This window comes from Castellaniella sp. S9, from assembly GCF_027257175.1.
Classification (GTDB): domain Bacteria; phylum Pseudomonadota; class Gammaproteobacteria; order Burkholderiales; family Burkholderiaceae_B; genus Castellaniella.
On the sequence record NZ_JAPFGD010000001.1, the window covers coordinates 166,873 to 222,463 of the forward strand.

54 protein-coding genes and 1 riboswitch (2 of these 55 running past the window's edge) are annotated in these 55,591 nt (G+C 67.8%); of the genes, 22 read left to right on the top strand and 32 right to left on the bottom strand.

All coding sequences use genetic code 11. The annotated features are described in order from the left end of the window. The 8 genes from OOZ48_RS00830 to fliR form a co-directional block, all read left to right on the top strand. On the top strand, window positions 1-529 hold the final stretch of the coding sequence (locus OOZ48_RS00830; protein WP_269494367.1) for a flagellar hook-length control protein FliK. Its footprint begins 785 nt before the window's first position; 529 of the gene's 1,314 nt are visible here — the last part of the coding sequence; its start codon lies beyond the left edge, outside the window; its stop codon occupies window positions 527-529. Between the two features lie 105 nt (window positions 530-634). After that, a complete protein-coding gene (locus OOZ48_RS00835) occupies window positions 635-1,093 on the top strand; it encodes a flagellar basal body-associated FliL family protein (RefSeq protein ID WP_269494370.1) in 459 nt (152 codons plus the stop codon). Next, entirely contained in the window at window positions 1,093-2,106 is a 1,014-nt protein-coding gene (fliM, locus tag OOZ48_RS00840; protein WP_269494372.1) for a flagellar motor switch protein FliM, read from the top strand. Before OOZ48_RS00835 ends, fliM begins: the two co-directional genes overlap by 1 nt. Then, window positions 2,103-2,618: a flagellar motor switch protein FliN gene (gene fliN / locus OOZ48_RS00845; protein ID WP_269494375.1), complete on the top strand. Its 516-nt coding sequence runs from the start codon at window positions 2,103-2,105 to the stop codon at window positions 2,616-2,618. Before fliM ends, fliN begins: the two co-directional genes overlap by 4 nt. Before the next feature lie 7 nt (window positions 2,619-2,625). Further along, a complete protein-coding gene (gene fliO, locus OOZ48_RS00850) occupies window positions 2,626-2,955 on the top strand; it encodes a flagellar biosynthetic protein FliO (protein WP_269494377.1) in 330 nt (109 codons plus the stop codon). Window positions 2,956-2,960: 5 nt separating this feature from the next. Continuing rightward, window positions 2,961-3,770: a flagellar type III secretion system pore protein FliP gene (gene fliP, locus OOZ48_RS00855; RefSeq protein WP_269494379.1), complete on the top strand. Its 810-nt coding sequence runs from the start codon at window positions 2,961-2,963 to the stop codon at window positions 3,768-3,770. Window positions 3,771-3,780: 10 nt separating this feature from the next. Continuing rightward, window positions 3,781-4,050 (top strand): flagellar biosynthesis protein FliQ, encoded by a 270-nt coding sequence (gene fliQ / locus OOZ48_RS00860; protein WP_269494382.1) that lies wholly within the window; start codon window positions 3,781-3,783, stop codon window positions 4,048-4,050. A gap of 18 nt (window positions 4,051-4,068) precedes the next feature. Beyond that, on the top strand, window positions 4,069-4,854 hold the full coding sequence (gene fliR / locus OOZ48_RS00865; RefSeq protein WP_269494385.1) for a flagellar biosynthetic protein FliR: 786 nt from the start codon (window positions 4,069-4,071) through the stop codon (window positions 4,852-4,854). Here fliR and OOZ48_RS00870 read toward each other — a convergent pair. The 12 genes from OOZ48_RS00870 to flgB form a co-directional block, all read right to left on the bottom strand. Next, window positions 4,851-5,408 (bottom strand): hypothetical protein, encoded by a 558-nt coding sequence (locus OOZ48_RS00870; protein ID WP_269494388.1) that lies wholly within the window; start codon window positions 5,406-5,408, stop codon window positions 4,851-4,853. The two genes, fliR and OOZ48_RS00870, sit on opposite strands and share 4 nt — an antisense overlap. Beyond that, on the bottom strand, window positions 5,405-6,697 hold the full coding sequence (gene flgL / locus OOZ48_RS00875; protein ID WP_269494391.1) for a flagellar hook-associated protein FlgL: 1,293 nt from the start codon (window positions 6,695-6,697) through the stop codon (window positions 5,405-5,407). The genes OOZ48_RS00870 and flgL overlap by 4 nt, the downstream gene beginning before the upstream one ends. 28 nt (window positions 6,698-6,725) lie before the next feature. After that, complete coding sequence (gene flgK / locus OOZ48_RS00880; protein ID WP_269494394.1) at window positions 6,726-8,408, bottom strand: flagellar hook-associated protein FlgK; 1,683 nt, start codon at window positions 8,406-8,408, stop codon at window positions 6,726-6,728. A gap of 117 nt (window positions 8,409-8,525) precedes the next feature. Further along, entirely contained in the window at window positions 8,526-9,497 is a 972-nt protein-coding gene (gene flgJ / locus OOZ48_RS00885) for a flagellar assembly peptidoglycan hydrolase FlgJ (protein WP_269494397.1), read from the bottom strand. An 8-nt stretch (window positions 9,498-9,505) separates the two neighbouring features. Further along, window positions 9,506-10,651, bottom strand: coding sequence for a flagellar basal body P-ring protein FlgI (locus OOZ48_RS00890; protein WP_269494400.1), 1,146 nt, complete (start codon window positions 10,649-10,651; stop codon window positions 9,506-9,508). Window positions 10,652-10,667: 16 nt separating this feature from the next. Beyond that, on the bottom strand, window positions 10,668-11,357 hold the full coding sequence (locus OOZ48_RS00895; RefSeq protein WP_442867502.1) for a flagellar basal body L-ring protein FlgH: 690 nt from the start codon (window positions 11,355-11,357) through the stop codon (window positions 10,668-10,670). A gap of 11 nt (window positions 11,358-11,368) precedes the next feature. Next, window positions 11,369-12,154, bottom strand: a complete 786-nt coding sequence (flgG, locus tag OOZ48_RS00900; RefSeq protein WP_269494406.1) for a flagellar basal-body rod protein FlgG — start codon at window positions 12,152-12,154, stop codon at window positions 11,369-11,371. Window positions 12,155-12,186: 32 nt separating this feature from the next. Next, entirely contained in the window at window positions 12,187-12,936 is a 750-nt protein-coding gene (gene flgF, locus OOZ48_RS00905) for a flagellar basal-body rod protein FlgF (RefSeq protein ID WP_269494409.1), read from the bottom strand. 14 nt (window positions 12,937-12,950) lie between these two features. Beyond that, on the bottom strand, window positions 12,951-14,666 hold the full coding sequence (locus tag OOZ48_RS00910; protein ID WP_269494413.1) for a flagellar hook-basal body complex protein: 1,716 nt from the start codon (window positions 14,664-14,666) through the stop codon (window positions 12,951-12,953). Between the two features lie 70 nt (window positions 14,667-14,736). Further along, window positions 14,737-15,423 (bottom strand): flagellar hook capping FlgD N-terminal domain-containing protein, encoded by a 687-nt coding sequence (locus OOZ48_RS00915; RefSeq protein ID WP_269494416.1) that lies wholly within the window; start codon window positions 15,421-15,423, stop codon window positions 14,737-14,739. Window positions 15,424-15,431: 8 nt separating this feature from the next. Beyond that, window positions 15,432-15,839, bottom strand: coding sequence for a flagellar basal body rod protein FlgC (gene flgC, locus OOZ48_RS00920; protein ID WP_269494418.1), 408 nt, complete (start codon window positions 15,837-15,839; stop codon window positions 15,432-15,434). 20 nt (window positions 15,840-15,859) lie between these two features. Continuing rightward, a complete protein-coding gene (gene flgB, locus OOZ48_RS00925) occupies window positions 15,860-16,267 on the bottom strand; it encodes a flagellar basal body rod protein FlgB (RefSeq protein ID WP_269495381.1) in 408 nt (135 codons plus the stop codon). 180 nt (window positions 16,268-16,447) lie between these two features. On the opposite strand from flgB, the gene flgA reads away from it, so the two are divergent. From flgA to OOZ48_RS00940, 3 genes are all read left to right on the top strand, one after another. Beyond that, complete coding sequence (gene flgA, locus OOZ48_RS00930; RefSeq protein WP_269494419.1) at window positions 16,448-17,140, top strand: flagellar basal body P-ring formation chaperone FlgA; 693 nt, start codon at window positions 16,448-16,450, stop codon at window positions 17,138-17,140. A gap of 92 nt (window positions 17,141-17,232) precedes the next feature. Next, a complete protein-coding gene (flgM, locus tag OOZ48_RS00935) occupies window positions 17,233-17,526 on the top strand; it encodes a flagellar biosynthesis anti-sigma factor FlgM (RefSeq protein ID WP_269494422.1) in 294 nt (97 codons plus the stop codon). After that, complete coding sequence (locus OOZ48_RS00940; RefSeq protein ID WP_269494425.1) at window positions 17,523-17,963, top strand: flagella synthesis protein FlgN; 441 nt, start codon at window positions 17,523-17,525, stop codon at window positions 17,961-17,963. Before flgM ends, OOZ48_RS00940 begins: the two co-directional genes overlap by 4 nt. A 43-nt stretch (window positions 17,964-18,006) precedes the next feature. On the opposite strand, the gene flhF is transcribed toward OOZ48_RS00940, so the two are convergent. The 16 genes from flhF to OOZ48_RS01020 form a co-directional block, all read right to left on the bottom strand. Further along, window positions 18,007-20,331 carry a flagellar biosynthesis protein FlhF gene (gene flhF / locus OOZ48_RS00945; protein ID WP_269494428.1) on the bottom strand — a complete coding sequence of 775 codons (2,325 nt, stop codon included), beginning with the start codon at window positions 20,329-20,331 and terminating at the stop codon, window positions 18,007-18,009. Continuing rightward, the gene (gene flhA, locus OOZ48_RS00950) at window positions 20,328-22,439 is read right to left on the bottom strand and encodes a flagellar biosynthesis protein FlhA (protein ID WP_269494430.1); all 2,112 of its coding nucleotides are present in this window, start codon (window positions 22,437-22,439) and stop codon (window positions 20,328-20,330) included. Before flhA ends, flhF begins: the two co-directional genes overlap by 4 nt. Continuing rightward, entirely contained in the window at window positions 22,436-23,596 is a 1,161-nt protein-coding gene (gene flhB, locus OOZ48_RS00955; RefSeq protein ID WP_269494432.1) for a flagellar biosynthesis protein FlhB, read from the bottom strand. The genes flhA and flhB overlap by 4 nt, the downstream gene beginning before the upstream one ends. Before the next feature lie 92 nt (window positions 23,597-23,688). After that, window positions 23,689-25,230, bottom strand: a complete 1,542-nt coding sequence (locus OOZ48_RS00960) for a methyl-accepting chemotaxis protein (RefSeq protein ID WP_269494434.1) — start codon at window positions 25,228-25,230, stop codon at window positions 23,689-23,691. A gap of 120 nt (window positions 25,231-25,350) precedes the next feature. Beyond that, window positions 25,351-25,995: a protein phosphatase CheZ gene (gene cheZ, locus OOZ48_RS00965; RefSeq protein WP_269494437.1), complete on the bottom strand. Its 645-nt coding sequence runs from the start codon at window positions 25,993-25,995 to the stop codon at window positions 25,351-25,353. 12 nt (window positions 25,996-26,007) lie between these two features. Beyond that, on the bottom strand, window positions 26,008-26,391 hold the full coding sequence (gene cheY / locus OOZ48_RS00970) for a chemotaxis response regulator CheY (protein ID WP_269494439.1): 384 nt from the start codon (window positions 26,389-26,391) through the stop codon (window positions 26,008-26,010). A 57-nt stretch (window positions 26,392-26,448) separates the two neighbouring features. Next, window positions 26,449-27,501, bottom strand: a complete 1,053-nt coding sequence (locus tag OOZ48_RS00975) for a protein-glutamate methylesterase/protein-glutamine glutaminase (RefSeq protein WP_269494441.1) — start codon at window positions 27,499-27,501, stop codon at window positions 26,449-26,451. Between the two features lie 27 nt (window positions 27,502-27,528). Next, window positions 27,529-28,374, bottom strand: a complete 846-nt coding sequence (locus OOZ48_RS00980) for a CheR family methyltransferase (RefSeq protein ID WP_269494444.1) — start codon at window positions 28,372-28,374, stop codon at window positions 27,529-27,531. A gap of 25 nt (window positions 28,375-28,399) precedes the next feature. Continuing rightward, window positions 28,400-30,124, bottom strand: coding sequence for a methyl-accepting chemotaxis protein (locus tag OOZ48_RS00985; RefSeq protein WP_269494447.1), 1,725 nt, complete (start codon window positions 30,122-30,124; stop codon window positions 28,400-28,402). A gap of 66 nt (window positions 30,125-30,190) precedes the next feature. After that, a complete protein-coding gene (locus tag OOZ48_RS00990; RefSeq protein ID WP_269494451.1) occupies window positions 30,191-30,685 on the bottom strand; it encodes a chemotaxis protein CheW in 495 nt (164 codons plus the stop codon). A 26-nt stretch (window positions 30,686-30,711) separates the two neighbouring features. Further along, window positions 30,712-32,775 (bottom strand): chemotaxis protein CheA, encoded by a 2,064-nt coding sequence (cheA, locus tag OOZ48_RS00995; protein ID WP_269494453.1) that lies wholly within the window; start codon window positions 32,773-32,775, stop codon window positions 30,712-30,714. A gap of 8 nt (window positions 32,776-32,783) precedes the next feature. Further along, the gene (gene motB / locus OOZ48_RS01000; RefSeq protein ID WP_269494456.1) at window positions 32,784-33,875 is read right to left on the bottom strand and encodes a flagellar motor protein MotB; all 1,092 of its coding nucleotides are present in this window, start codon (window positions 33,873-33,875) and stop codon (window positions 32,784-32,786) included. A gap of 11 nt (window positions 33,876-33,886) precedes the next feature. Further along, on the bottom strand, window positions 33,887-34,756 hold the full coding sequence (gene motA / locus OOZ48_RS01005) for a flagellar motor stator protein MotA (RefSeq protein WP_269494459.1): 870 nt from the start codon (window positions 34,754-34,756) through the stop codon (window positions 33,887-33,889). A gap of 152 nt (window positions 34,757-34,908) precedes the next feature. Beyond that, complete coding sequence (gene flhC, locus OOZ48_RS01010; RefSeq protein ID WP_269494461.1) at window positions 34,909-35,487, bottom strand: flagellar transcriptional regulator FlhC; 579 nt, start codon at window positions 35,485-35,487, stop codon at window positions 34,909-34,911. 20 nt (window positions 35,488-35,507) lie between these two features. Continuing rightward, window positions 35,508-35,828 (bottom strand): flagellar transcriptional regulator FlhD, encoded by a 321-nt coding sequence (gene flhD / locus OOZ48_RS01015; RefSeq protein WP_269494464.1) that lies wholly within the window; start codon window positions 35,826-35,828, stop codon window positions 35,508-35,510. Window positions 35,829-36,144: 316 nt separating this feature from the next. Then, window positions 36,145-37,764 (bottom strand): glycerol-3-phosphate dehydrogenase/oxidase, encoded by a 1,620-nt coding sequence (locus OOZ48_RS01020; RefSeq protein ID WP_269494465.1) that lies wholly within the window; start codon window positions 37,762-37,764, stop codon window positions 36,145-36,147. A gap of 33 nt (window positions 37,765-37,797) precedes the next feature. Between OOZ48_RS01020 and glpK the strand changes: the two genes are divergently transcribed. The 3 genes from glpK (at window position 37,798) to OOZ48_RS01035 (ending at window position 40,587) form a co-directional block, all read left to right on the top strand. Further along, window positions 37,798-39,291, top strand: a complete 1,494-nt coding sequence (gene glpK / locus OOZ48_RS01025; RefSeq protein ID WP_269494468.1) for a glycerol kinase GlpK — start codon at window positions 37,798-37,800, stop codon at window positions 39,289-39,291. A gap of 80 nt (window positions 39,292-39,371) precedes the next feature. Continuing rightward, window positions 39,372-39,842 carry a TM2 domain-containing protein gene (locus tag OOZ48_RS01030; protein ID WP_269494471.1) on the top strand — a complete coding sequence of 157 codons (471 nt, stop codon included), beginning with the start codon at window positions 39,372-39,374 and terminating at the stop codon, window positions 39,840-39,842. Window positions 39,843-39,864: 22 nt separating this feature from the next. Next, window positions 39,865-40,587 (top strand): lipoyl protein ligase domain-containing protein, encoded by a 723-nt coding sequence (locus tag OOZ48_RS01035; protein WP_269494474.1) that lies wholly within the window; start codon window positions 39,865-39,867, stop codon window positions 40,585-40,587. On the opposite strand, the gene OOZ48_RS01040 is transcribed toward OOZ48_RS01035, so the two are convergent. Then, a complete protein-coding gene (locus OOZ48_RS01040; protein ID WP_269494478.1) occupies window positions 40,571-42,238 on the bottom strand; it encodes a SulP family inorganic anion transporter in 1,668 nt (555 codons plus the stop codon). The genes OOZ48_RS01035 and OOZ48_RS01040 overlap by 17 nt on opposite strands. Window positions 42,239-42,382: 144 nt before the next feature. Next, window positions 42,383-42,475: riboswitch (TPP riboswitch) on the top strand. Between the two features lie 49 nt (window positions 42,476-42,524). On the opposite strand from OOZ48_RS01040, the gene OOZ48_RS01045 reads away from it, so the two are divergent. Together OOZ48_RS01045 and OOZ48_RS01050 are read left to right on the top strand one after the other, a co-directional pair. After that, on the top strand, window positions 42,525-43,811 hold the full coding sequence (locus tag OOZ48_RS01045; RefSeq protein WP_269494480.1) for a purine-cytosine permease family protein: 1,287 nt from the start codon (window positions 42,525-42,527) through the stop codon (window positions 43,809-43,811). A gap of 66 nt (window positions 43,812-43,877) precedes the next feature. Next, a complete protein-coding gene (locus OOZ48_RS01050) occupies window positions 43,878-44,318 on the top strand; it encodes a nucleoside deaminase (RefSeq protein WP_269494484.1) in 441 nt (146 codons plus the stop codon). Window positions 44,319-44,391: 73 nt separating this feature from the next. On the opposite strand, the gene OOZ48_RS01055 is transcribed toward OOZ48_RS01050, so the two are convergent. Further along, complete coding sequence (locus OOZ48_RS01055; protein WP_269494487.1) at window positions 44,392-46,671, bottom strand: nitric-oxide reductase large subunit; 2,280 nt, start codon at window positions 46,669-46,671, stop codon at window positions 44,392-44,394. 195 nt (window positions 46,672-46,866) lie between these two features. On the opposite strand from OOZ48_RS01055, the gene norR reads away from it, so the two are divergent. The 3 genes from norR (at window position 46,867) to OOZ48_RS01070 (ending at window position 50,909) form a co-directional block, all read left to right on the top strand. Beyond that, a complete protein-coding gene (gene norR / locus OOZ48_RS01060) occupies window positions 46,867-48,531 on the top strand; it encodes a nitric oxide reductase transcriptional regulator NorR (protein ID WP_269494490.1) in 1,665 nt (554 codons plus the stop codon). 103 nt (window positions 48,532-48,634) lie between these two features. After that, complete coding sequence (locus tag OOZ48_RS01065) at window positions 48,635-50,437, top strand: ABC transporter ATP-binding protein/permease (protein WP_269494493.1); 1,803 nt, start codon at window positions 48,635-48,637, stop codon at window positions 50,435-50,437. 97 nt (window positions 50,438-50,534) lie between these two features. Then, window positions 50,535-50,909: a SirB2 family protein gene (locus tag OOZ48_RS01070; RefSeq protein WP_269494496.1), complete on the top strand. Its 375-nt coding sequence runs from the start codon at window positions 50,535-50,537 to the stop codon at window positions 50,907-50,909. Between the two features lie 43 nt (window positions 50,910-50,952). Here the strand turns inward: OOZ48_RS01070 and OOZ48_RS01075 are convergent, their stop codons facing one another. After that, window positions 50,953-52,011 carry a YeiH family protein gene (locus OOZ48_RS01075; protein WP_269494499.1) on the bottom strand — a complete coding sequence of 353 codons (1,059 nt, stop codon included), beginning with the start codon at window positions 52,009-52,011 and terminating at the stop codon, window positions 50,953-50,955. A 128-nt stretch (window positions 52,012-52,139) separates the two neighbouring features. Here OOZ48_RS01075 and OOZ48_RS01080 point away from each other — a divergent pair, with 128 nt between their 5' ends. Continuing rightward, entirely contained in the window at window positions 52,140-53,039 is a 900-nt protein-coding gene (locus tag OOZ48_RS01080) for a LysR family transcriptional regulator (protein ID WP_269494502.1), read from the top strand. Then, window positions 53,026-54,258: a patatin-like phospholipase family protein gene (locus OOZ48_RS01085; RefSeq protein WP_269494505.1), complete on the top strand. Its 1,233-nt coding sequence runs from the start codon at window positions 53,026-53,028 to the stop codon at window positions 54,256-54,258. The genes OOZ48_RS01080 and OOZ48_RS01085 overlap by 14 nt, the downstream gene beginning before the upstream one ends. A gap of 41 nt (window positions 54,259-54,299) precedes the next feature. On the opposite strand, the gene OOZ48_RS01090 is transcribed toward OOZ48_RS01085, so the two are convergent. Beyond that, the gene (locus OOZ48_RS01090) at window positions 54,300-55,205 is read right to left on the bottom strand and encodes a DMT family transporter (RefSeq protein WP_269494508.1); all 906 of its coding nucleotides are present in this window, start codon (window positions 55,203-55,205) and stop codon (window positions 54,300-54,302) included. Window positions 55,206-55,248: 43 nt separating this feature from the next. On the opposite strand from OOZ48_RS01090, the gene OOZ48_RS01095 reads away from it, so the two are divergent. Beyond that, window positions 55,249-55,591, top strand: partial view of a MarR family winged helix-turn-helix transcriptional regulator gene (locus OOZ48_RS01095; protein WP_269494511.1) — the 5' portion only. The gene runs 209 nt beyond the window's last position; the window shows 343 of its 552 coding nt (coding positions 1-343); it begins with the start codon at window positions 55,249-55,251; its stop codon lies off the right edge, out of view.

The window sequence follows — 55,591 nt, forward strand, 5'->3', positions numbered from 1 at the left end:
GCACGCCCTGGGGCAGGCAGCGCCGGGCGCGCACGCCAGCCCCCTCGGGGCGGGCGCGCCCGCGGTGCCCGTGCCGCTCGGCGATCCAGCCTGGCCCGCGGACTTCAGCCGCCAGGTCCTCACCCTGATCCAGGATGGCCGCAACGGCGCGCACACTGCGGAATTGCGCCTGAATCCGCCCGATCTCGGGCCGGTGCGCATCGTGCTGCACGTCAGCGACTCGGTGACGCAGGCGCTGTTCGTCTCGCCGCACGCGCCGGTGCGCCACGCCCTGGAAAACGCCTTGCCCCAATTACAGCAACAATTGGCCCAGGCGGGTCTGTCGCTGGGCCAGGCCGACGTCAGCGACCACCAGCCCGGCCAACAACAGGCCTTCCATTCGGGCAACCCGCAGGGCCGCGGCGACACGGGCGGCATGCGCTTCTCGCTGGACGGCGAGGCCTTGTCGCCGGCCGCGCCCGTCCTGGCCGATGCCGTCCGGCCCCGTGCCGGCGGCGCACCTGACGCGCTGGTGGACACCTTTGCCTAAATTCGCGCTTCTCCCGCCTGACCGCGCGCGGGGCGGCTACAATTTCCGAGGCCCCCGATCGCAGGCGCCCTCGGCCATCATCCGCACACTCGCTCATCCGCAATCATGCTCAGGCTCCTGAAACTCGTCCTCATGCTGGTCATCATCGTGGGCGCCACCATCGGCGCCACGATGCTGATCATGTCGCGGCAAGGCATCGGGTCGTCGGCGATCACCAGCCTCGCATCGACCGAGCCGCCGCCGGCACCCGCGCCGATCTTTGCCGAGCTCGCCCCCTTCACCGTCACGCTGTACGGCGAACCCCGCAACCGCATCCTGTACGCGGGCGTCACGCTGCGGCTGGCCGACCAGGAATCGCGCAAGATCATCGAGGAATACATGCCCGAGGTGCGCGACCGCGCCCTCAGGGTGCTGTCCAGCCAGGACATCGCCCGCGTCCAGTCGCCGGACGGCCAGCAGGTGCTGGCCGACGCGCTGCGCGTCGCACTCGCCCGGCCGTTCGCGCCGCAGCCCGCGGGCCCGCGCATCGCCGACGTCCTGTTCACCGCGTTCGTGGTGCAGTAATGCCCTACCAGAGCCTGCTATCCCAGGATGAGGTCGATGCCCTGCTCGCGGGGGTCACCGGCGAGGAAACAGCATCCCCGCCACCGCCCGAGGACGAGCCCGGCGGCGTCCGCGCCTACGACCTGACCTCGCCGGACCGCGTCGTGCGCCACCGGATGCAGACGCTGGAACTCATCAACGAGCGCTTTGCGCGGCGGCTGCGCTCGATGTTCTTCAGCTTCATGCGGCGCAACGCGGACATCACCGTGAACGCCATCCGCATCCAGAAATATTCGGAGTTCGAGCGCAACCTGCCGGTCCCCAGCAACCTCAACATGGTGGCCATGAAGCCGCTGCGCGGCGCCTCGCTCTTCACCTTCGACCCCAACCTGGTGTTCCTGGTGATCGACAGCCTGTTCGGCGGCCACGGACGCTACAGCACGCGCGTCGAGGGCCGGGACTTCACCGTCACCGAACAGCGCATCATCCAGCGCCTGCTGGGCCTGACCCTGGAATGCTACGGCCAGGCCTGGGAAAACGTCTATCCGATCGAGTTCGAGTACATCCGCTCGGAAATGCACACCAAGTTCGCCAGCATCAGCAGCGGCAACGACATCGTGGTGGTCTCCTCGTTCAATATCGAGCTGGGCACCGCCGGCGGCAAGCTCAACATCTGCCTGCCCTATTCGATGATCGAGCCGGTGCGCGACCTGCTGACGCGCCCCTTGCAGCAGGCGGCCTCGGATTCGATCGACCGGCGCTGGACGCAGCAGCTGTCGCGCGAGGTGCGCAGCGCCGAGGTCGAGCTCGCGGCCGAATTCACCCAGATCGAGACCACCATCGGCGAATTGATCCGGCTGCGCGTCGGCGATGTGCTGCCGATCACCGTCTCGCCCAGGATCACCGCGCGCGTCGGCGGAGTGCCCGTGCTGGAATGCGGATACGGCACCTTCAACGGCCGCTACGCCCTGCGGGTGAACCAGGTCCTGGCCGCCCCCCCCGAACAAACCCCGTCATCAGGCCCCAAGAAATGACCGATTCCAGCGACAAGGATACGCAGGACCCGAACCTGCCCGGCTCCCAGAGCACCACCGACGATGACTGGGCGGCCGCCCTGGCCGAGCAGCAGTCCGCCCACGATCAGCCCACGCAGGCCGCCGGCCTGTCGCAGGACGACGACTGGGCGGCGGCGCTGGCCGAACAAACCGCCGCCTCGACGCCGCAGCCGGCCTCGGCCCAGGTGTTCCAGCCCCTGACCAGCCAGGGCGGAGCCGCCGACAGCGACATCGACATGATCATGGACATCCCGGTGCAGCTCTCGGTCGAACTGGGGCGCACGCGCCTGACGATCAAGAACATCCTGCAACTGGGCCAGGGCTCGGTGGTGGAGCTCGACGGCCTGGCCGGCGAGCCCATGGACATCTACGTCAACGGCTATTTGATCGCCCAGGGCGAGGTCGTCGCCGTCGAGGACAAGTACGGGATCCGCATCACCGACATCATCACCCCGTCGGACCGCATCGCGCGGCTGAACAACCGCCGCTAGGGCCGTCATGGAGCAGCCCGATCTCTTGCGCGTGACGGCCAGCCTGCTGCTGGTGGTCGGGCTGCTGCTCGCGCTGGCCTGGGCGGCGCGCCGTGGCGGCTGGCTGCGCGCGGCCACGGGCCGCGGCGGGTTGCGGGTCTCGGCCTCGCAACGCCTGGGCGCGCGCGCCTCGCTGGCCATCGTCGAGGTCGAGGACGCCCGCCTGGTCCTGGGCATCACTGCCCAGCAGATCACCCTGCTGCACACTTTGCCGCCGCGCGGCGACGCGCCGGACGCGGCCGAGGGCGCCGCGCGGACGTTCCCGGATGCGCTCGGCCGGGCGGTCACGAGGCGCTGATGGGCATGGCGGCGTATTCATCGCTGCGCGAGGCGGCGCGGCGGCCCATCCGGGCGCGCCGCCTGCCGTGGCTGCCCGCCGGCATCCTGCTGGCGATCCTGGCGGCCGCGCTCTGGCCCGGCGCCACCCTCGCGCAGGCCACCCTGCCCGCCCTGACCGCGACGCCGGGCGCCGACGGCAGCCAGACCTGGTCGCTGAGCATCCAGACACTGGTCATGTTGACCATGCTGTCGTTCCTGCCGGCCGCCCTGCTGATGATGACCGGCTTCACCCGCATCATCATCGTGCTGGGCTTGCTGCGCAATGCGCTGGGCACCGGCGTGTCGCCGCCCAATTCGGTGCTGGTCGGGCTGGCGCTGTTCCTGACCTTCTTTGCCATGTCGCCGGTGTTCGACCAGATCTACGCCCAGGCCTACCAGCCCCTGAGCCGCGACGAAATCAGCTTCGAGCAGGCGATCGACCGCGGGGCCGGACCCTTGCGCACCTTCATGCTGAACCAGACGCGCGAGGCCGACCTGGCCATGTTCGCCGAGATGGCCGGCGCCGCGCCCATCGAATCCCCCGAAGCCGTGCCCCTGCGCGTGCTGGTGCCGGCCTTCGTCACCAGCGAGCTCAAGACCGCCTTCCAGATCGGCTTCACGATCTTCATTCCCTTCCTGATCATCGACCTGGTGGTCGCCAGCCTGCTGATGGCGCTGGGCATGATGATGGTGCCGCCGGTCACGATCTCGCTGCCCTTCAAGCTCATGCTGTTCGTGCTGGCCGACGGCTGGCACCTGCTGCTGGGGTCGCTGGCCCGCAGCTTCTACCAATAGGAGGCCGCCCATGACGCCGGAAACCGTGATGTCCATGACCTACCAGGCGCTGCGGGTGGCCTTGTCCATGGCCGGGCCGCTGCTGCTCGTGACCCTCCTGGTCGGCCTGGTGATCAGCATTTTCCAGGCCGCCACGCAGATCAACGAGATGACGCTGTCGTTCATCCCCAAGCTGCTGGCCGTGGGCGCGACCCTGGTGCTGCTGGGCCCCTGGCTGATCAACACCATGGTGGACTACATCCGCATGCTGCTGGAGTCGATCCCCGGCCTGGCCCTCTGAGCCCGGTTTCGGCAGGCCATGGTCCAGTTCACCGTCGAACAGCTTTACGCCTGGATCAATGGTTTCCTGTGGCCCTTGTTCCGCATCGCGGGCCTGGTGGCGATGGCGCCGATCTTTGGCGAATCCTCGATCCCCGTCCGGCTGAAGATCGGGCTGTCGATCCTCTGCACGCTGGTGGCCGCGCCGCTGCTGGGCCCCATGCCCGACATCCCGGCGGGTTCTTTCCAGGGCTTGCTGATCGCCGCCCAGCAGGTGCTGATCGGCATCGCCCTGGGCCTGTGCATGCGGCTGGTATTCACCGCCGCCATGATGGCGGGCGAGTTCGTGGGGCTGCAGATGGGCCTGGCCTTCGCCTCATTCTTCGATCCGGCCACGGGCGCCAATACCGCGGTCTTGTCGCGCCTGCTGAACCTGATCGCCATGCTGGTGTTCCTGGCCTTCAACGGCCACCTGCTGATGCTCGACGGCCTGGTGCGCACCTTCGAGATCCTGCCTGTCGGCGCTCCGCTGGACCCGAACGGCTGGGGCGCGCTGCTGGAATGGAGCGGCCAGTTGTGGGTATCGGGCATGCTGCTGGCCCTGCCGCTGATCATCGTGCTGCTGACCATCAACCTGGCGCTGGGCATCCTCAACCGGACTGCGCAGCAATTGTCGGTGTTTGCGGTGGGTTTTCCCATCACGCTGACCACGGGCCTGGTGGTGCTGGCCGTGGTGCTGCCGCAGACCTCGGGATTCCTGTCGCGGCTGTTCGAGGACGGCTACCAGGCGATGGCGCGCGTCGCGCGGGGCCTGGCCGGCCTCTAGTGTCCTGTGCCGGAACGCCCGATCGGATAACTGACGCCGGGCGTATATGTGGTGCCCGACGGCAGCAGGGGCTGAGGCGTGTCGACGGCTTGCGGCACGGCCGGGCCGTCGGGCGCGGCGGCACCGCCCGCCGCCTCGGCGGATGCGGGCGGCGGCGTGGCGGCCGGACGATGCGCGGCGGCCGCCTGGTCGGCCTGCGCGGCGGTGCGCGGGCGGAAGTTATCGGGAATATTGACGGTGTTCTCCAGGCGCTGGAAGGTGCCGTCCGGGCCGAATCGCAGCCAGGCCTCCTGGCGGACATACACGGCGTCGGTGGCGACGGTCCCCTTGTATCCCCAGCGTGCCAGCACCGTGTCGCCCTGCTGCCAGGTCTGGTCGGGCAAGGCGCCCAGGTATTCGGAGGCCTGCGCAAGGGTGGTGCGCCCGACGACGATCCGGTCGAGTCCGCCCGTATTGAATGTCTGACCGCTGAAAGAGCAGGCGGCCAGCAGCAAGGGCGCCAGCAGCGCGGCCGCCCGCAGCGCGCCGCCGTGCCCGGCCGCCGGTCTCCTCATTTGCCGCCCATGTTGAACAGGCTCAGGCCCTGGATGGTCTGGAACGCCAGCGACGCGCCCTCGAGGGCCATCTTGCGCAGATTGAGCTTCATGGTGGCGTCGTAGTAATCCAGGTCCTCGAGGCGCGACAGGTCCTTGGTGTAGCCCAGGTTGCGCTGCGTGCCGACGTCGTTCATGGCCTCCAGTTCGTTCATGCGCGCGCCGATCGACGAGCGCACCGTCAGGATGTTGTCATAGCCCGAGGCCAGCTGCTGCATGGCGGTGTTGAGCATGTTGCGCAGGCCGGCCTGCGCGCTGGCGTCCTCGGCGGCCGGCGCCTCGAGGGCGGCGATCAGGCCGCCCAGGGTATCGAACAGGTTGAAATCCCCGTCGTGCTGCATGGGGGTGACGGCGAAGACGTCGCCCGCCGCGGGTTCACCGGAGATCTGGACCTGGGTCCCGCTGGAAATCGCCGCCGCCGGGCTGCCGCCGTCGCTGCGGGGCAAGTCCAGCAGGGTGGCGCCGGGCGTGAAGGCCAGGCCCGTGAACGTTTCCGTCACCGGCCCCGTCGCGGGCGAATGATCGGTCACCGCCACGTCGTAAGTCGTTGCGCTGGTGAAGGTGATCTTGAATTCCAGGCGTGAATCGGCATTGCCCAGCGTGCGATCGACGACCGCGGGCGCGCCGAGAACCGCGGTGCCGCCACCGCCCGCGGCCACTTGCCGGGTGGAATAGGCGAGCGTACCGGGCTGGGCGCGCTCGAACACGTCGCTGCCGACGTCGCCCGCGGCGATCTGCCGGGTCTGGTCGGCCTGGATCTTGCGCTGGAGGCCATCGCCGATGTATCGATACTTTCCGGACGCATCCAACTGGTAGGCGGGCGCCTGCCCCCGCGATCCGGAAAACACGTACTGCCCGTTGCCGTCGGTGGTGTTGGCGATCGCCAGCATGGAATCGCGCGCACCCCGGAGGACCTCGGCCAGGGTGCCGCGGTCGGCGTCGGACAGCGCGCCGCCGCCCGCCTCGACGACGCGCGTGCGCACGTCGGCCAGCAAGGTGGTCAGCGAGGTCAGCGCGTCCTCCTCGGTGCCCAGGTTGCGCAGCGCCACGGCGCGGTTTTCCGCGAAGCGCTGGTTCAGGGATTGGGACTGGGCGATGTTGATCGACTGCGAGGCCGCCAGCGGGTCGTCGGCCGGCGTCACCATGCGCTGGCCCGAGCCGATCTGCTGGTACAGATGCATGAGGTCGGCCTGCTGGGTGCCGATGGTCTTGAGGCCGGTGTTGAATAACAGGTTGGTGCTGATCCGCATGGCGTGTTTCCCGGGTTGAAGGCGCAGCCTAGCTGCGCAGGCTCAGGAGCGTGTCGAACAAGGTCGAACTGACGTCGATCAGGCGCGAGGCGGCGCGGAACTGTTCCTGGTACTGGGTCAGGTTCATGTATTCCTCGTTCAGGTTCACGCCCGAGACCGCCTGCTGGGCCGCATAGTTCTGCTGGATCAGGGTGTCCTGCGCCTTTTGGGCCGTGGTGTTCTGCTGGGTCAGCACGCCGACCTTGTTGACGATCTGGGAATACGCCTCGTTCAGGCTCATGGCGCCGTTGCCCAGCAGTTTCGTCGTTTGCAGGGCCGCGAGCTTGAGCGCGTTGTCGCCATTGGCCGGGCCGGCACCGACGTCCGGGGTTGCCGGGTCGTCGTCGTGATCCACCGGCCCGGCCGCCGCGATCCGGCCCGGATCGCCGATCGCGACCTGCAGGCTGGCGGCGGCATCCCGGGTGGGCTGGATCAGCCAGCTGTCGCCGGGGGCGGCCGCGGCCACGCCCGAGAAATCGACCTCGATGCCGCCGAAGGACAAGGTCCCGTTGCCGGCGGCAGCCACGATGCCGTCGGACAAGCGGGTCACGACATAGCCGGCGCCGTCGTAGCTGACCTGATAATCCTGGGCGGTCAACTGGTTGATGTCCGTGATCGACACGGCCGGGTCCGCACCGGCGGCATTGCCTTCGCCGCGGATCACCTTGGGACCGGCGAGGCTGAAGAAGTCACCCCCTGGCGCGCCGGTCAGGTCGTAGCCCTGCCGGTGAACCTCGTTGAGGGCCATGGCCAGGCCGGTCGCGAGGCGGCCGAGGTCGTTCTGCATGGTGTCCAGCGCCTCGCGCCGGAAGCTCAGCAAACCGCCCAGCGTGCCGCCCGTGATCGAACTGTCCTTGAGTTCGACGGCGGTGATGCCGCCCACGCCGTTCGGGATGGAATAGCTGACCGCCAGACGCGAGGGGTCGGACGCGGAAGCCTGTACACCCAGGTGGAATACGGAATCGCCGCCCAGGAGGACCTGGCCGTTGGCCACCGTGATGTTCACCCGGTCGTCCTGCTCGAAGACCTTGATGTCGACGAGCTGGCCCAGTTCGGCCACCAGCTGGTCGCGCTGGTCGAGCAGGTCGTTGGGCGGCTGGCCGGGGGAGACGGCCTTGGCGACGGAGATCTGGCGGTTCAGGTCCTGGATGCGGTCCAGGGTGCTGTTGACCTGGGTCACCGTGGTGCGGACCTGGGTGTTGATGTTGGCGCGCTGATCGTCGAAGAATGCGTTGGCATCGCGAATCTGGGTGGCCAGGCTGTTGGCGCGGCCCAGCAGTTCCTGGCGCGCCGCGCTGTCGGCCGGCGCCGTGGCCACCGCCTGCAGGCCGTCGAAGAACGCCTGGATGGCGGGGGTGATGCCGACGGTGCGGTCGGCCAACAGATTATTGACCTGGCTGATCTGGTCGCCGTAGCTGGCCAGCGCCGCGCCCTTGGTCTGGGATTCGCTGAGCTGGCTGTACAGGAAGCTGTCGTAGGCGCGCTGCACGCTGACGGCCTGCACGCCCCGGCCCACCCAGCCGGCCGGGGTCTGCGCGGCACCCGCCGTCTGGACCATCACGCGCTGGCGGTTATAGCCCTCGGTCGCGCTGTTGTTGATGTTGTGGCCGGCGGTCTGGAGGCGGTTTTGCGCCACCAGCAGGCCGGCTTTACCCAAATTGGCCAAATTCATATAGACATCCTGTGTGCTGCATGCCCGGGAGGCCGGCACGTAACCGCCTTCGATGCTTCATGACGATTTACGGCCGATCACCCTCGAAATTTAACGGCGTGGCGCCGCGCAACACGGCTAGCGCGCATTGAAATACCCCATGATCGAGATCAGCTTGTCGGCATATGAAGGATCGGTGGCGTAGCCCGCCTCCTGCACCCGCCGCGCCGCCTCCTCGGCCGAGGGCGCACTCAGCACGTCGCTGTAGCGCTCGCTGCGGCCGATCAGCCGGGCATAGTCGGCGAATGACTCGGCATAGGACTCATACGCCCGGAAGGGTTCGCTGACCTTGCGGGCCACACCGTCCTCGTATTCGGTGGTCGCGGCATACACCACGTCGCCGCGCCAGCCGCCGGTCGCCTTGATGCCGAACAGATTGTGGCTGGTGCTGCCGTCGGGACGCAGGATCTCGCGCCGCCCCCAGCCCGACTCCAGGGCGGCCTGGCTGAGGATGAGCTTGGCGGGCACGCCGCTTTGCGCCGAAGCGTACTCGGCCGCGGGGGCCATCCTGTCGACGAACTCGCGGATGTGGCCCGGGGCGCCGCGGATGGCGCTGGATACTTTTTCCGTGACGCGGCCGCGGCTGAGCAGGTCGATCAAGGCGGTGATCGAGTCGGCCACCTCGCGCCGGCCCTCGCCGACGCGCGACCGCAGTCCCGGCAGGCGCGAGGCGGCCGCCTCCGGCGGATGGGCCTGCGGATCCAGCGCCTGGGTAGCGACGCCGCCGCGCATCTGCGCCAGCAGCGCCTGCGCCAGTCCCAGCCCGGGACTGGCCACGTTCAGCGCGGCCTGCTCGTCGCCCAGGCTTTGCGCCATGCGCACCCCGGGGGAGTCCAGCAGGCCAGGCGTCATGTCGGCGGTCTGGCGGGCCTGCTTGAGCAGCATCTGGATGAACATGGCCTCGAACTGGCGGGCCACGGCCTCCTGCTGCCCGGCAGGCGCCTGCGCGCCAGCGGCCACGCCGCGCTTGAGGCGGTCCAGGCCCCGGAAATCCAGGGCCGAGGGCTGGGCGGAGCCGCTGGGCAGCGGGGTGTACGAAACGAAGCCCATGGCCGTCCTCAGATGACCTCGAGGTCGGCGCGCAAGGCGCCGGCGCTCTTGAGATTCTGCAGGATCGACAGCAGATCCTGCGGCGTGGCGCCCAGGGCGTTGAGCGCGCGCACGACGTCGGCCAGGTTGGCGCTGGTGGCTACGCGCCGGATCGCCCCGCTTTCGCTGCGCATTTCGATCTGGGTGTTCTCGGTGACCACGGTCTGGCCCCCGCCAAAGGGCGTGGTCGGCTGGCTGACCTGCTGCTGCGGGCTGATCACGATCGACAGGTTGCCGTAGGCGACGGCGGCCTCCTCGATGGTCACCGTGCGGTTCATGACGACCGAGCCCGTGCGCGCGTTGATCACCACGCGCGCGCGCGCCGGCGGCAGCGTCACCTGGAGGTTCTCGACCTGGGACAGGAAGGCGGTCTGCCGCCCGGGGTCCAGCGGCGCGGTCAGCTCGATGGTGCGCGCATTCAGGGCCTGCGCCGTCTGGCCGCCGAACTTTCGGTTCAACGCGGCGACCACGTTCTGGGCGATGCCGAAATCGCTGGAATTGAGCTCGAGGCGGATCCGGCCGTCCTGGGCGTAGGTGGTGGGCACGCCGCGCTCGACGATGGCGCCGTCGGGGATGATGCCGCCGTTCAGTTGATTGACCTGCACGCTGGAGCCGCCCTGCGAGGCGCCGGCGCCGCCCACCAGCAGGTTGCCCTGCGCCAGGGCGTAGACCTGCCCGTTCGCCCCCTTGAGCGGCGTCATCAGCAAGGTGCCGCCGCGCAGGCTCTTGGCGTTGCCCATCGAGGAGACCACCACGTCCAATGACTGGCCCGGCTGGGTGAAGGCAGGCAGGCGCGCGGTGACAATCACCGCGGCGACATTCTTGACCTGCATGTTGGTGCCCTGCGGCACGGTCACGCCCAGTTGCGAGAGCATGTTGGTGAGGCTTTGCTGGGTGAAGGGCGTCTGGCGCACCTGGTCACCGCTGCCGTCCAGGCCGACTACCAGGCCATAGCCGATGAGCTGGTTTTCCCGCACCCCCTGGAACGAGGCCAGGTCCTTGATGCGCTCGGCCCGGGCCGCGGCCGTCCAGGACAGGCCGGCCGCCAGCAGCAGGCAAGCCGCCGCGCACAGCCGGCGGGCGCTGCGGCGCAGGCGGAAACCGGAAAGAATCATGCCTGTAGCCATGGGATCAGAAAGGAGAAACATTGAGGAAGAAGCGCTGCAGCCAGCCCATGGTCTGGACCTCGTCCATCACGCCCTTGCTGCGGTATTCGATGCGGGCATCGGCCACCTGGGTGGAGGACACGGTGTTGGACCCGCTGATCGAGCGCGGATCGACCACGCCCGAGAAACGCACGTATTCGCTGCCGCGGTTGATGGCGATCTGCTTTTCCCCGGCGATCTGCAAATTGCCATTGGGCAGCACGCCGATCACGGTGGTCGTCAGGGTCCCGGAAAACACGTTGGTGGCGCTGCTGGAGCCCTTGCCCTTGGACTGGTTGCCGCCGCCGGCCTCGTAGTTCTGATTGGTGATGTCGCTGGGCAGGATGGCCGGCGCCAGGACGATGTCCATCGAGGCGCTGCCGCTGCGGTTGGTGCTGGTGTCCACGCTCTTGGCGGCGTTGGTCTTTTCCTGGATGACCACCGTCACGATGTCGCCCACGTTGCGCGGGCGGCGGTCCTCGAACAGGGGATAGTTGCCGTAGGCCGTGGGCTGGTAGATCGAGCCGTTGGCCAGGGCGGCGGGCGGCAATGGCGGCGGAGGCGGCGCCGTCAAGGGGCCGGTCACGATGGGCTCGGGCGGCACCAGCGCGCAGCCGGACAGGACCAGGGCCAGCGCAGCCGCCCAGGCTCCCGTAAAACGACGCAATCCCTTCATCGGCATTGTGATTACAGCTGCGTCAGCCGCGCCAGCATCTGGTCGGAGGTCTGCACCGCCTTGCTGTTCATTTCGAAGGCGCGCTGGGTGGTGATCATCTTGACCAGTTCCTCGGCGACGTTCACGTTCGAGGTTTCCACGAAGTTCTGCAGCAGCACGCCGGCGCCGTCCAGGCCGGGCTGCAGCAGGTTGGCCGGCCCCGACGCATCGGTCTCGAGGTAAAGGTTTTCGCCCTGGCTCTGCAGGCCGGTGCTGTTGATGAAGGTGGCCAGCTGCAGCTGGCCGACCTCGACGTTCGTACCCGTGGCGCCGGGCTGGGTCACCGACACCGTGCCGTCGCGGGCGACGGAGATGGTCAGCGCGTTGTCCGGGATGTTGATGCCCGGCTGCACCGGATAGCCGCCGGCGGTGACCAGCATGCCGTTCTGGTCGACCTGCAGGCTGCCGTCGCGGGTGTAGGCGAACGTGCCGTCGGGCAGCTCGACCTGCAGAAAGCCATTGCCCTGGATGGCGATGTCCAGGTTGTTGCCCGTTTCCTGCAGGTTGCCCTGCGTGTGGATGCGCTCGGTGGCCACCGTGCGCGCGCCGGTGCCGATCTGCAGGCCCGAGGGCAACTGGTTGGCCGCCCCCACCTGGGCGCCGGGCTGGCGCAGGGTCTGGTACATCAGGTCCTCGAACACGGCGCGGCTGCGCTTGAAGCCCGTGGTGTTGACGTTGGCCAAGTTGTTGGAAATCACATCCATGCTGGTCTGCTGGGTTTCCAGACCGGTCTTGGCGATCCAAAGGGAACGAATCATGTCGGTGGGTCCTGTTCAGGGGCGGCGCGGGATCAGCCCGCCGAAAGTATGGAATTGCCGCGTTCTTCGTTGCTGCTGGCGTGCTTGATGACCTGCATCTGCAGCTCGAACTGGCGCGCGTTGGCGATCATGGCCACCATGGCCGAGGCGGGATTGACGTTGCTCTGTTCCACGAAGCCGGGCGCGATCTTGACCGTCGGATCGGCCGGCGCGGCTTGCCCCTGCGCCAGGCGGAACAGCCCGTCGCCGCCGCGCTGCAGCTGATTCGCAGGCGGGTTGACGAGCTTCAACTGGGCGATCAGCTGGATGTCGCGTGGATTGTCGCCCGCGCCCAGTGCGCTGATCTGCCCGTCGGTGGCGAAGGTGATGCTGCCGCGCTCGGGGACCTGGATGGGCTGCCCGTCGGCCGAGAGCACCGGCAGGCCGGATTGGGTGACGAGCTGGTTCTGCGCGTCGACGGCGAACTCGCCCGCGCGGGTATAGGCCTCGCCCCCTTGCGGCGTGCGCACCGCGAACCAGCCGGATCCGGCGATGGCCGCATCCAGCGCATGGCCGGTCTCAGCCATGTTGCCCTGGCGGAAATGGCTGCCGGGCGTCGAGGCCGCGGTGGCGACGCGCGTGGGCAGTTCGCCCGCCTGCGGCACCACCGGGACCGAGCGGTAGATCGCGAGCTGTTCGCGAAACCCCGTCGTCGCAACATTGGCCATATTGTTGGAGATGACCGATTGCTGCTCGAGGACCCGGGCCGCGCCGTTGGCGGCCGTGTAGAGGATGCGATCCATGCCGGCTGATCCGTTTAGCGCATGGTGATCAGCGTTTGCTGGATCTGGTCCTGCGTCTTGATCGTCTGGGCGTTGGCCTGGTAGGTGCGCTGGGCGATGATCATGTTGACCAGTTCCTGGCTGAGGTCCACATTGGATTCCTCGATGGCCTGCCCCTTGATGGTCGCCAGGCCGTTGCTGCCCGGGCGGCCCATGATGGCTTGCCCGGACGTGGCGGTTTCGGCCCAGGCGACCCCGCCCACCGAGCGCAGGCCCTGCAGGTTGTAGAAATCGGCCAGCGCCAGTGTGCCGACGACCAGTTTTTCGCCATTGGTGTAATTGGCCACGACCTCGCCGGTCTCGCTGACCGAGGTGCTGGCGTATTCACCGGTGAAAGAGCCATCGGCGATGAAGTTATGGGTATGGCCGCCTCCGAATTGCGTCGAGCCGCTGAAGTCGACGCGGATGCTCATCGGCGCCGCCGGCGACGCGGTACCGCCGGGCGCGGCGAGCGCCACGGTGCTGCTGGACGGCACGCTGATCAGGCGGCCGGCCGAATCGAAGGTCAGGGTCGTCGAGCCGCCGCTGGTGGGCGTCTGGCCGTCGATGAGAAAATTGACTTCCCAGGTGCTGTTGCCGCCGGCGGCGGGACGCTTGGTGTAGTACTGGGTCAGCCGATGCTCGTTGCCCAGCGAGTCGTACACCGTGATCGGCGTGGAGTTCGAGAACGAATCGGGATTGTTGGGATCGAAGGGAATCGCCGTCACCGGGGCGATGTACGCCACGTTGTCGGTGCCCGCGGGCAGTGCGCTGGCGGGCGTGCCCGGCGACGAGAACGACACGGTTGCATCGGCCTCGGCACCCGACTGGTACGTGCCGTCCACCGGGTATCCGATATCCCCCACATTGGCGACCGTCGTGCCGCCTGCGTCCTGGTACCACTCATAGGTGCCCGCGCCGTCGGTCCGGTAGTAATGGGGCACGCCATCCAGGTAAACCGTACCTACAGGGCCGGCCGGTGTGATCGTGCCGCCCGCCACGTTGCCGCCCGACCCCGGCAGGGCCCCGGCCGGCACGCCGCCCGCGAACGTGACGGAAGTGGCCGGCGTGCTGGTGCCGGTCATGTACGTCCCCGCGGGCGGGATCGGACCCGCCGCCGCGCCCGTGCTGTCGACCCACGAGTAGACGCCACCCGTGATGCGGTAGTGATAGGTCGTGGTCATGCCGTCGCGGGTCAGGTCGACCCGGCCGACGGTCTCGGGATTGGACGTATTGGGCACCACGGCATCGTTGGCGTCCAGGTTGACCTTGTTGGCGATGTTGCCGGTGGCCACGGGCGGGAGGTTGCCCACCGGCACGGTCATGCCGATCAGGTTGGACGTGCCCGCCGCATAGCCCATGAGCTGCTGGCCCTGGACGTTGACGATCCGGTTTTCCTTGTCGGCAAAAAATTCGCCGTTGCGCGTGTAGAACTGCTCGCCATTGGGCGTCTGTACGACAAAGAAGCCCCGCGCCCCGTCGATGGCCATGTCGAACTGGTTGCCGGTGGCGGTCACCGTGCCGGTGGTGAAGCGCTGGTTGACCGAGGCCAGCTGCACCCCCAGGCCGACGCGCGAGTTGGCGAACACGTCGGCGAACGACGCGCTGCCGGCCTTGAAGCCCACAGTGGCCGAGTTCGCAATATTGTTGCCGATGACGTCCAGATTCTGCGCTGCGGCGTTCAATCCGCTGAGACCTTGTCCGAAACCCATGTTCTACCTCGTCAGTGCGTGATTCGTCGTTCGATGAAAGCGGCGCGCCGGATGGCCGCGCCGCCGCGGATTACATGATCTGCCGGATGTCCAGCAGGGAAATCTTGCCCGCCAGGCCGAGGTCGAGCTTCAAGCCCTCGGAGGTATAGGCGACGCTGCCGACCGTACCCGAGGTCAGCGCCTGCGCGGACACCGGATTGCCGTCGGCATCCACGGCCGACACCTGGACGCTGTAGGCGCCATCGGCCACCAAGGCACCGTTGTCGTCCTTGCCGTTCCAACTCAAGGCATAGACGCCCGCGTCCATGGCGCCGAGGTCGAGCTTGCGCACCAGGGCGCCGCTGGCGTCCACGATCGACACGATGGTCTTGGACGAACCCGAGATCAGGTCGATGCCAAAGGGCGTGGCGGACTTGATCGTCGGGTCGGCGGCGTCGCTGCCCAGGGATACCTTTTCGCCCGGGATCAGCACCTGCTTGCCGATCAGCGAGGCGGCCTGCAGGGACTGGGACATGTCCATCTGGCCGGACAGCGCCAGCAGGGTGTTGTTCAGCTGCTGGATGCCGTTGACCGTGGACAACTGCGCGATCTGCGAGGTGACCTGGGCGTTGTCCATGGGATTCAGGGGATCCTGGTTCTGCAGTTGCGTCACCAGCAGAGTCAGGAAGCGGTCCTGGGTGTCGCCCATGAGGCTCTTGGTCTGGGCATTGGCCAGGGCGGCGGCGTTCGTGGCGGTGGTGTCGGAGACGGTCGTCATGGCGTTCCTCATTGACCCAGGGTCAGGGTCTTGGCCATCAGGGCCTTGGCGGTGTTGATGACCTCGACGTTGGCCTGGTACGAGCGCGAGGCGGAGATCATGTTCACCGTTTCGGCCACCACGTCGACGTTGGGCAGCGTGACGTAGCCATCGGCATTGGCCAGCGGATTGCCCGGGTCGTATTGCAGGCGCGGGGGCGCAGCGCTTTCGACGACCCCGGTGACCTTGACCCCGCCGACGGCCTCGGACGGGCCCTGCGGCGTCATCTGAAAGACCACCTGCCGGGCCTTGTAGGGCTGGCCGTCCGGGCCCACCGCGCTGTTGGCGTTGGCGATGTTGCTGGCCGACACGTTCATGCGCTGGGATTGGGCCGTGAGGGCCGATCCCGCGATCTGGAAAATGCTGGTCGATGACATGGGGGTTACCTGGAATCCGTTTATTGCTGCATGGCCGCCTGCAGGGACTTGATGCGCCGGTCGATCAGCGTCAGGTCGGCCTGGTAGCGCGCGGTGTTGTCGGCGAATTGCACGCGCTCGACGTCCATGTCGACGGTATTGCCGTCGATGCTGGGCTGGGAGGGCACGCGATACAGTTCCTCGGCCGGCCCCGCGGAATGTGCCTGGGCCGGGATGTGGCGTGCCGAGGTCAAGGTCAGCGCCGTATCGGGCAACCGCATGCGCTCGTCCAGCGCCCCGCGCAGCGAGGCCGCGAAATCGATGTCGCGCGCCTTGTAGTTGGGGGTATCGGCGTTGGCGATGTTCGTCGCCAGGATTTCCTGGCGATGCTGGCGCAGCGACAGGGCCGTTTGCTGGAACTCGAATTCCTTGCCGATGCGATCGATCATGGCTGTCCGTGTGTAAGTATTCATGCGCGCGATCCGGCCGGGACGCTCTCGCGCCCTTGGGGCCCTATCGCACGGCACCATAGTAAGTCGGGGCCGCGCGCCACAAACATCAAAACAAAGCGCTGTTTGTCGGCCAATTCACCTGATGCCCGCGCCGCGCCGGGGCACTACAATCCTCCCATGCCAGGACGCCGCTTATTTTCTCTGCTGCTTGCGGGCGCGGCGTGGGCCGCGGCGGCCCAGGGCGCCCCGACGGGTCTCCAGGATCCCGCCGCGGTGGCCGCCCAGGCCGAGGCCCTGCTGCGCGACATGGCCGCCAGCCACCCGGGCACGCCGGTCGTCTCGGTGGACGAACCACGCATCACCCAGCAGCCCGCCTGCGCCGAACTCGAGGCCTTCCTGCCCGGCGGCGCCTTGCGTTCGCGCACCTCGGTGGGCGTCCGCTGCCTGGCCCCCCACCCCTGGACCCTGTACGTGCAGGCCAGCGTGCGCATCATGGGGCACTATTTCGTCGCCAACCGCACGATCAACCGGGGCGAGACCCTGTCGCTGGACGAATTGGACACGCGCGAGGGCGACCTGCTGCGCAACAAGCGCCTGATCGGCGATCCCTCGCACATCGTCGGCTGGGTGGCGACACGCCGCATCGCCAAGGGTTCACCCATCCAGGGCAATGCCCTGCGCGATCCCCAATCGATCGAACGCGGCAATATGATCCGCACGGTGGCGCGCGGCGTGGGCTTCGTCATCACCGGCGAGGGCCAGGCCCTGGAATCGGGGGCGCCGGGCAGCCAGATCCAGGTGCGCACGGGTTCCGGGCAGATCATTACCGGCACCGTGATCGACGCGCATACTGTTCAGGTTATGATGTAGGGGCATGGGGATTTGCTCTAAATTTCACGGTCCCGGCGCCGTTACATCAATAGCAGCGGCAACGCCCCAGACCTGACTCCCCGGAGACGACCTTGAAAATCAGTTCCACTTCGTCCAATTCCCCGCTGACCGGGGTCGCCGGAGGATCACGCACCGAGCCGGGCCACGGCAATGCCTCGTCCCAGAAAACCGGCGCCGGCCGGTCCTCGTCGGTGGACCTCAGCCCCGCGGCGCGCAACCTGTCGGCCCTGCAGGACGGCAGCGCCGACATCCAGGCGCAACGCGTCCAGCAAATCCGCGACGCCCTGGCCTCGGGCGAACTGCAGATCGATCCGGGCCGCATCGCCGACGGCCTGCTGGCCAGTGTCCGCGACCTGCTGAAATGAGCACCGAGGCCGAGGCCCTGCTGCACTGCATCGACCGGCAATCGGCGCTGGTCCGCGAATTCATCCAGACCCTCGAAGACGAATCCGCCCTGCTGCTGGATTCAACGCCCAACGAAACCCTGGAGGCCCTGACGGCCCGCAAGAACGACTACGCCCAGCGCCTGGGCGAACTCGACCGCGAACGCGCCGAACGCCTGGCGCGCCTGGGCTTCGGATCCGACCGCGATGGGGTCGAGGCGGCGGTCTTTGCGCATCCCGTCCTGCGCGAACCCTTTGATGCGCTGTTCGAACTCGCCGCACAGGCCAGCGAACTGAACGGGCGCAACGGCCAGATCCTCGACATGTTCATTGCCAGCAACCGCCGCGCGCTGGATACCCTGCGCGCGCTGATGGGCGAGGACCTCTACGACGCCAAGGGCCGCCTCTCACGGCCGTAACCGCGCCTCGACTTCGGTGCATGGCGAGTCCAGGCGCCGAATTTCAGCCCAGCATTTCCTTCAGGGCATAGAGCTTGACCAGCGCCGCAGAGGCCTGCGCAGGCCGCAATGCGTTCTGGCCGAGCAGGCGGGCGCACACCGAGGCGCTGCGCGCCAGGCGCGGGTCGCGCCACAGGCGCCACGCCGCCAAGCCCAGTTGGGCCGCTGCGAGACTGTCGTCCAGCAAGGCGTCGGCCCCGCCATCGGCGTCCTCGAGCGTCGCCGCGGCCAGGCGCCATGCCGCCTGGCAATCGATGCGCGCGGCCAGGGCGCGCGCCAGGATGGCGGGATCCTCGGGCCCGCGTAGCGAGGCCATGGCATGCCAGCGGCGCAACTCGCGGCCGTCGCGGCGATCGACGGCCCGCAGACAGACCGCACGCACGGCAAGAGGCGCGCCACCGCGTGAATGCAAGCTGACCGGACCCACGCCCGCCCATAGGGCGACGTGAGCGTCGTCCAGGCCGGCGAGGGGCGGCCGGTGGGCGAACGTCTCGGCGGCCACGGGCTGGACGTCCAGGCGGCGGCAGGCGGCCGACAGCGTGGCCGGCTCGCCGTCCTCGTAGACCCGGGTGCGGGCGCCGCACTGCGCGAGCCAGGCCAGCCCTCGCGATTCCAGTGTCCGCCATAATGCGGGCGTTCCCCCTTCGAAGACATGCAGTACGGGGCCGGCGGCCGCACCGGATTCGGCATCGATCTGCGCCAGCAAGGCGTCGGTCTGCGAAGGCACGGACGGTCGATGCGAGCCGGTCGAGGAATACCAGCCCTCGGCCAGCAGCCACTGCTGGGATGTCGCCGCCAGTATGCGGCCGTCGAGGCCGCAGCAGGCGCTGGTGACCCAGGTGCCGCGCCGCGCCCCCGGGCGCACGGGAATACGGCCGTGCACCGCCAGCGCCGAGGCGTCGGGCTCGGCCAGTTCGCGCCGGGCGGCGCCCCGAAGGCGGCCGACACCTTCGGCCGCGCGCGGCGCCCCGGCCGTGCCCCGGATGCGCCACAGCGTGTAGCCCTCGGACAGGACCGGATCCTCGTCCAGGGCGGCGACCGCCGCCCGCAGGTCTTCGTCGGCGAGCGTTTCGCCGCCGTGGGCCGACAGGGTCAGCAGACGAGGCAGCAGCGCCTTGCGGCGTTGGGCGGCGGCCGCCTCTTCCGGATCCTCGACCGGTCGCGTCATGGACAGCAGGGCCGCCAGGTCGGCCTCGGTAGGGGCGTACAGCGTGCGCCCGCCCTGTGCCGGCGCCAGGGCATGGTCGACCAGCGCGGCCGCCGACAGGAACAGCAAGTGTTCGGGCACCTTCTGCCCGTTGGAGACGTAATGGATGGGCAATTGATAGCGGATCGCGGTGTCCAGCGCGGCACCCAGGCGGCTGGCTTCGTCCAGCTTGGTGATGATGCAGCCGCGCAGCGGCGTGCCGCCGTCTCCGGCGTACGAGCGCGCCACCTCGTCGAGGGTATCGCCATGGCTGGAGGCATTGAGCACCAACAACCGCGAGACGTCGCGCCCCGCGCCCGCCAGCAGGGCCGCCTGCTCGGGCAGGGCCTGGTCGCGCTGGCTGATGCCGACATTGTCGATCAGGACCGTCTGGTCGTCCCGCACGCCCTGGACGACGCACCGCATCTCGTGGATGTCCTGCACCACGTGTACGGGCACGTGCAGCATCTGGCCGTAGATCTTCAGTTGCTCGTGCGCCCCGATCCGGTAGGTGTCGGTGGTGACCAGGACGAGGCTTCCGGGACCGGCCCGCCGCACGCAGCGCGCCGCGAGCTTGGCGATCGTGGTGGTCTTGCCGACCCCGGTGGGGCCGACCAGTGCCAGGACGAGCCCCGGCCGCCACAACGCCTCCTCGGTGGCCAGGACCGGCAGGTGCTTGACGAGCTCGCCGCGCGCCCACTGGAATGCGGCTCGCTCGCCCAGGTGTTCGGGCAGGCGCTTGAGCATGGCCCGCAGCAGGGCCGTGCTGAAACCAAAGCGCAGCAGCGTCTGAAACAGCATCACCGCAGCCGGCGCACGCCGCAACTGGTTGCCCCACAACAGCTCGTCGATGCGGCTCTCGAGCGAACCGCGCAGCTCGCCGATGGCGCCCACGACGTCCTGCTCCTGCGGCGGCACGGCGGGACGGACGGCCGCCGCCGGCCGCGCGGATGGGGCCGGAGGTATCGGCGCCGCGGGCGCGCCGGCAACCGGCGGGGACTCGGGGGTCTGGTCGGTCGCCAGGATCTCGACCCCGCCGTTGATGCGCTTGTTCGAGATGATCAGGGCGTCGGGGCCCAGCGCCAGGCGCACCTGGCGCATGGCCTCGCGATTCGTGGCGCCGAAGAAACGGCTGATGTTCATCCGGTGCTCCCGCCGATGACGGCGGTGATGCGCATCATGCGCTCGTCAGGGATCTCGGCGCTGGACAGCACCCCCATTTGCGGAATGTGATGGCGCAGGAAGCGCGACAGCGAGGCGCGCAGGGACGGCGGAACGACGAGCACCGGCGCCTCGGCCTTGTCTTCCTGCTCCTGCACGACCCGCAGGGTGTCGGCCAGCAGACTCTCGGCCAGGCCGGGTTCGAGTGCGCCGTTGCCGCCCATGGCCTGCATGAGGACGCGCTCGAGGCGGGCATCCAGGCCGATGGCCCGCAACTCGCCCTCGCCCGGGAACCAGTGCTGGGTGATGGCGCGGCCCAGGGCCACGCGCACCAGGGCCAGCAATTCGCCCTGGTCGGGCCCGCCCGAGGGATTGAGCGCAGCCAGGCGCGGGGCGTGCTCGGTGACCGTCTCAAGGATGGAGCGCACGTCGCGGATGGGCACCTCCTCGTCCAGGAGGCCGCGCAGCAGGTTCTGCAGCTGCGACAGGGAAAGGGTCTTGGGCACCAGGTCCTCGACCAGCTTGGGCAGCTCGCGCCCGACGTGATCCAGCAGTTGCTGGACCTCCTGGCGGCCCAGCAGCCGGGCGCCATGGCGGTGCATCAGGTGGTTCAGGTGGGTGGCGACCACCGTCGCGGCATCCACCACCGTATAGCCGGCGATCTGGGCCTGCTCGCGCAAAGACACATCGATCCAGGTCGCCGGCAGGCCGAAGGCGGGATCGGTGGTCTCGGTGCCCTGCAGCTTCATCGTCACGCCACCCGGATCGATCGCCAGCCACTGGCCCACCAGGGCCACGCCGCGGCCGATCTCGACACCGAACAAGAGGATGCGGTAGTCGGTGGGCTTGATCTCGAGGTTGTCGCGGATGTGCACGACCGGCGGCAGAAAGCCCATTTCCTGGGCGAATTTCTTGCGCAAGCTGCGGATGCGGTGCAGGAGTTCGCCGTTTTGCTCGTGATCGACCAGGGAAATGAGGCGGTAGCCGACCTCCAGGCCCAGTGGATCCACCACCGAGACATCGTCCCAGCTGGCCTCGGCCGCGGCGGCGGCCACGGCCGCCTCCGCGCGGGCGGGTTCCTCGGCGGCGCTGGCCTGGTCGCGCTGCTGGCGCTGGTACAGCGCCCAGCCCACGCCGCCGATGATCGCCGCCAGCAGCAGGAAGGCGACGTGCGGCATGTTCGGGATCAGGCCCATCAGCGTGAGGATGCCGGCGGTGATGAACATGACGTTGGGGTTGGAGAACAACTGGCCCATCATCTGCTGGCCGATGTCCTGGTCGGTCGCCACGCGCGAGACCACCACGCCCGCCGCCGTCGAGATCACGAGGGCGGGAATCTGGGCCACCAGGCCGTCGCCGATCGTCAACAGGGTATACACCCGGCCGGCCTCGCCCACCGGCATGTCGTGCTGGGCCACCCCCACGATCAGGCCGCCCACGATATTGATGATCATGATCAGCAGGCCGGCCACCGCATCGCCGCGCACGAACTTGCTGGCGCCGTCCATGGCGCCGTAGAACTCGGCCTCCTGCGAGACCTCGGCACGGCGGCGGCGCGCATCGTCCTCGCCGATCAGGCCCGCATTCAGGTCGGCGTCGATGGCCATCTGCTTGCCGGGCATGGCGTCCAGCGTAAAGCGCGCACCCACCTCGGCGATGCGGCCGGCGCCCTTGGTGATGACGACGAAATTGATGATGACCAGGATGACGAAGACCACGATCCCGACCGCAAAATTGCCCCCCACCAGGAAATGGCCGAAGGCCTCGATGACCTGGCCGGCGGCGGCCGGCCCCTTGTGGCCGTTCAGCAGCACCACGCGCGTCGAGGCCACGTTCAGCGACAGGCGCAGCAGCGTGGCGAACAGCAGCACCGACGGGAAGGCGGCAAAGTCCAGCGGCTTGCGGGTGAACATGGCCACCAGCAGGATCATCACCGACAGCGAGATATTGAAGGTGAACAGCAGGTCGAGGATGAAGGGCGGCAGGGGCAGGATCATCATGGCGAGCACCATGAGGATCAACACCGGGCCGGCCATCAGACGGGCCTGGCCGGCGCCTTGCGACTTGAGAAAAGCGAGAAATGCGTTCATGGGGCGGTCGATGCGGCAAACGAGCCTGCGCGCGTATCCAGTTCGGACGGCACGGACAGTGCGCGCGGCGCCGTGGGCGGCGCGCCCGCGCCCTCGTGCCAGCGGCGCAATTGGTACACCCAGGCCAGCACCTCGGCCACGGCCGAATAGAGGACGGCCGGGATCTCGTGGTCGAGCGGTACGTGGTGGTAGAGGGCGCGCGCCAGCGGCGGCGCCTCGAGCGTGGCGACGCGATGCTCGGCGGCCAGTTCGCGGATGCGGGCGGCGATCAGGCCGGACCCCTTGGCAACGACGGTGGGCGCCCCGCCCTGCCCCTCGAGATAGCGCAGGGCCACCGCATAGTGCGTGGGATTGGTGACGACCACGTCGGCGCCGGGCACCGCCGACATCATCCGGCGGCGCGCCATCTCGCGCTGCTGTTGGCGGATGCGGCCCTTGACGTGCGGGTCGCCGTCGCTTTCCTTGTGTTCCTGCTTGACGTCCTCGCGCGACATGCGCAACTGCTTGTAGTGGTTCCACAATTGCCAGGGCACGTCGATCAGCACGACGATGATCAGCGAGGCCGCGATCAGCAGGCAGCACAAGGCCACCAGGCCGAGGCCGCGCACCAGCGCCTCGGTGGGCGCCATGTGGGTCAAGGACAGCATGTCGCCCCGATAGTGCCAGATCACCATGACGCCCACCGTGCCGATCAGCAGCGCCTTGGCAATGGTCTTGATCAGCTCGATCAGGGTCTGCATGGCGAACAGGCGCTTGAAGCCCTTGAGGGGATTCATGCGCTCGAACTTGGGCTCCAGCGCCTTGGGCGAGAGCAGGAAGCCGCCCAGCGCCACCGACGAGAACACGCCCACCAAAGCGAGCAGGCCAAAGATCGGCAGCACCAGGATCAGGGCCTGCCAGGCGGCATCGCCCGCCTGGTCGATCATGACCGTCGTGTCGCGCGCGATGCGCGGATCGAACCACAGACCGCCGCGCAGCACGCCGTTCAGGGTGCGGTACATGTGCTCGGCGCCAAACCACAGGCTGCCGGCCCCGACCATGATCGCCAGGAAAGTACCCAGCTCGCGGGAACGCGCAACCTGCCCCTCCTCGCGCGCCTTTTCCAGGCGCCGGGGCGAGGCGGGTTCGGTTTTTTCGAGATCGCTATCCTCGGCCATGCGGGCGGGCGTCGGGAAATTGAGACAGCCTGGATTCTAGCCCCCGCGCCGTCCCCGCGATCCGCCAAGCAAGGCCGCTTAAGCGAGGCAGTTCATGTGCTTGCCAGCCGGGGCTGGGCGGTGGCCTGGCCGGTCAGTTCCTCGTAGCGCAGATAATCCAGGCCCATGCGCACCGCGCCCCAGCGGGTGCCGTCCAGATCGACCGGGATCGACACGTCGGTGATGATCTCGCCCGTGTCGCGCATGTAAGTCTGGCACATGACGCTGCCCTTGTTGGCGATGGCGTTCTTGCTGATCTGGTCGTCGAACAGGCGTTTGTCGCGCACATTCAATGTGTCGTGCACGACGTCGCCGGTCGGCTGGCGCGCATAGCGGGCATTGTGGGTGGGCGCATAGCCGTTGGCATCGATCAGGATCGCATAATAGCCGGCCGGCAACTGGTCCAGGACGAAATCCAGGATCCGCTGCAGGGGCTGGTCGATGGTGGCATCGTAGCCGACGTGATAGCGCGGCGGATTGCTGCCCGGGATCTGGCGGTACGACCGATCGAAGACATCGAGCCCCTGCTGCTGCGCTTGCCGCAACAGGCGGATGCAGGCCTCGCGCATGGACTCCAGGATATTGACCACGGCATCGAAGGGCGTGCGTCCGGTGCGCAGGGCCGCCAGCATTTCCTGCAGGCTCTCGGTTTGCAGGCGCACGCCGCGCACCTGGCCGCGCATGGTGCCCATCCGGTCCAGCACCTGGACGCTGTGCGAGGCGATGCGCGCAATGGCGTCGCTCATGTCGTGATTGGTCTGGTTGACCTGCGACACATTGTCGGCGACCAGGTCCATCTGCCGCCCCATGTCCTCGAGTTCACCCACCAGCGCTGCGAACTGCTGGGAGAAATCCCCCACCATGGTGTTGGAGGCCGACATGTCGGAATGGATATGGCTGGTCTGTCGCCGGGTGCTGGTGACCAGATCGAGGATCTCGCCCGTGTGCCGGACGATGTCGCCGGTGGCGGCGTTGACGCGTTCGGCGAGCTTGCCGACCTCGCTGGCGACCACGGCGAATCCCTTGCCCGCCTCGCCCGCGCGCGCCGCCTCGACCCCGGCGTTCAGCGCCAGCAGGTGCGTCTGCAGGGCGATGTCCTTGATCAGGTGGCTGGTGTCCTCGACCGAGCGGGCGCGCTCGTTCAGTTGCGCCACCACGCCGGAAAAGGTTTCCATCTGCGCCGCCACGCGGCCGACCCGGTCATGCAGCTCGTCGAGGCGCGAGCGCGTATCCACCAGGGATTGCAGCTGCGTGCGGAAGGACTCGGCCATCTCGATGACGGTCTCGTTGGTCTGTTCGGACAGGCTGGCGATCTGGCTGCCCTGCGCCGACAGGCCGTCGGCCTCGTGCGCCTGTTCCTGGGCCAAGGTCTCGCATTCCTCGGTATAGGCCTGCAGGCGGGCGGCATTGATGGAGATCTGGATGCTGGAATGGCGCATCACCACAAAACGCGTCCTCAGGGAATCCAGGAAACGGCCCACCGACCAGGCCACGGGGCTGAGTGTCCAGGAGCGGTCGGCGAGCGTCGCACGTCCGTGGCTGAGACGATTGAGCAATCGTCCAAGGCCGAAGGTCCTCCCGTGATTCTTTTTCATGTTGCCTCCTTTCGACCGGCCCATTCTGTCATGGGCTGGATTAGCGCTTCAATTCATGATTCATCCCGATCGCTGGTTTTCATCCGCAATGGCATACTATCCCGTCGCGCGGCGTCCCGGTCAGAACCCCAGGCTCGCCAGCAGGTCGTCGACCTGGTCCTGGTTGGTCACCACGTCGGCCTTGCCCTCGGGCTTGACGGCCGGCCCGTTCAACAGGGTGCGGGTTTCCTCGCGCCGCTCCTGGGGCGCATTGTCGATCAATACCTGCACCAGCTCGGTCTCGATGGCGGTGACCACGCCCAGCATTTTCATGATCACCTGGCCGGTCAAGTCCTGGAAATCCTGGGCCATGATGATTTCCATCACGTTCTGCTGCGTGGCCTGGGTTTTCTGCGGAATATCCTTGAGCAGGGTCCGCGTGGCGTCCACCAGTTCACGCGCCTGGTCCAGTTCGACCGGATGGTCGAACCATGCCTGCCAGCGGGCATCCAGGTCACGCGCCTGGCTGTCCAGGGCGTCCTGCCAGGGCTGGATCTGCTCGGCGGCGTTGAGGACGCGATTGGCGGCCTGCTCGGTCATCTGGGCGACGTAGTGCAGCCGGTCGCGCGCATCGGGGATCGCGTGCGCCGCGTCCTTGATGGCCTGGTCCAGGCCCAGTTCGCGCATGCTTTCGCGCAGCATCCGCGTCAACTGCGCGATCCGGTGAATCAGGTCGACCGATTCGTCGGGCAAGGACCCGATCCCGATGTTGTCATCCGTTGTCATGAGGGCCTCCGTTCAGAGTTTCTCGAAGATCTTGTTGAGTTTTTCCTCGAGGGTCGCCGCGGTGAAGGGCTTGACCACGTAACCGCTTGCCCCGGCCTGGGCCGCCGCGATGATGTTTTCCTTTTTGGCCTCGGCCGTCACCATCAGGACCGGGATCGAGGACAGGTTCGGGTCGGCCCGGACCTGCTGCAGCATCGTCAGCCCGTCCATGTTGGGCATGTTCCAGTCCGAGACCACGAAGTCGAAACTGCCGTTGCGCAGCTTCTCGAGGCCGATGACGCCGTCCTCGGCCTCGTCGACATTCTCGAAGCCGAGGTCCTTGAGCAGGTTCTTGATGATCCTGCGCATCGTCGGAAAATCGTCGACGATCAGGATTTTCATGTTTTTCTGTACCACCGATCACTCTCCTAAAGGTGTATGTACATATTCAATGTGAATCCAGGGCGGTCGGCCTCAGACCCGGTGCCCGTACGCACCGGCGCTCTTGAGTATCCGCTCGCTCATGTCGGCCAGCGGCACGGCCTCCTCGGCCGCGCCGATCAACAAGGCCTCGCGCGGCATCCCGAAGACGACGCAGCTGGCCTCGTCCTGCGCAAACGTGCGCGCCCCCGCCTCGCGCATGGCCAGCATGCCCTGGGCGCCGTCCTTGCCCATGCCCGTGAGGATGACCCCGATGGCATTCTTGCCCGCCACCTGCGCGGCCGAATGGAACAGCACGTCCACCGAGGGCCGGTGGCGGTTGACGGGCTCGGAATATTCCAGCTTGACGACATAGTTGGCGCCCGAGCGCGCAAGCTTCATGTGGGCGACGCCGCCGGGCGCCAGGTACACGTGGCCCGGCAGCACCCGCTGGCCGTCCTCGGCCTCGTGCACGCTGACCGCGCACAGGCCGTCCAGGCGCTGGACGAAGGATTTGGTAAAGCCGGCGGGCATGTGCTGGGTGATCATGATGGCGGGGCTGTTGGCCGGCAGCGGCTCGAGGACGTGCCGGATGGCCTCGGTGCCGCCCGTGGAGGAGCCGATCAGGACGAGTTTCTCGGTCGTCGAGAAGGCCTGCGCCAGGCGCTGCCGGACGCCGCTGTCCACCGCCTGGCGCCGGCGCGGGCGGGCCAGCGCGGCGGCGCGGATCTTGTCGGCGATCATGTCGCTGTATTCCAGCAGGCCATCGCGCAAGCCGAGCTTGGGCTTGGTCACGAAATCCACCGCACCGAGCTCCAGCGCGCGCAGGGTGACCTCGGAATTGCGCTCGGTCAGCGAGGACACCATGACCACCGGCATCGGCCGTAGGCGCATCAGGCGCTCGAGGAAGTCCAATCCGTCCATGCGCGGCATTTCGACGTCCAAGGTCAGCACGTCCGGGTTGTGCTGCTTGATGAGTTCGCGGGCGACGAGCGGGTCGGGCGCGGTGGCGACGACCTCCATGTCGGCCTGCCCATTGATGATCTCGCTCATGAGGCTGCGGACCAGCGCCGAGTCGTCCACACACAAAACGCGAATTTTCTTCATGGATGCCATGCTGTTGCGCCCCCGCGATCAAGCCAGGGTATAAACGGTCTGTCCCTTCAGGCGCCAGGCCTTGGTCAGGTACGTGAAGTTCTCGGAATGTCCGGCAAACAGCAGGCCGCCGGGCTTGAGCAGCGGCGCGAAGCGCTCGAGGATCCGGGTCTGGGTTTGCTTGTCGAAGTAAATCATGGTGTTGCGGCAAAAGATGGCGTCGAATTTCTGGCTGAACGGCCACTGCGGCGCCACCAGGTTCAGGACGTCGAAGGACACGATGTCACGCAGCACGGGCTTGACCATGGCCATGCCCGCCTGCCGGCCCGATCCGCGCAGGAAATAGCGCTTGAGGAATTCGGGCGGCACGGGCTTGACCCGGTCCAGCGTATAGATTCCTTTGCGCGCCTGCTCGATCGCCTGGACGTCGATGTCCGTGGCGGTCACCGACAACCCGGCCTCGGGCTGCCCGCAAGCATCATGCAGCGTCATGGCGATGGTGTAGGGCTCCTCGCCGGTGGAGGCGGCGCAGCACCAGACGTTGACGGGCCGCCGGCGCGCCCTGACCAGGTCGCCCAGGATCGCGAAATGGTGCCGCTCGCGAAAGAAGGCCGTATGGTTGATCGTGAACGCACTGATGAATCGTTCCCATTCAGGGGCGTTCGGATCGAGCTCCAGCATGGACACGTAGTCGCGCACCGATTCCAGGCCCACCTGGCGCGTACGCAGGCCCAGGGTGCGCGCGGCCATGTCCATCTTGTGTTCGCCAAGGATGATGCCGGTGCGCCGGCGCAGGATCTGGACGGCGCGCAAAAGCTCGGCCGGTTCCGCCTTGGGCAGAACCGGCTGGGAAAAGAACGAGGTCGCCAGCGCCTCGCCGCTCATGTCACGCGCCCGGGCATCGCGGGCCTCATGTATTCAATGCCAGGACCGGTCTGGAGGGCGAAGGCTGGTAGTCCAGCGTGCCGCCCGGCACATCGATCACCTCGCCGCCCTCGCGGATCTTGAAGACCGCGACGGCCTCGGCGAGGCGTTCGGCCTGTTCCTGCAGGGATCCCGCCGCGGCGGCGGCCTGCTGGACGAGCGCCGCGTTCTGCTGCACGACCCCGTCCATCTCGGTCACCGCCTGGTTGATCTGTCCGATGCCCTCGGATTGTTCGCGCGAGGCCGAGGAGATTTCGTGCATGATCGCGGTCACGCCCTGGACGGACTTGACGATGTCCTCCATGATGCGGGCCGCGTCGCCGACGCGCTCGGAGCCTTCATTCACCCGTCCGATGGACTCGTCGATCAGGCCCTTGATTTCCTTGGCGGCCTGCGCGCTGCGCTGTGCCAGCGAACGCACCTCGCCGGCGACCACGGCAAAGCCCTTGCCCTGCTCGCCGGCGCGCGCGGCCTCGACCGCGGCGTTCAGCGCCAGGATGTTGGTCTGGAAGGCGATGCCGTCGATGACGCTGACGATCTCGGACATCTTGCCCGAGCTGGCGGTGATCCCGGTCATGGTTTCGGCCACCACCGCCACTGCCGCGCCGCCGCGGTGTGCCACCTCGGCGGCGCTCTTGGCCAGGCGGTCGGCCTGCTCGGCATTGTCCGAATTCTGGCGCACGGTGCTGGCGAGTTCCTCCATGCTGGCGGCGGTCTGTTGCAGGGAGGCGGCCTGCTGCTCGGTCCGGCTGCTGAGATCGGTGTTGCCGGCAAAGATTTCCTGCGAACCGCTGCGGATCTCGCCCACACCGCTGCGCACCGAGGCCACCGTCCGGGACAGCCCGTCCTGCATGCGGCGCATGGCCTCGTACAGCACGCCGATTTCATTGCGCGAGGTGACCGCGATCGGCCGGGTCAGGTCGCCCGCCGCGATCCCGTCGAAATGCGAGCCGGCGTTGACCAGCGGCCGCAGCACGACCCGCTGCAAAAACACATAGGCCGAAATCGCAAACAGCAGGGCGACCAGCATCGAGACGGCGACGATCAGCACCACGCGCTGGAAATGGACTTGCTCGCGGGCAACGGCGTCGTTGATGTGCAGCCGCTGGTATTGCTTGAGGCTCTCGTAGGCCTGCTGCAGGTTGGTCTCCATGGGCACGACCAGATTGACGAGGACGTCGTTGTAGGCCTCCATCTCGCCGCGTTTGAGCGCATCGAGGAGCTTGGTGACGCCGCTGGAGGTGAGCTCGTCATAGGCGAAGATGACGCGCTGGTAGCCGCTCTCCGGTGCCATGGTGGCATCGGCGCGCTTCTCGAATGCGGCGAAGGCCTCGCGCGAGCGGGCGATCTGGGTTTCGGCCTGCTGCAGCAGGGCCTGGCTGGCATCGCTCAGGCCGCTGGCCTGGTCGTCCCCGCCGCCCCAGGTGGCGGCGATACTGTTGTTCAGCAGGTCGCTGTTGACGGTGAAGCTTGCCATCGCGCGCCCCATCATCACCTGGACGTCCTGGTATTGATTGATGGCCTCGTCCATGCTGGAGGCGGTCTCCTGATCGCGAACGATCCTCTGCAGGGCGTCATTGTTGATCTTGAGCGAGTACACGCCCAGCGCCGCCCCCGCAATCAGCATGAAAAAGAAGAAAACCAGCACCAGGATGAGACTGGTGCGAACCTTGAGGGCGCCGAACAGGGCCTTTTTTTTGCGTGCTTGCATGAAGAGTCTCGCCTCTGGATGCCTACGATGGGATGACTGGAGAACGACGGCAAAAGAGCCCTCGCATCAAGCCGACGCGCTTTCGACCAGCGCCATTTCATCGCTGGTCATGAGTTTCTCGATGTCCACCAGAATCAGCATGCGCTCGCCCAGCGTGCCGATGCCCATCAGGTGCTCGGTCGAGAACGCGGATCCGAATTGCGGCGCCGGGCTGATCTGCGAGGACTGCAGCATCAGGACGTCGGACACGCCATCGACGACGACCCCCACCACGCGTGAATGGACGTTGAGGATCACCACCACGGTCTGGTGGTTGTATTCGACCTTGTCGAGGTTGAACTTCATGCGCAGGTCGACGATGGGCACGATGACCCCGCGCAGATTGGTCACCCCCTTGATGAAGGACGGCACATTGGCGATCCGCGTGACCGACTGGTTGTCGTAGCCGCGGATTTCCTGCACCTTGAGGATGTCGATGCCGTATTCCTGCTCGGCCAGCGTGAAGACCAGGAATTCCCTGCCCTGCCCCTCGGCCTGATCCTGCTTTTGGTTGAGATTCATGATTGCCTCCCGGAGACTTGAAGGACTCAGGCTGCGGCGCGCAGGGCGGACGCGCGCCGCAGCGCAAAGACGTCCACGATCAGCGCGACACTGCCGTCGCCCAGAATGGTGGCCGCGGATATGCCCGGCACCTTGCGGTAATTGGCTTCGAGGTTCTTGACCACCACCTGGTGCTGGCCGATCAAGTGGTCGACCATCAAGGCGAAGCGCACGTCCTCGGCCTGCAAGACGACGGCGATCGCGCGCGTCAGGTCGGTCTCTGCGCCCTCGACGTCGAAGACCTCGTGCAGGGCGACGATCGGCAGGTATTCGCCGCGCACGTGCAACATGCGCTCGGTGTCCGAGATGTGGTGGATCTGATCGGCGGTGGCTTGCATCGATTCGGTGACGTGGGACAGCGGCAAGATGAAGGTTTCGGGGCCGACCCGCACCGACATGCCGTCCAGGATCGCCAGCGTGAGGGGCAGCACGATCCGCGTGGTCGTGCCCTCGCCCGCCCGGGACGAGAGCTGCACGTGCCCGCCCATGCTTTGGATATTGCGCCGCACCACATCCATGCCGACGCCGCGCCCCGAGATGTCGGTGACCTTTTCCGCCGTCGAGAAGCCCGGCGCGAAGATCAATTGCCAGAGTTCCTCGTCGGGGGTGGCGTCGGACACCGGAAAGCCTTGCGCGATCGCCTTTTTCAGGATGCGCTCGCGGTTGAGGCCCGCCCCGTCGTCGATGACGTCGATGATGATCTGGCCGCCGCTGTGCTGGGCCGACAGGGTCAGGGTGCCCTCGGGATCCTTGCCCTGCGCCTGCCGCGCCTCGGGCATCTCGATGCCATGGTCCAGGCTGTTGCGCACCAGATGGGTCAGCGGATCGATGATGCGCTCGATCAGGCTCTTGTCGAGTTCGGTCGCCTGACCCTTGGTGACCAGACGGATGCGCTTGCCGATCCGGGTGGCGCTCTCGCGCACCACGCGCGGAAAGCGGCTGAAGACGTAGTCCATGGGCATCATGCGGATCGACATGACGGCCTCCTGGAGGTCGCGGGCATTGCGCTCGAGCTGCTCGATGCCGTTCAGCAGCCGATCATGGAGGACCGGGTCCAGGGACTGCGACGTCTGCAGCAGCATGGCCTGCGTGATGACCAGCTCGCCGACCAGATTGATGATCTGATCCACCTTTTCCACCCCGACGCGGATGGTGCCGTTTTCCTTGGGCTTGCCGGCCCTGGTGCCGGGGCCGGCCGTTGCGGCGGTGCCATCGACGACGGACTGGGGCTGTGCGGGCGATGGTTTTCCGGAGGGCTCGGCGGCCACCGCGGGCGGGGTCGCAGACTGGACCGCCTCGGGCTGCGCGCCCGCAGCAGCACCCTGGTCCGCCGCGGCGCCAGGCAGCGCCTCGGCCCGCACGGTGACCTGGTCGGCGTTGACCACGAAGCAGCACACCGCCTCGATATCGCCGGCCGTGGCGGTGGTCTCGAGCCAGAGCGAAAGCCTGCCGTCGCGGTGTTCCTTGTGCAACACCTCGCCCATCAGCGCCATCTCGGCCGACAGGGGCTCGACGTCCTTGTCCTTGATCCGGTCGATGCGCACCAGCAGCGGCAGGCCGGCGCAGGGGGGCGCGTCAACGGCAGGCGCGTCGGCCGCCTCAGCCTCGACGGCCGCCGCCGGGACGATCTCGGCAAGCGCCGCCTCGCCCTGCTGCTCGAGCGCCAGCTGGCGCAACTGCGCGCAAATGCGCTCGTAGGCGTCTTGGTCGGGTTTCCCGGATCCGCGGTAAGCGGCAACTTGCTCGGTCAGCACGTCTTTGGTTTCCAGAAAGAGGTCGATCATGTCCTGGCGCAAGGGCATTTCGCCATGGCGGATGAGGTCCAGCTGATTCTCGAGCAGGTGCGTGGTCTTGGCCAGCTCGTCGAAGCAGCCGAAGGTCGCCGCGCCGCCCTTGATCGAGTGCGCCGCCCGGAAAATGGCGTTGAGGTCGTCCGCATCCGGCGCGCTGGGGTCGATGCCGAGCAGGAGCTGCTCCATTTCGGCGAGCAGCTCGTCGGCCTCGTCGAAGAATGTGTCAAAGAATTCGCTCAGATCCACACCAGCGCTCATTGTCGTCCTCAACCATCATGGGTGTGTTCGCCATGCGCGGACACCGCCCCTTGGGCCTCGTCCGCGGCATCCCCGGCACCGGTCCCCGCCGGCGAGGCGGGCGCGGCGACCGCCGGCGACGCCTCGCCGTCCGCCGCCGGACCCTGGGGCGCCGCCTCGACCGATGCCGGCGCCGGACCGGTTTCGGAGGACCCCGCGGACGCAGCCTCGGGCACCGACACCGTCCCGCCCGTGAGCTCGCGCAAACGCAGGGCGTCCTGCCCGGCGGCATTCTGCTGGTCGATCTGGCGCTCGGCCCGGCGATTCAGCACCAATATACTGATACGGCGGTTAACGGCCGCGAGCGGATCTTCTTTAATGAGGTTGACCGTGTCGGCCAGGCCGAGGATGCGCTTGATCTTGTTTTCGACCAGGCCGCCGGCCACGAGCTCGCGCCGCGCCGCGTTGGCGCGGTCGGCCGACAGCTCCCAATTGCTGTATTGCCGGTCGCCGGCGGCATAGCGCATGGCGTCGGTATGGCCCGACACCGTGATCGAGTTGGGCAGGCGGCTGAGCACCGGCGCCAGTTCGCGCAGGATGTCGCGCATGTACGATTGCACGATGGCGCTGCCGGTGGCGAACATGGGCCGCGCCTGCTGGTCCAGGATCTGGATGCGCAGGCCGTCGGGCGTCATGTCCAACAGCAGCTGCGGCCGGAACTGCTGCAGGATGGGGTTGTGCTCGATCAGGTTCTCGAGCTCGCGCTGCAGGTTTTCGAGGCGGGCGGCGTCCTCCCGATCCTCGGCGCCGTCGCTCTGGTGGGGCGCGGGCAGCGGAAAAGTATTGGGAACGATGCTGGGTTGCCCGCCTGGGATCACCGATTCGCTGGTATCGATGTTGGCGCCGCCCGAGATCGCCGTCATGAGCGGCATCCGGAAATACTCGGCGATGATCTTGAGGTCGCGGGTCGGCACCAGCATCAGCAGCCACATGACCAGGAAAAAGGCCATCATCGCCGTCATGAAGTCCGCGTAGGCGATCTTCCAGCTGCCGCCGTGGCTGGATTCGCCGTAGACGCGCTTGCGCCTGACGACGACCCGGCCTGCATCGAGCTTGGCCATGCCCCGGCGTCCTAGCGGGCCGCCTGGCTCTTGGCCTGGCGCACGTGCGACTCGAGTTCGGTGAACGAGGGCCGCACCGACGAGAACAGGACCTTGCGCCCGAATTCGATGGCCAGGGGCGGCGGATATCCGTTCATGCTGGCGAGCAGCGTGACCTTGATGCACTCCAGCACCTTGATCGACGCCACAGACTGGCGCTCGACGGCCGAGGCGAACGGCGCGACGAACCCATAGGACAGCAGGATGCCCAGGAAGGTACCCACCATGGCCTTGGAAATCAGATCGGCCAGCACGACGGGCGGCTGGTCGACCGCGGCGAGGGCCTTGACCACCCCGAGCACGGCCGCAACGATGCCGAAGGCGGGCAAGGCATCGGCGACGGCGCGCACCGCATTCACCGGATTGTGGTGTTCGCTGTGCAGGGCCTCGATCTCCTGGTCCATCAGGGTCTCGATTTCGAAGGAATTCATGTTGCCGCTGATCATGATGCGCAGGTAGTCCGTGAGGAACTCCATGAGCTTGGCATCGCGCAGCACGCGGGGGTACTGGGAGAAGATCGGGCTGGAGGCGGGATCCTCGATGTCGGACTCGATGGCCATGAGGCCGTCGCGCCGCGCCTTGTTCAGCAAGGTGTACAGCAGCGCCATGAGTTCCATGTACAGGGATTTCCCGTAGGGATTGCGCCGCACCGCCTTGGGGATGGCCTGCAGCAGCAGGCGGACCGAGGCGCCGTTGCTGGCGGCGATGTAGGCCCCCAGGGCGGAGCCGCCGATCAGGACGAATTCGAACGGCTGGTACAGCGCGCCCAGATGCCCGCCCATGGCGATGTAGCTGATGAGCACCGCGCCCAGGACGATCCCATACCCAAAGATGATAAACACGTGCCCGCCCTGAAATCTAAATACCGTCAATCATCGCCCGGCCCGCCCCAGCCAAAAACGTCATTCAACAGGGTCTTTTGTCGTCAAATCCCTGCACCGTGCGGACTGCCGGCCGACGGACGACCCCGGCGGCATGGAACCGCGGCGCCCCTTCAGGCCTGCATGGATCGGCGATCCCCCGCCTCGGAAGCCTTGCGGCGCGCCCGGGTCTTGCCCGCGCGGGGCGGCGGCTTGCAGATCGCACAGATGAAGCCATTGTGTGGATCGTGCGCGTGCGCCACGTACGCGCCGGTACACTGCTCGCAGTGGGACAACTGCAGCAGGCCGCTGTCGAAGAACCGGATCAGCATCCAGGCACGGGTGAAACTGAGGACGGGTTCGCCGACCGCGTCGCCGGGCAAGGTGCCCGCATGGGACTGTTCGAGGTAGAGCTTGTAGGCCTCGACCAGGGCGTGGGCTTTCTTGGCCGGCGTAAACCGGTCCATGAACTGGTAGATGCCGTAGAACATGCTGGAATGGATGTTCGGCAGCCAGGTCATGAACCAGTCGACGGAAAACGGCAGCATGCCCTTGGGCGGCGAAGCCCCCTTGACCTCGCGGTACAGGCGCGCCAGCCGGTCGTAGCTGAGCGAGGTTTCCGCCTGCAGGACTTGCAGGCGCGCCCCGAGATGGATCATCTCGGTGGCCAGGCGGATTTCGCTGGCCTCGCGGGCCACGCTTTTCGTCGACATGGGGAGCCGTCAGGGAAGAATCAGGCGAGCGAGGTATCCTGCTGCGCCAGCAGGATGGTGGAATGCGCCTGCTGCAGCACGCCGCCCAGCACCTCGTGCGTGAGCGACGACAGCAGTTGGCCGTCATTCAGGCGGAAGCCGCAGATCACGGAGTTGGACCCGGCAAGCCGGACGAGTTGGGCGGGAGAGAGCTTGAGGATGGTGTCCGCCACGTCGGCATCGAAACCGAGGCGAAACATGCCGGCGGCCAGGTTCTCACGCAGCAGGCGTTGCGCCAGCATCAAGTACGAAAGATTGACTTCCTGGATGTCGTTCAGAAGCGCGGAGTCTAGAGTTGACATGGGTTTCCTTGAAGGATCTAGGGTTCGGTTTGGGTCCCGCCACGTCCGAAAAGCGAGGCCCCGCCGATCTCTCTCGATTCAAAATGTCATATTTAAACTAATTTTAAAATTAGAAAATGACATTAAAAATACATTTCCATGCATTTTTTACATGACCGGGGCCAGTATAGTTCGAAATCCGGAGAAAATCACGAGTAGTTTTCCCTGCCACGAGGTCTTTGTGTGTCTTTTCTTTTCTTTTGAAAGAAAAAAACATTTCTTATTTTTTCTTTCGAGGAGCAGGCCTCGAGGCCGCCGGGCGGCATCCCGCAGGGCGTCAGCCGCCGTATCGTCGCGCAAGTGTCCTGAACGCGCGGGCATCCTGCGCGGCACCGGTCTCTTCGGCCAGAATGTCGGCCACCCGGCCCGCGGCTTGCGCGGCCAGGGCCGCGTCCAGGAACAGCATCCGGTGGCGTCGCGCCAGGACGTCCTCGATGGTGCGCGCGTATTCGTAGCGGACCGCAAAACGCACCATGGCCTCGCTCAGACCCAGGCCCAGCATCGCGTCGGCGCCCGGCAGGCCCGCCAGGAACGGCGCCTCCGTGCCATACAGCGCCGGTCCGGGCGCTGCGGCCAGCCGCGGCGCAGCCGCGTCGGCGGGGGGGGGCGCGCCGATCAGTGGGAAGTCCGCCGTCCGGCAGGCGGGCAGGCGATCAAAGAGTGTGGCCTGCACGCAACGGTCCAGGACGTCTTCGGCCATGGCGCGATACGTGGTCCACTTGCCGCCGGTGACGGTCACCAGGCCGCCAGGGCTGACCAGCACCGTGTGCTCGCGGCTGATCGCCTGGGTGTCGCCCTGCTCGTCCCAGGCGGGACGCACCAGCGGGCGCAGGCCGGCCCACTGGCTGCGGACGTCCTCGCGCCGCGGCGGCCGCGCCAGCACCTTGCCCGCCTCAGACAAAATGAACTCGACCTCTTGCTCGAAAGGCAGCGGTTCCCGCGCCAGGTCGCTGCGCGGGGTGTCGGTGGTCCCCAGGATCAGACGGCCCATCCAGGGCACGGCGAAGAGCACCCGCCCATCGCGCGTCCGGGGCACCAGCAGGGCCTGGTCTCCGGGCATGAATGCACGGTCCACGACGAGGTGCGCGCCCTGGCTGGGCACGACCATGGGTTGGGCCTCGCGCCCCTGACCCAAGCCGTCCATGCGCCTGACCCCATCCACCCAGACACCGGTGGCGTTGATGACGCAGCGGGCGCGGATTGCAGCCCCGCCCTGGCCCAAGGTGTCCCGCCAGCGCGCGCCACACAGCCGTCCGCCCTCGTGCAGCAGACCCTCGACACCACAATAGTTCACCAATAGCGCGCCCTGGGCGGCGGCGGTGCGGGCCAGCGCCAGCGCCAGACGCGCGTCATCGAACTGCCCATCCCAATAGCGCACCCCGCCGCGCAGGCCCTCGGCGCGCGCGCCCGGCAGGCACTCGAGCGCCCGGGCGCGGCCCAGCCACTGCGTGGGGCCGAGACTGGCGGATCCGGCCAGGCAGTCGTAGAGCTTGAGCCCCGCCCCATAGAAGGGAACCTCCCAGGCCCGATAGCCGGGCACGACGAAAGCCAGGGGCTGCGCCAGATGGGGTGCGTTGCGCAGCAGCGCGCGGCGCTCGTGCAGCGCCTCGCGCACCAGGGCGATATTGCCTTGCGCCAGATAGCGCACCCCGCCATGCACGAGCTTGGTGGCTCGCGACGAGGTGCCGCCGGCGAAATCGTGCGATTCCAGCAGGACCACGGACAGGCCGCGCAAACGGGCGTCCAGCGCGACGCCCAGGCCCGTGGCGCCGCCGCCGATCACCAGCAGGTCCACCTCGCGCGTGGCGCGCAGTGCGGCAAGCAGCCGCGCACGATCAGTTTCGAGCGGCGCGGGCACGGCCGGCCCGGACGCCATCGGATACACTGGCTTGTCCATCCCTATCATTATCGTCGGTTTCGCCCACGTAAAATGAGCCATCTCCTCGCACTCGACCAGGGAACCTCCAGCACCCGCAGCATCGTGTTCGACCGCGGGGGGCGCATCATCGCCCTGGCGCAGCGCGAACTCACGCAGCGCTACCCCCAGCCGGGCTGGGTCGAGCACGATCCCATGGAAATCTGGCGGGCGCAGCGCGACACCATGGTCGAGGCCCTGGCCCGCGCGGGGATCGGCGCGCAGGCGGTGCAGGCGATCGGCATCACCAACCAGCGCGAGACCACCATCGTCTGGGACCGCAAGACCGGACAGCCGGTGCACCATGCCATCGTCTGGCAGGACCGGCGCGCCGAGCCGGCCTGCGCCGAGTTGCGCGAGCGCGGCCTGGAACCCCTGATCCTGCAAAAGACCGGCTTGCGCGTGGACGCCTATTTCTCGGCGACCAAGCTCAAGTGGATACTCGACCACGTCCCCGGGGCCCGGGCCCGCGCGCAAGCCGGGGACCTGGCCTTCGGCACCGTGGACAGCTGGCTGATCTGGCAGCTCACCGGCGGCGGCCGCCACCTGACCGACGTCAGCAACGCCGCGCGCACCATGCTGCTGGACGTGCATCGCAATGCCTGGGACGAGGAACTGCTGGACACGCTGGGGATCCCGCTCGCAATGATGCCCGAGGTCCTGCCCTCCGCGGCGGATTTCGGCGAAACCCGGGCCGAGCTGCTGGGCCGCGCCCTGCCGATCAGCGGGGTCGCCGGCGACCAGCAGAGCGCGCTGTTCGGCCAGGCCTGCTTCCATCCCGGCATGGCCAAGAACACCTATGGCACCGGCTGCTTCATGCTGATGCACACGGGTCCGCGGTTTCAGCTGTCGGACAACGGCCTGGTGACCACCAGCGCCGCGCAGACCGGCCCCCAGCTGGAATACGCCCTGGAGGGCGGCGTTTTCGTGGGCGGGGCCGTGGTGCAGTGGCTGCGCGACGGCCTGGGCGCGTTCGAGCGCAGCAGCGACGTCGAGGGGCTCGCCCGTTCGGTGCCGGATTCCGGCGGCGTCATGTTCGTGCCCGCCTTCACGGGCCTGGGCGCGCCCTACTGGAACCCCGAGGCGCGCGGCACGATCGTGGGCCTGACGCGCGGCACGACGATGGCGCACGTGGCGCGCGCCGCCCTCGAGAGCATCGCCTATCAAAGCGCCGCCCTGCTCCTGGCCATGAGCCGCGACGCCCGGGCCGCCGGTGCCGCGCCCCTGGCCGAGCTGCGGGTGGACGGCGGCGCCTGCGTCAACGACTTGCTGATGCAGTTCCAGGCCGACCTGCTGGGAATCCCGGTGCTGCGGCCCGCCATGATCGAGACCACGGCGCTGGGCGCGGCCTTCCTGGCCGGCCTGCAGGCCGGGTTCTACCGCGACCGCGAGGAACTTTCCGCCCTGTGGCGGATCGAGCGCCGCTTCACCCCCACGATGCCGCGCGACCAGGCCGAGGAACGCCTGGATCGCTGGGCGCGCGCGGTGCGCCAGGCCTGCGCGCCCTGAGGCGGACGAAAAACAGCATAGAATGAGCCTTCCGGCATCCCGGCCGGGCCGCTTGCGGCCCCTGCCCCACGACAACCGCCATGCTCAAGAACATCGTCCTGATCCTCGCGATCTTCATCATCATCCTGCTGGCGCTGAGCTTCGGCGAAACGGCGTTCCACGAGGTCCTGGCCTGGATCTCGGCCTTCACGGGCGTCCTGGTGCGGAATTTCGGCGAACTGTTCGACGCCGTCACCCGCTACCTGCACCTGCACACCGGCAAGGTGCTGCTGGCCCTGCTGCTGACGATTCCGATCAGCATCTGGGTGCTGCGCTCGCGCCGCGACACCCTCGCCACGCCGTCGACGCAGCGCAAGATCGCCATCGTCCTGGCCTTGTTCCTGGGCTGGCTGGGGGCGCACCGCTTCTACCTCGGCCAGGTCGGCTGGGGGCTGGGCTATCTGCTCATCTGGTATTGGTTCACGCCGCTGGCCGTGATCCTGGGCCTGATCGATGCGATCCGCTATCTGTTCATGGACGAAGAGGCCTTCGCCGCCTCGCGCCAGCCCTGAGGCGCGCGGGGGCACGCATCGCATGCGGTTCCTGAGCCTGCCGGCCGAGCCGGCCACCGACGGGCGCGCGGACGAGGATTTGATCCCGCGGGCGGCGGCCCTGGGCCCGGTGGCCCGGGTATGGGACGCTCCTCGAGGCCTGGTCGTGCCGCGCACCTATGCAGCCCTCCCGGGCTTCGACACCGCTTGCGCGGCTTTTGCCCGCGAGGGCTGGCCGATCGCGGTCCGGCAGTCGGGCGGCGGCGTGGTGCCCCAGGGCCCGGGCATCCTCAACCTCAGCCTCGCATTGCCGGTCGACGGCCGGCCACTGGATCATTCCGAGACACTGTATCGCCTGCTGTGCGACGTCATCCAGGCCGCCCTGGCCCCGCTGGGCATCGAGGCGCGCCCCCAGGCCGTGGAGGGCTCGTTCTGCGACGGGCGCTTCAACCTCGCCGTCGGCGCGCCGGCCCGCAAGATCGCGGGCACCGCCCAAGTCTGGCGCCGCGTCCCCGAGGGGCCGCCGGGCAGGCACATCGGCCTGGCCCACGCCCTGATCCTGGCCCAGATCGACCCGGCCGTCCTGACCCGCCAGGCCAATCGGCTTGAAACGATGCTGGGCACGAGCCGGCGCTATCTGTCCGAACGCATCGCCTCGCTGGACACGCTGGCGCCGGCGCCGGCGTCGGGCTTTCCGGATGCGCTGCGGACCCGCCTCGAGGATGCGCTGGCCGCGGCCTGGCCGGATCTCACCACGGATCGCTGAGCGGTCCCGGCGACCCGGCCCCGACGTTCAGGCGCGCCAGCGCGCGCGGCAGGTCGGGTTGGGTGCCGTCCTCGCCCAGGCGATCGAGCAGGCCCATGCGGCGCAACTTGCCGGCTACGCGCGCATTGGCGCCGCACAACACCAGGCGCACGCCGTGCGCCGCCAGGCTGGTGGCCAGTTCGTCCAGGGCCTGCAGGGCGGTCGCATCGGCGAAGGGCACCCGTTCAAGCCGCAACACCAGCGCCTTGGCGTGCGAGCCGGCCAGCGCATGATGCAGGCGCTCGACCGCGGCGAAGAACAGCGGGCCGCGCACCTCGTGGACCTCGACGCCGGGCGGCATGCGGGCGAAGCCCTCGGCCCCCAGTTCGCGGCGCAGATGGTCCTCGCCTTGCACGACCACGTCGACGCTGTCGGCCATGCGGCGCAGGAAATGCAGCACCGCCAGCACGATGCCGATGTTCACCGCCACCACCAGGTCGGCGAACACCGTCAGGAAAAAAGTGACCAGCAGGATCACCACATCGGCGCGCGGCGCGCGGCGCGCCAGGCGGATGAAGCGCGGCGCCTCGCTCATGTTCCAGGCGACGACGAACAGCACCGCCGCCAGCGTGGCCAGCGGAATATGGCGGGCCAGCGGCGCCAGCAGCAGCAGGACCAGCAGCAGCGTCAGCGCGTGGACGATGCCCGCCAGCGGGCTGGTGCCGCCGCTGCGGATGTTGGTGGCGGTCCGGGCGATCGCGCCGGTGGCGGCGATGCCGCCGAACAAGGGCGAGAGGATGTTGGCCAACCCCTGCCCGACCAGCTCGGCATTCGAATCGTGGCGCGTGCCCGCCATGCCGTCGGCGACCACGGCGGACAGCAGCGACTCGATGGCGCCGAGCATGGCGATGGCGAAGGCCGGCCCGATCAGGCTGAGCAGCCGGTCCAGCGTCCATTCGGGCCAGGCGAAGGCCGGCAGGCCGCGTGGAATGTCGCCAAAGGCGCTGCCGATGGTGGCCACCTGGGGAAACTGGAAGACCCCCTGGATCAGCGTGGCGGCCACCAGGGCGAGCAGCGGCCCGGGAACGCGGCCCAGGGCGCGGACCCAGCGCGGCGCGAGCACCAGCGCGAGCGAACCCAGCCCGAACAGCGTGGTGAGCGGATCGAATTGCGGGAAGACCTGCAGAAGCTGCCAGATCTTTTCATGAAAGTAGCGCCCCTGCACGGCGGGCAGGCCGAAGAAATCCTGCCATTGCCCCACCCAGATGATGACCCCGATGCCCGCCGTGAAGCCGATGATCACCGGCATCGGGATATAGCGGATCACCGCACCCATCCGGGCCAGGCCAAAGCCGCACAATATCAGCCCCGCCATCAGCGTGGCCAGTTGCAGCCCGTCGACGCCGTGATCGGCCACGATGCCCGAAAGGATGACGATGAAGGCGCCGGTGGGCCCGGCGATCTGGATGCGGCTGCCGCCGAACACCGAGACCACCAGCCCGGCGATGATGGCCGTGTACAGGCCTTGCTCGGGCTTGACCCCCGAGGCGATGGCGAACGCCATGGCCAGCGGCAGGGCGACCACGCCCACGATGACGCCGGCGACGATATTGGACAGCCAATGGCGCGGGGCCAACAGGCCGGCCCGCCGGGCCTCGAGCAAAGCGAACATGATTCCACCCATGGAAGGCGGTCCATTATAGTCGGTGGCGCGCGGCGCGGCGGCCGTCCCGGGCGTCGGCACCGGATCCTTCGCCGGGACCTCGGGGACAGGCTTGCGGGCGCCGCCCGCGCCGTCCTACAATCATCCGCACACGAGCGTCGCTAGGGGTGCCGCATGCGCGGCTGAGACAGTCCCTTCGAACCTGATTGAGATCATCCTCGCGCAGGAAAGCGGCTAGCCTCGGCCGCCCTGCGGCCAGCGCCTTTTTCCCGTGCTCACGACCAAAAGGCGCAGCATGTCTACCTCCTCACCCACCCCCGCCAACCAGGCTTTGGCCCCCTTGCCCGATGCGCAGCGCGTCTTTGGCTGGCGCGACCACACGGCGCTGTGGTTCAGCCTGGGCGTGGGCCTGCTGGTCATGCAGGTCGGCGCCTATCTCGTGCCCGCCCTGGGGGTGCGCGACGCGCTCACGGCGGTGGTCTTCGGCTCGATCCTGGGGGCCGGACTGCTGGCCTGGGTGGCGCGCCTGGGCTGCGACAGCGGCCTGTCCAGCGCCGGGCTGATGCACACCGTCTACGGCAGCCGCTTCGCGCGCCTGCCGGTGTTCCTCAACATCGTCCAGCTGCTGGGCTGGGCCACCTTCGAGCTGGTGGTGATGCGCGACGGCACCATCGCCATCGGGCGCCAGGCCTTCGGCCTGGAGCTCGGCCTGGTGCTGCCGACGCTGTTCTGGGGCCTGGTGGTCACGGCCTTGCTGTGCGGCTCGATGATCACCCTGGTGCGACGCTTCGTCAGCCGCTTCGGCCTGCCGCTGGTGGCTGCCTCGCTGGTCTGGCTGAGCATCCAGTTCCTGATGAAACTCGACGCCGAGGGACTGCAGGCCGCCTGGCTGCGGCCCGGCACGGGCGGCCTGGGGGTGTTCGGCGCACTGGACCTGGTGATCGCCATGCCGGTGTCCTGGCTGCCGCTGGTGGCGGACTACGCGCGCCACGGACGCAGCGGCCGCTCGGCGTTCGCCGGCACCTGGCTGGGCTACACCGTGGCGAACATCTGGTGCTACGCGCTGGGCGTGCTGGTGATCACGGTGGCCGGCGCCGACACCGACATGATCGGCGCCCTGCTGCTGGCGCAGGGCGGACTGGTGGCCCTGGGCCTGATCCTGATCGACGAACTGGACAACACCTACGGCGACCTGTATTCGGGCTCGATCTCGGCCCACAGCATCGCACCGCGCCTGGGCGTGCGCGGCTGGGGCGTGGCGCTGGCCGCACTGTCCATGGTGCTGGCCATGATCCTGCCCATGCACAGCCTGGAGCCCTTTCTGCTGACGCTCAGCTCGGTATTCGTGCCCCTGTTCGGCACGATCCTGGGCCGATTGGGCCTCGCATCGACGCCCGCCGCGCCTTCGGGCCACGGCGTGCATGCCGTCCCGGCGGCGATCTGGGTGCTGGGCATCGCCTGCTATCACGCCCTGGCGCAGTGGGCACCGCAGTACGGCAGCGCCCTGCCGACGCTGGTCTTGACCTTTGCCCTGGGCGCGCTCAGCGCGCACGGCGCCGGGCGGCGCCGCGCCGCGGCCTGAGGTTCCCCGGGGCGCCCGCCTGCCCGTATCATGATGCTTTCCACGACGGAACAGGGAGGCAAGACCATGAACGATGCATGCATGCGGGCGGCCATCGAGGAGGCGCGCAAGGGACTGGCCGAGGGCGGCATTCCCATCGGCTCGGTGATCGCGCACCACGGACGCATCATCGGCCGTGGCCACAACCAGCGCGTGCAGAAAGGCAGCGCCATCCTGCACGGCGAAATGGACGCCCTGGAAAATGCCGGCCGCCAGCCGGCCGAGGTCTATCGCGACTCGGTGCTCTATACCACCTTGTCGCCCTGCGCCATGTGCAGCGGCACGATCCTGCTGTACGGCATTCCCCGCGTGATCATCGGTGAAAACCAGACTTTCATGGGCGAGGAGGACCTGCTGCGCGCGCGCGGCGTCGAGGTCGAAGTCCTGCAGGATGAGGAATGCCTGGCGCTGATGCGCCGCTTCATCGCCGACAAGCCGGAACTCTGGAACGAGGACATCGGGGTCTGAGCCGATCCCGCGCACGGCGACGCGCGGCCGGCCCGTTTCGAGCCGGCCGCGCGTCGCGGGACATGCGCCGGTATCAGGAGCGCTGTGCCGCCAGCGCGCCTTCGGGCGCCACGTCGGTGGCCCGCGAGCCGCGCAGGGCCGTCACGACCTGCCACATGACCGCCAGGCCGCCGACGATGAACACCACGTCGCCGATGGTGCGCAGCCAGCGCAGCGTCTGCAGGATGTCCTGCTGCATGAAGGTCTCGCCGCGCGCCCACCACGTGCCCTCGCTGACGCTGGCATGGAACTGCATCAGGCCGATCGGCAGCAGGCTCAGGACGATCATCAGCACCAGGCCGAGGTTCAGGCACCAGAAGCCCGTGCGCATGAGGCCTTCATTGAACTGCATGGTCGGGCGGATGTAGCGCAGCACGAAGATCGTGAAGCCCAGCGCGAGGAAGCCATAGACCCCGAAGAGCGCCGCGTGCGCATGGACCGCCGTGGTGTTCAGGCCCTGGATGTAATAGAGGGCGATCGGCGGATTGACCATGAAGCCGAAGACGCCGGCACCCAGCATGTTCCAGAAGGACACCGTCACGAAGAACACCAGGGGCCAGCGCAAGGTTTCCATCCAGGGTGCGCGGGCCTTCAGGCGCCAGTTTTCCCAGGCCTCGTAGCCCAGCACCACCAGGGGGACGACCTCGAGCGCGCTGAAGGTTGCGCCGATGGCCATGATGGGGGTGGTGGTGCCCGAGAAATACAGGTGGTGCATGGTGCCCGGCACGCCGCCCAGCATGAACAGCGCGGCCGAGGTCAGGCTGGCGGTGGTCGCGCCGCGCCGCGACACCAGGCCCATGGTCGAGAAGATGAAGGCCAGCGCCGTGGTCGCAAAGACCTCGAAGAACCCTTCCACCCACAGGTGCACCACCCACCAGCGCCAGTACTCCATGACGGACAGGTGCGTGTGTTCGCCGTAGGTCAGGCCGGCGCCGTAGAACAGGCCGATGGCGATGACCGACGAGCTGAACAGGGCCAACAGGTTCTTGTCGCCCTTGACCTTGAAGGCGGGCAGAATGCCGCGCAGCATCAGGATCAGCCAGAACACCACGCCGAGGAACTTGCCCCACTGCCAGAGGCGGCCGAGCTCGACATACTCATAGCCCTGGTGCCCCAGCCAGAAGTTCCATTCGGCCGGCATGATGTGCGCGATCGACAGAAAATTGCCGCTGAACGAGCCGACGACCACCAGGATGAGGGCCCAGAACAGGATGTCCACGCCGAGCTTCTGGAATTTGGGATCCTTGCCGCCGTTGATGATGGGCGCGAGGAACAGGCCGGCCGCCAGGAAGCCGGTGGCGATCCAGAACAGCGCCGCCTGGATGTGCCAGGTGCGCACCAGCGAGTACGGCAGCCATTCCGAGACATTGACGCCGTAGAAGGTCTGACCCTCGACGGTGTAGTGCGCGGTGAAGCCGCCGATGAAGATCTGCGCCACGAACAGCGCGACCACCAGAAACAGGTATTTGCCCAGCGCGCGCTGCGAAGGCGTGAGCTGGATCTGGAGGATGGGATCGCGGGCGGGCGCCGGTTCATCCACATGGTCGCGGTGGATGAAGGCCCAGCCCCAGACCAGCAGGCCCACGCCGACGATCAGCACGATCACGCTGATGATGGACCAGACCACGTTCTCGGCCGTGGGCACGTTGTCGATCAAGGGCTCGTGGGGCCAATTGTTGGTGTAGGTGGCGCTCATGCCCGGCCGCTCGGTGGCCGCGGCCCAGGCCGTCCAGAAGAAGAAGTCCCCCAGGTAGGCGCGCGCCTGCGCGCTGGGCAGGGTGGCCTCCTTCATCGCGAAGCTCTCGCGCGAGGGGCGTAGCGCCGGATCGTCGCCAAACAGCTTGTCATAATAGGCGGCCGTCTGGGCCATCGCCTGGGCACGCCGCTCGGACACCATCATCGTGCCGCTGGCCTCATCGAAGGTGTTCTTGCGGTATTCCTCTTTCAGGCGATGCTGCAGCACCATCTGGGAATCGCCGTCAAGTTGCGCGTACGACACGCCGGCGAGTTCCCGGGACGCCAGATCGAGCCAGGCGGTCAGTTCGCGATGCAGCCAGTCGGCCGTCCAGTCCGGCGCCTGGTAGGCGCCGTGGCCCCAGATCGAGCCGACGGTCATGCCGCCCGCGGACTGCCAGGCGCTCTGTCCCTTGAGGACGTCCTCCTGGGTCATCAACACCTTGCCGGAGGCGGTCACCACCTGCTGGGGAATCGGGGGGGCCTGGTTGTAGACCTCTTTGCCCATCCACCCCAGCAAGCCGAAGGTCACCGCCAGGACGCCGATCAGCGTCCACCATAACTTCTTGTATTCACCCATTCTGCGCTCCTTCTGCAGCTGTCAGGCGTTCTCGACACGGCGCCGGCCGGCGCCCCTAGTTCACTTCGACACAATCAAAAGCAAATGTCATGCCAGGTATAAACCCTAGGAAGGAGGCTGATCTATATCAAATTGGGTATTTTCAACCTTATTCAAAATGGTATAAATGACCATTGAAAAGTGATTTATACCCTGATGGAAGACAAGCTACTGGCCGACCTGGCCGAGGAATTGCCCGACGGCGTGCGGCTGCAGCGCGCAGCCCAGGCCATCCGCCATGCATACGCCTGCGACGCGGTCGGCTTGCTGGTCCTCGACGGCGAGGACACCTTGCGCCTGGTGGCCGCCGCGGGCCTCGCGCACGAGGCCCTGGGACGGCGCTTTCTGGTGGCCCAGCATCCGCGTTTCGCCGCCATCCTCTCGCGGCGCGAACCCACCTGGTTCGACATGGACAGCGTGTTGCCCGATCCCTATGACGGCCTGCTCGACGACCGCAAGGGCTCGCCCTTGCCCGTGCACGACTGCATGGGCATGACGCTGTACGGCAACGGCCGGCCCTGGGGCATCATGACGCTGGATGCGCTGACCACGGGCGCCTTCGACGAGGCGGCGCGCGTGCGGCTGCAGCGCCTGGGCCTGATCCTGCAGGCCGCCGTGCGCCTGACCGACCTCGAGCGCGAGAACCGCCAGCTGCGCCTGCTCGGCAGCACCCAGCACGGCATCGAGCGCATCGGCGAAAACGCCGAGATCCTCGGGCACAGCGAGGCCATCCAGTCCCTGTTGCACGAACTCGACCTGGTGGCCGATTCCGACCTGCCCATCCTCCTGCTGGGGGAAACCGGGGTGGGCAAGGAACTCTTTGCGCGGCGGCTGCACCGCCATTCGCGCCGCGGCCACAAGCCCATGATCCACGTCAATTGCGCCGCCCTGCCCGAATCCCTGGCCGAAAGCGAACTCTTCGGCCACGTCAAGGGGGCCTTCTCGGGCGCGACCAGCGATCGGCCGGGACGCTTCGAGGCCGCCCAGGGCGGCACGCTGTTCCTCGACGAAGTGGGCGAACTGCCCCTCGGCCTGCAGGCCAAGCTGTTGCGCGCCCTGCAGAACGGCGAAATCCAGCGCCTGGGCACCGACGAGACCATCAAGACCGACGTGCGCATCATCGCCGCGACCAACCGCGACCTGAAGGCCAATACCCTGGCGGGCAACTTCCGCGCCGACCTGTACCATCGCCTGTCGGTGTACCCGGTGCCCATCCCGCCCCTGCGCGAACGCGAACGCGACATCCTCATCCTCGCGGGCCATTTCCTCGAATTCAACCGCGCGCGCCTGGGCCTGCGCGGCGTGCGCCTGTCGTATGGCGCCGAACGCGCGCTGCTGCGCTATCCGTGGCCGGGGAACGTGCGCGAACTGGAACACGTCATCAGCCGCGCCGCCCTCAAGATGCTCAGCCGCGGCGCCTCGCGCGACCAGGTCATGACCATAGGCCCGGAACTCCTGGACCTCGACATACCCGAGACCCCCGCGGCCGAGGACCACTACGAGGGCCAGTACGGCACGCCGGCCGAGCCCTCCCGCGCGGCGGAGGCGCCCACCGAGGACGCGGATCTCTACGATACCGAGCCGTTCTACGGGCCGGGCGCGCCCATCGCGCCCGACCTCGCCAGCCCATCAGGCACGCGGCAAGACATCCAGGCCGTCCGCGCCTTGCGCGAGAGCGTCGAGTCCTGCCAGCGGGCGGCCATCCAGCACGCGTTGGCGACGACCAATTACAACTGGGCGCAGGCGGCGCGCGCCCTGCAGATCGACCCCAGCAACCTGCACAAGCTGGCCCGCCGCCTGGGCCTCAAGGCGCGACGCTGACGCCCTGCGCCGCACGGCAAGATCGCCATGCGGCGCGGTCAGGCCCTAAAATGCCGTCCATCGCTTACGGCACGCCAACCCTCGACAAGGAAAAAGACACACCATGGACTGGAGCAAGGTCTTGATCGAAAGCGGCCTGTGGCTGCTCAAAGCCTACGTCATCACCGCCATCGTCTCGGTCGCCGCCGCCTGGTGCGTCATCCGATACACGCGCTGGGGGCGGCAATTCTGGCTGCTCAGCAAGGATTATTTTTCGCCGCGCCGCAGTTGGCGGCCGCTGGCCGGGGTGGCGCTGATCCTGCTGCTCACACTCGCGGCCGTGCGCCTGGATGTGCTGTTCTCGTACTGGTACAACACCATGTACACGGCCCTGCAGGAGCTGAACGAATCCGGCTTCTGGGCCGCCATGCTGCTGTTCGCCTTGCTGGCGGCGGTGCACGTCGTGCGCTCGCTGTTCGATTTCTACGTCCAGCAGGCCTTCATCATCCACTGGCGCACCTGGCTGAACGAAACCCTGCTCACGCGCTGGATGGACCGCCAGGCCTATTACCGCGGCCAACCCCTCAGCCACCTGGCCGACAACCCCGACCAGCGTATCCAGCAGGACATCACCACCTTCGCCCAGGACTCGATGACCTTGGCCGTCGGCGTGATCAACGCCGTGGTCTCGACCATCGCCTTCACCCTGATCCTGTGGTCGCTGTCGGGCCCCATGACGGTGTTCGGCACCGAGATCCCGCGCGGCATGGTGTTCCTGGTGTTCATCTATGTCTTCATCGCCACCCTGCTGGCGATCCGCATCGGCCGCCCCCTCATCCGCCTGAATTTCCTGAACGAGAAATTCAACGCCGACTACCGCTATGCGCTGGTGCGCGTGCGCGAATACGCCGAGAGCATCGCTTTCTACCGCGGCGAGCGCGTCGAGGGCAGCGCGCTGCGGCGCTGGTTCGCACAGGTGATCGCCAACGCCTGGGCCATCATCTACCGGTCGCTGAAGTTCCTCGGCTTCAACTTCATCGTGACCCAGACGGCCGTGGTGTTTCCCTTCATCATCCAGGCGTCGCGATTCTTTTCCAAGCAGATCAGCCTGGGCGACCTGATCCAGACGGCCCAGGCTTTCGGCCGCCTGCAGGACAACCTGTCGTTCTTTCGCAATGCGTACGACAGCTTCGCCACCTACCGCGCCACCCTCGATCGTCTGACCGGATTCAACGACGTGATCGACGCGGCACACGCGCTGTCCCTGCCGCCGGCGCGCGAGGACGGCGACCGCCTGGCGCTGCACGGCGTGTCCCTGCGCACGCCCGACGGGCGCCTGCTGCTCAAGGACCTGGACCTCGAGGTGGCGCCGGCCCAGCCCCTGCTGATCCGCGGCCCCTCGGGATCGGGCAAGACCACCCTGTTGCGCATGATCGCCGGCATCTGGCCTTACGGCGAGGGCGAGGTCGTGCGCCCGGAGGAATCGGCGCTGTTCCTCGCACAAAAGCCCTACCTGCCGCTGGGGTCCCTGCGCGACGCCCTGCGCTATCCCAATCCCGTTACCGCCCAGGCCGACGAAGCCATGCGCGCGCGCGACCGCGAGGTGCTGCGCAAAGTGCAACTCGGCCACCTCGAGGACCGGCTCGACGAGGTCGAGGACTGGGGCCGCATCCTGTCCCTGGGCGAGCAGCAGCGGCTGGCCTTCGGGCGCCTGCTGCTCGCCCGGCCCAGTGCCGCCTTCCTCGACGAGGCCACCTCGGCGATGGACGAGGGCCTCGAGGACGCCATGTACCGCCTGGTGCGCGAGGAGCTGCCGGATACGCGGCTGGTCAGCGTCGGCCACCGCAGCACGCTGCAGCGCCACCACGGTGCCCAACTGACGCTGGCCGGCGCCGATGGCGGCTGGACGCTGGCGCCGATTGCCTGACCCGCGGCACCGGGCGGCGCGGCGCGCCGCCCGGGCCTGTTAAGATCGCAACGACCGGGCTCGCCGAGCCGCACCCCCGCATCCCCCGGAAAACGCCATGGATTATTACTTCATCAAGCACCTGCACGTCACGGCCGTCGGCCTGAGCATCACACTGTTCCTGATCCGCGCCTGGTGGTCGATCACCGAATCCAGCCTGCTGCAGGCGCGCGTCGTCCGCATCCTGCCCCACGTCGTGGATACCGTCCTGCTGGTCTGTGGCGTGATCCTGGCCGCCATGATCGGGCCCAACCAGCCCTGGATCCTGACCAAGATCGTGCTGCTGCTGGTCTACATCGGCGTGGGCACCATCGCCATCAAGCGCGGCAAGACCCGCCGCACGCGCCTGATCGCCGCCTTGATTTCGGTTGCCGTGTTCGCCTATATCGTGGGCGTCGCGATCCATCACGACTCGGCGTCCTGGTTCGCATAGCGAAACACCAGGCCCGTGCGGACGGCATCGCGCAGGCCCAGCCCTACAGCGCGCCCAGCAAGGCCTGCATCCCGAGGCTGCTGAGCGCCACGGCGGCCCAGGTTCCCAGCCCCAGCAGCACGGGCCGCAGGCCCGCGCCGGCCAGGCGGCGCAGATCCGAGGACAGGCCGATGGCCGTCAAGGCCATGACAATCAGGAACTGCGCGGCCTGCTGCAGGGGCCCCTGCAGCGCCGGCGGCACCCAGCCCAGCGTGTAGACCGCGCTGGCCGCGAGGAACCACACGATGAACCACGGAAAGATGCGCAGCAGGGACACGCGCGCCGCATCGCGGCGCGCGCGCCACGCGACCCAGCCCGCGATCACCAGGCACACCGGGATGATCAGCGTGGCGCGGGTGAGCTTGACGATGGTGGCGATGTCGCCGGCCGCGGTGCTGTAGCTGTAGCCGGCGGCCACCACCGACGAGGTGTCGTTGATGGCCGTCCCGGCCCAGAGGCCGAAACCGGCGTCGCTGAGCCCCAGCGCGTGCCCCAGGAAGGGAAACAGCAAGACCGCCGCGATGTTGAACAGAAAAATCGTGGAAACCGCCAGGGCGGTCTCATGACTGTCCGACCGCAGGATCGGCGCGGTGGCCGCGATCGCCGAACCGCCGCAGATCGCGGTGCCCACGCCGACCAGCGTACTGAGCCGTCCGCCCAGGCCCAGCCGCCGCCCCAGCGCCCAGGCGGCAATGAACGCCACCGACAAGGTCACCAGCGTGACGGCGAGCGAGGCGCCGCCGGTGTCGACCACCTGGCCCAGGCCGAGGTTGAAACCCAGGCCGACGATGGACCATTGCAGGATCTGGCGCGAGCCATAGGCGATGCCCGGGGCGCACAGCGGCGAGACGCCGACCAGGTTGCGCCAGGCCATGCCCAGCACAATGCCCATGACCGGCCCGCCGATCAAGGGCAGCCAGGCGCCCAGTTGCCAGCCCAGCAGGCCCAGGGCCGCCGCCAGGGCCAGGCCGTACAGGCGCGACGGCGAGCGCCCGCCCGCACCGGCATCCCGGATCCGGGCGGCGGCATGGAGAGGCTGGGGGACGGCGGAAACGGGCGGCATCTGGAACACATCCTGGCATATGTTTATGACTGTCCGTTATTTTAGAAAAGCTCTATCCATCAATAAATTCAACAATTATTAATGATCATATAAAATGTATTGATGGAAAATTCCGGGGACGCCGCCTTATGCTGGGCATCAGCCTGCGCCAGATCGAGGTCTTTGCCAGCATCGCCGCCACCGGCAGCGTGCGCGGCGCGGCCGAACAGCTGCACCTGACCCAGCCGGCCATCAGCATGGCGCTGGCCGAACTCGAGCGCCAGCTGGGCACCCCCCTGTTCGACCGCGAGCGCGGCCGCCTCAAGCTCAACGCCCGCGGCCGCGAGCAGCTGCCCCTGGCGCGCGAAATCCTCGAACGCCTGCGCGACATGCTGCGCCGCAATCCCGAACACGCGGACGCACTGGACGGCGAACTGCGGATCGGGGCCAGCAACACCGTGGGCAATTACCTGGTCGGGGAACTTCTTGGGCCTTTCGTGGCCCGACATCCCATGGTTTCCCTGCAACTGGACGTGGGTAACACCCGCAGCATCACCCAGAAGCTCCTCGACCACGAGGCCGACCTGGCCTGCGTCGAGGGGCCGGTCAATCATCCGCGTCTCGAGACCCTCCCCTGGCGCACGGACGCCTTGGTGGTCTGCGCCGCACCCTCGCATCCGCTGGCCGCCCGGGCGCGGCTGCGGGCCGAGGATTTCGCCGGCGCCCGGTGGATACTGCGCGAACGCGGGTCCGCCACCCGCAGCCAGACCGAACAGGCCATGGGCGCCCTGCCGCCGGGCCGGATCCTCCTCGAACTGGGCCAGATCGAGGCCATCAAGCAGGCCGTCATGGCCGGCCTGGGAATTGCCTGCCTGCCCTACGCGGCCACGCTGGATGCCGTCGCCACCGGCCGCCTGCGCGTGCTGCGCACCCCCTTTCTGGCGCTGGAGCGCCGCCTGTCCATCGTGCTGCACCGCAGCCGCTACCGGGGCGCACTGATCGACGCCTTCCTGCAATCCCTCACGGAGCCCGCCCATGACCACCCGTAAATCCGCCGCCCACGCCAGGCGGGACGGCGCGCTGAAGAAAGCCTGCAAGTCCTACGAAACCACGGCGCTGGTGCTCCAGGGCGGCGGCGCTCTCGGCGCCTACCAGGCGGGCGTCTACGAGGGCCTGCACGAGGCCGGCATCGAGCTGAGCTATCTGGCCGGAATCTCGATCGGCGCGCTGAACGTGGCCGTCCTGGCGGGCAACCCGCCCGAGCAGCGCATCGACCGGCTGCGGGAATTCTGGGGCACGATCTGCCAGCCCTACAGCGGCCTGGCCCCCAATGCGCTGGTCGAGGCCAGCCTGTTCCAGATCAACGACATGGCGCGCCAGGTCATCGGCAACCTGCATGCCGGCAGCGCGCTGCTGGTGGGGCAGAAAGGCTTTTTCCGGCCGCGCTTCCCGCCCGCCGCGTTCACGCCGCTGACCGACCCGGCCAACGTGGGCTACTACGACACCCGGCCCTTGCGGGATACGCTCGAGCGCCTGTGCGATTTCGATCGCATCAACGACGGCGGACTCCACGTCTCGGTGGGCGCGGTGAATGTGCGCACCGGCAACTTCGCGTACTTCGACAACCGCAGCACACGCCTGCGGCCCGAGCATTTCATGGCCTCCGGGGCGCTGCCGCCGGCCTTCCCCGCCATCGAGATCGACGGGGAACACTATTGGGACGGGGGGCTGGTCTCGAACACGCCGCTGACCAACGTTCTGATGGAGCGGCCCGAGCGCGACACCCTGGTCTTCCAGGTGGATCTCTGGAGCGCCCGCGGCGTGGTGCCGCGCAGCATCGGCGACGTCGAGGACCGCATCCAGGACATCCGCTATTCCAGCCGGACCCGCGCGGTCACCGAGCAAATGCGCGCATACCGCAAGATGCAGCGCGCCTTGCGCGACGTGCTGGACAAGATCCCGGCCGAGATGCGCGAACAGGACCCGGCCTGCCGCCGCGCCGAGTTGCTGGCCGGCCACAAGCGCTACAACGTCATCCACCTGATCTATCGCAACAAGCCCTACGAACAGCACCACCGGGATTACCAGTTCGGCCTGGCGACCATGCGCGAGCACTGGGACGGCGGCCTGCAGGACATCCGCAACACGCTGGCCCACGAGGAATACCTGGCCATGCCGGACAACGTCGCCGGCTTCGTCACGCACGACGTGCACCGCGACGAGATCGAGCAGACCATGCACGGCGCCCTCCAACGGAACGCCGATTAGGACTCGCCGGGCCGGGGGTCCGTTCAGCCCCTTGCGGGAGACTAACGCCGCCCCAGCACGATCGCGCTGACGGCCACGAAGACGGTGCCCGCGACCTGCATGGCGGTGATGGGCTCGCCCAGGAACACGTAGGCGAGGAACAGGATCGACACCGGACCGATCAGGCCGAGCTGAGACGCCAGCGGCGCGCCGATGCGCGCCACCGCCCACATCACCATGAAGGTCGGCAGGACCGTGTTGAGCACGGCGTGGATCAATGACAGCTGGTAGACCGGCCACGGCACCGACAGGCCCGCCCAGCCCCGAACCAGAAAGAAATGCGCCAGCGTCACGATGGCGGAGACCGTCATGGCGTAGGCCGCCAGGCGCGTGGCCGTCACCCGCTCGATCAGTTCGCCGGAACCGATCAGGTAGAGCGCATAGGAGATCGCGGCGCCCAGCACGCATAGGGAGCCGATCACCACGCCATCGCCGCTGAACGACAGGTCGCCCCAGAACGCGAGGGCCACTCCGAAATAGGCCAGGCCCATGGCGATCCACTGGCGCCGCGCGATCGGCCGCTTGAGGAAACCGGCGGAGATCAGCAGGACGAAGGTGGGCGCGAGAAACAGGATCAGGCGCTCGAGCCCGGCGGAAATATATTGCAGGCCCAGGAAATCCAGGAAGCTCGAGAGGTAGTAGCCGATGCAGCCCAGAAAAACGATCCGCAGGCCGTCGCGCCAGTCCAACCGGGCAATGCGGCCCAGACGCGCGCGCCGCGCCTGGAACCCGGCGATCGCCAGAAAGAACGGCAGCGACAGCATCATGCGAAAACCGATCACGTCCAGCGCATGGACCCCGTACCGGTAGGTCAGCTTGGCGACGATCGCCTTCGCGGAAAACAGGACCGCGCCCAATCCAGCCAGCGCGAAGCCGGTCCAGAACATCCGCGAGGTCGGAGGCTGCACGATTTACTTGCCTAGTCAGATACTGATCGTTTAATATCTTAGCATGTCCCCCGATCCCGAAACGCCGACGGCCGCCCCGGCAGACCGCGCGCCGGAGGCCTGCCAGTATTACCAGGCCAACCCCAGCGCCCTCAGCCGGGACAACAACGTGGGCCTGCTGATCAAGCAGGTCCACAGCCTGCTGCACCGCGTGATCGACCACAAGGCGGCCCCCCTGGGGCTGACGGCCATCCAGTGGCGGCCCCTGATGCTGATCCGGCACCAGGGCATCGACACCCCCGCGGGCCTGGCCCGCGCCATGCAGGCCGACGCCGGGGCCATCACCCGCACGCTGGATCGCCTGGAATCCAAGGGTTTTCTGCGGCGCGAGCCCTATCCCGAGGACC

What these genes read in the sequence shown, in the direction of transcription:
- OOZ48_RS00985 (WP_269494447.1), bottom strand. Translation starts at nt 30,124, where the DNA reads ATGCAAGCACGCAAAAAAAAGGCCCTGTTCGGCGCCCTCAAGGTTCGC.
- flgL (WP_269494391.1), bottom strand. Translation starts at nt 6,697, where the DNA reads ATGCGGATCAGCACCAACCTGTTATTCAACACCGGCCTCAAGACCATC.
- OOZ48_RS01075 (WP_269494499.1), bottom strand. Translation starts at nt 52,011, where the DNA reads ATGCCGCCCGTTTCCGCCGTCCCCCAGCCTCTCCATGCCGCCGCCCGG.
- OOZ48_RS01070 (WP_269494496.1), top strand. Translation starts at nt 50,535, where the DNA reads ATGGATTATTACTTCATCAAGCACCTGCACGTCACGGCCGTCGGCCTG.
- fliM (WP_269494372.1), top strand. Translation starts at nt 1,093, where the DNA reads ATGCCCTACCAGAGCCTGCTATCCCAGGATGAGGTCGATGCCCTGCTC.
- OOZ48_RS00835 (WP_269494370.1), top strand. Translation starts at nt 635, where the DNA reads ATGCTCAGGCTCCTGAAACTCGTCCTCATGCTGGTCATCATCGTGGGC.
- OOZ48_RS01055 (WP_269494487.1), bottom strand. Translation starts at nt 46,671, where the DNA reads ATGGGTGAATACAAGAAGTTATGGTGGACGCTGATCGGCGTCCTGGCG.
- OOZ48_RS01020 (WP_269494465.1), bottom strand. Translation starts at nt 37,764, where the DNA reads ATGGACAAGCCAGTGTATCCGATGGCGTCCGGGCCGGCCGTGCCCGCG.
- OOZ48_RS01065 (WP_269494493.1), top strand. Translation starts at nt 48,635, where the DNA reads ATGGACTGGAGCAAGGTCTTGATCGAAAGCGGCCTGTGGCTGCTCAAA.
- cheZ (WP_269494437.1), bottom strand. Translation starts at nt 25,995, where the DNA reads ATGACAACGGATGACAACATCGGGATCGGGTCCTTGCCCGACGAATCG.
- OOZ48_RS00890 (WP_269494400.1), bottom strand. Translation starts at nt 10,651, where the DNA reads ATGATTCTTTCCGGTTTCCGCCTGCGCCGCAGCGCCCGCCGGCTGTGC.
- fliP (WP_269494379.1), top strand. Translation starts at nt 2,961, where the DNA reads ATGGCGGCGTATTCATCGCTGCGCGAGGCGGCGCGGCGGCCCATCCGG.
- norR (WP_269494490.1), top strand. Translation starts at nt 46,867, where the DNA reads ATGGAAGACAAGCTACTGGCCGACCTGGCCGAGGAATTGCCCGACGGC.
- flhD (WP_269494464.1), bottom strand. Translation starts at nt 35,828, where the DNA reads ATGTCAACTCTAGACTCCGCGCTTCTGAACGACATCCAGGAAGTCAAT.
- OOZ48_RS01080 (WP_269494502.1), top strand. Translation starts at nt 52,140, where the DNA reads ATGCTGGGCATCAGCCTGCGCCAGATCGAGGTCTTTGCCAGCATCGCC.
- flgB (WP_269495381.1), bottom strand. Translation starts at nt 16,267, where the DNA reads ATGATCGATCGCATCGGCAAGGAATTCGAGTTCCAGCAAACGGCCCTG.
- cheA (WP_269494453.1), bottom strand. Translation starts at nt 32,775, where the DNA reads ATGAGCGCTGGTGTGGATCTGAGCGAATTCTTTGACACATTCTTCGAC.
- OOZ48_RS00910 (WP_269494413.1), bottom strand. Translation starts at nt 14,666, where the DNA reads ATGGGTTTCGGACAAGGTCTCAGCGGATTGAACGCCGCAGCGCAGAAT.
- flhA (WP_269494430.1), bottom strand. Translation starts at nt 22,439, where the DNA reads ATGAACGCATTTCTCGCTTTTCTCAAGTCGCAAGGCGCCGGCCAGGCC.
- OOZ48_RS00980 (WP_269494444.1), bottom strand. Translation starts at nt 28,374, where the DNA reads ATGAGCGGCGAGGCGCTGGCGACCTCGTTCTTTTCCCAGCCGGTTCTG.
- flgK (WP_269494394.1), bottom strand. Translation starts at nt 8,408, where the DNA reads ATGAATTTGGCCAATTTGGGTAAAGCCGGCCTGCTGGTGGCGCAAAAC.
- OOZ48_RS01085 (WP_269494505.1), top strand. Translation starts at nt 53,026, where the DNA reads ATGACCACCCGTAAATCCGCCGCCCACGCCAGGCGGGACGGCGCGCTG.
- motB (WP_269494456.1), bottom strand. Translation starts at nt 33,875, where the DNA reads ATGGCCAAGCTCGATGCAGGCCGGGTCGTCGTCAGGCGCAAGCGCGTC.
- OOZ48_RS01030 (WP_269494471.1), top strand. Translation starts at nt 39,372, where the DNA reads ATGCTCAAGAACATCGTCCTGATCCTCGCGATCTTCATCATCATCCTG.
- fliN (WP_269494375.1), top strand. Translation starts at nt 2,103, where the DNA reads ATGACCGATTCCAGCGACAAGGATACGCAGGACCCGAACCTGCCCGGC.
- OOZ48_RS00960 (WP_269494434.1), bottom strand. Translation starts at nt 25,230, where the DNA reads ATGAAAAAGAATCACGGGAGGACCTTCGGCCTTGGACGATTGCTCAAT.
- flgF (WP_269494409.1), bottom strand. Translation starts at nt 12,936, where the DNA reads ATGGATCGCATCCTCTACACGGCCGCCAACGGCGCGGCCCGGGTCCTC.
- OOZ48_RS00895 (WP_442867502.1), bottom strand. Translation starts at nt 11,357, where the DNA reads ATGAAGGGATTGCGTCGTTTTACGGGAGCCTGGGCGGCTGCGCTGGCC.
- OOZ48_RS01045 (WP_269494480.1), top strand. Translation starts at nt 42,525, where the DNA reads ATGTCTACCTCCTCACCCACCCCCGCCAACCAGGCTTTGGCCCCCTTG.
- OOZ48_RS00975 (WP_269494441.1), bottom strand. Translation starts at nt 27,501, where the DNA reads ATGAAGAAAATTCGCGTTTTGTGTGTGGACGACTCGGCGCTGGTCCGC.
- flgC (WP_269494418.1), bottom strand. Translation starts at nt 15,839, where the DNA reads ATGTCATCGACCAGCATTTTCCAGATCGCGGGATCGGCCCTCACGGCC.
- flgA (WP_269494419.1), top strand. Translation starts at nt 16,448, where the DNA reads ATGCCAGGACGCCGCTTATTTTCTCTGCTGCTTGCGGGCGCGGCGTGG.
- fliQ (WP_269494382.1), top strand. Translation starts at nt 3,781, where the DNA reads ATGACGCCGGAAACCGTGATGTCCATGACCTACCAGGCGCTGCGGGTG.
- flhF (WP_269494428.1), bottom strand. Translation starts at nt 20,331, where the DNA reads ATGAACATCAGCCGTTTCTTCGGCGCCACGAATCGCGAGGCCATGCGC.
- OOZ48_RS00915 (WP_269494416.1), bottom strand. Translation starts at nt 15,423, where the DNA reads ATGACGACCGTCTCCGACACCACCGCCACGAACGCCGCCGCCCTGGCC.
- OOZ48_RS00940 (WP_269494425.1), top strand. Translation starts at nt 17,523, where the DNA reads ATGAGCACCGAGGCCGAGGCCCTGCTGCACTGCATCGACCGGCAATCG.
- flgG (WP_269494406.1), bottom strand. Translation starts at nt 12,154, where the DNA reads ATGATTCGTTCCCTTTGGATCGCCAAGACCGGTCTGGAAACCCAGCAG.
- fliO (WP_269494377.1), top strand. Translation starts at nt 2,626, where the DNA reads ATGGAGCAGCCCGATCTCTTGCGCGTGACGGCCAGCCTGCTGCTGGTG.
- flhC (WP_269494461.1), bottom strand. Translation starts at nt 35,487, where the DNA reads ATGTCGACGAAAAGCGTGGCCCGCGAGGCCAGCGAAATCCGCCTGGCC.
- OOZ48_RS01040 (WP_269494478.1), bottom strand. Translation starts at nt 42,238, where the DNA reads ATGTTCGCTTTGCTCGAGGCCCGGCGGGCCGGCCTGTTGGCCCCGCGC.
- fliR (WP_269494385.1), top strand. Translation starts at nt 4,069, where the DNA reads ATGGTCCAGTTCACCGTCGAACAGCTTTACGCCTGGATCAATGGTTTC.
- OOZ48_RS00870 (WP_269494388.1), bottom strand. Translation starts at nt 5,408, where the DNA reads ATGAGGAGACCGGCGGCCGGGCACGGCGGCGCGCTGCGGGCGGCCGCG.
- glpK (WP_269494468.1), top strand. Translation starts at nt 37,798, where the DNA reads ATGAGCCATCTCCTCGCACTCGACCAGGGAACCTCCAGCACCCGCAGC.
- OOZ48_RS01035 (WP_269494474.1), top strand. Translation starts at nt 39,865, where the DNA reads ATGCGGTTCCTGAGCCTGCCGGCCGAGCCGGCCACCGACGGGCGCGCG.
- flhB (WP_269494432.1), bottom strand. Translation starts at nt 23,596, where the DNA reads ATGGCCGAGGATAGCGATCTCGAAAAAACCGAACCCGCCTCGCCCCGG.
- flgJ (WP_269494397.1), bottom strand. Translation starts at nt 9,497, where the DNA reads ATGGGCTTCGTTTCGTACACCCCGCTGCCCAGCGGCTCCGCCCAGCCC.
- OOZ48_RS00990 (WP_269494451.1), bottom strand. Translation starts at nt 30,685, where the DNA reads ATGAATCTCAACCAAAAGCAGGATCAGGCCGAGGGGCAGGGCAGGGAA.
- OOZ48_RS01050 (WP_269494484.1), top strand. Translation starts at nt 43,878, where the DNA reads ATGAACGATGCATGCATGCGGGCGGCCATCGAGGAGGCGCGCAAGGGA.